General features: G+C 71.6%; 61 protein-coding genes and 1 pseudogene (2 of these 62 cut by a window edge). 30 read left to right on the top strand and 32 right to left on the bottom strand.

Features of this window, described 5'->3' with window-relative positions; all coding sequences use genetic code 11:
* Window positions 1–126: the start of a DNA alkylation repair protein gene (locus tag BKA14_RS21495; RefSeq protein WP_239092795.1), read on the bottom strand. The gene continues 552 nt to the left of window position 1, outside the view; 126 of the gene's 678 nt are visible here — the first part of the coding sequence; its start codon is at window positions 124–126; its stop codon lies beyond the left edge, outside the window.
* Between the two features lie 23 nt (window positions 127–149).
* On the opposite strand from BKA14_RS21495, the gene BKA14_RS21490 reads away from it, so the two are divergent.
* Entirely contained in the window at window positions 150–824 is a 675-nt protein-coding gene (locus BKA14_RS21490) for an acVLRF1 family peptidyl-tRNA hydrolase (protein WP_184952695.1), read from the top strand.
* On the opposite strand, the gene ypfJ is transcribed toward BKA14_RS21490, so the two are convergent.
* Entirely contained in the window at window positions 782–1,678 is an 897-nt protein-coding gene (gene ypfJ / locus BKA14_RS21485; RefSeq protein ID WP_184952694.1) for a KPN_02809 family neutral zinc metallopeptidase, read from the bottom strand. The two genes, BKA14_RS21490 and ypfJ, sit on opposite strands and share 43 nt — an antisense overlap.
* Window positions 1,679–1,893: 215 nt before the next feature.
* Here ypfJ and BKA14_RS21480 point away from each other — a divergent pair, with 215 nt between their 5' ends.
* The 4 genes from BKA14_RS21480 (at window position 1,894) to BKA14_RS21465 (ending at window position 6,965) form a co-directional block, all read left to right on the top strand.
* On the top strand, window positions 1,894–3,498 hold the full coding sequence (locus tag BKA14_RS21480) for an ABC-F family ATP-binding cassette domain-containing protein (RefSeq protein ID WP_184952693.1): 1,605 nt from the start codon (window positions 1,894–1,896) through the stop codon (window positions 3,496–3,498).
* 448 nt (window positions 3,499–3,946) lie between these two features.
* On the top strand, window positions 3,947–4,174 hold the full coding sequence (locus tag BKA14_RS21475; protein ID WP_133872162.1) for a helix-turn-helix domain-containing protein: 228 nt from the start codon (window positions 3,947–3,949) through the stop codon (window positions 4,172–4,174).
* Window positions 4,171–4,956, top strand: a complete 786-nt coding sequence (locus BKA14_RS21470; protein ID WP_184952692.1) for an enoyl-CoA hydratase/isomerase family protein — start codon at window positions 4,171–4,173, stop codon at window positions 4,954–4,956. Before BKA14_RS21475 ends, BKA14_RS21470 begins: the two co-directional genes overlap by 4 nt.
* Before the next feature lie 80 nt (window positions 4,957–5,036).
* A complete protein-coding gene (locus BKA14_RS21465; RefSeq protein WP_184952691.1) occupies window positions 5,037–6,965 on the top strand; it encodes an ABC transporter ATP-binding protein in 1,929 nt (642 codons plus the stop codon).
* Here BKA14_RS21465 and BKA14_RS21460 read toward each other — a convergent pair.
* The 8 genes from BKA14_RS21460 to BKA14_RS21425 all read right to left on the bottom strand — a co-directional run bounded on the left by BKA14_RS21460 (window position 6,950) and on the right by BKA14_RS21425 (window position 12,702).
* A complete protein-coding gene (locus tag BKA14_RS21460; protein ID WP_184952690.1) occupies window positions 6,950–7,519 on the bottom strand; it encodes a TIGR03086 family metal-binding protein in 570 nt (189 codons plus the stop codon). The two genes, BKA14_RS21465 and BKA14_RS21460, sit on opposite strands and share 16 nt — an antisense overlap.
* Entirely contained in the window at window positions 7,516–8,013 is a 498-nt protein-coding gene (mug, locus tag BKA14_RS21455) for a G/U mismatch-specific DNA glycosylase (protein ID WP_239092798.1), read from the bottom strand. Before mug ends, BKA14_RS21460 begins: the two co-directional genes overlap by 4 nt.
* An 8-nt stretch (window positions 8,014–8,021) precedes the next feature.
* The gene (locus tag BKA14_RS21450; RefSeq protein ID WP_184952689.1) at window positions 8,022–8,771 is read right to left on the bottom strand and encodes an SDR family oxidoreductase; all 750 of its coding nucleotides are present in this window, start codon (window positions 8,769–8,771) and stop codon (window positions 8,022–8,024) included.
* Between the two features lie 2 nt (window positions 8,772–8,773).
* Window positions 8,774–9,523 carry a helix-turn-helix domain-containing protein gene (locus BKA14_RS21445; RefSeq protein ID WP_184952688.1) on the bottom strand — a complete coding sequence of 250 codons (750 nt, stop codon included), beginning with the start codon at window positions 9,521–9,523 and terminating at the stop codon, window positions 8,774–8,776.
* Between the two features lie 309 nt (window positions 9,524–9,832).
* Window positions 9,833–10,267, bottom strand: coding sequence for an SCO6045 C-terminal-like domain-containing protein (locus BKA14_RS21440; RefSeq protein WP_184952687.1), 435 nt, complete (start codon window positions 10,265–10,267; stop codon window positions 9,833–9,835).
* A complete protein-coding gene (locus BKA14_RS21435) occupies window positions 10,264–11,079 on the bottom strand; it encodes an MbnB/TglH/ChrH family RiPP precursor modification enzyme (protein ID WP_184952686.1) in 816 nt (271 codons plus the stop codon). The genes BKA14_RS21440 and BKA14_RS21435 overlap by 4 nt, the downstream gene beginning before the upstream one ends.
* Complete coding sequence (locus BKA14_RS21430) at window positions 11,072–11,974, bottom strand: TIGR04222 domain-containing membrane protein (RefSeq protein ID WP_184952685.1); 903 nt, start codon at window positions 11,972–11,974, stop codon at window positions 11,072–11,074. Before BKA14_RS21430 ends, BKA14_RS21435 begins: the two co-directional genes overlap by 8 nt.
* 149 nt (window positions 11,975–12,123) lie before the next feature.
* A complete protein-coding gene (locus BKA14_RS21425) occupies window positions 12,124–12,702 on the bottom strand; it encodes a TetR/AcrR family transcriptional regulator (RefSeq protein WP_184952684.1) in 579 nt (192 codons plus the stop codon).
* A gap of 197 nt (window positions 12,703–12,899) precedes the next feature.
* Between BKA14_RS21425 and BKA14_RS21420 the strand changes: the two genes are divergently transcribed.
* Both BKA14_RS21420 and BKA14_RS21415 read left to right on the top strand, forming a co-directional pair.
* The gene (locus BKA14_RS21420; protein WP_184952683.1) at window positions 12,900–13,553 is read left to right on the top strand and encodes an HAD family hydrolase; all 654 of its coding nucleotides are present in this window, start codon (window positions 12,900–12,902) and stop codon (window positions 13,551–13,553) included.
* A gap of 148 nt (window positions 13,554–13,701) precedes the next feature.
* Entirely contained in the window at window positions 13,702–14,619 is a 918-nt protein-coding gene (locus BKA14_RS21415) for a serine protein kinase RIO (RefSeq protein ID WP_438861895.1), read from the top strand.
* A gap of 60 nt (window positions 14,620–14,679) precedes the next feature.
* Here the strand turns inward: BKA14_RS21415 and BKA14_RS21410 are convergent, their stop codons facing one another.
* Both BKA14_RS21410 and BKA14_RS21405 read right to left on the bottom strand, forming a co-directional pair.
* Window positions 14,680–14,925: a DUF2630 family protein gene (locus tag BKA14_RS21410; RefSeq protein ID WP_133872153.1), complete on the bottom strand. Its 246-nt coding sequence runs from the start codon at window positions 14,923–14,925 to the stop codon at window positions 14,680–14,682.
* Window positions 14,926–14,957: 32 nt separating this feature from the next.
* Complete coding sequence (locus BKA14_RS21405) at window positions 14,958–15,797, bottom strand: hypothetical protein (RefSeq protein WP_184952682.1); 840 nt, start codon at window positions 15,795–15,797, stop codon at window positions 14,958–14,960.
* A gap of 63 nt (window positions 15,798–15,860) precedes the next feature.
* Here BKA14_RS21405 and BKA14_RS21400 point away from each other — a divergent pair, with 63 nt between their 5' ends.
* Window positions 15,861–16,697 (top strand): TetR/AcrR family transcriptional regulator, encoded by an 837-nt coding sequence (locus BKA14_RS21400; RefSeq protein WP_184952681.1) that lies wholly within the window; start codon window positions 15,861–15,863, stop codon window positions 16,695–16,697.
* Here the strand turns inward: BKA14_RS21400 and BKA14_RS21395 are convergent.
* Genes BKA14_RS21395 through BKA14_RS21380 form a run of 4 tightly spaced genes read right to left on the bottom strand, consistent with a single transcriptional unit; the run spans window position 16,671 to window position 20,110 of the window.
* Window positions 16,671–17,513 carry an ABC transporter permease subunit gene (locus tag BKA14_RS21395; RefSeq protein ID WP_184952680.1) on the bottom strand — a complete coding sequence of 281 codons (843 nt, stop codon included), beginning with the start codon at window positions 17,511–17,513 and terminating at the stop codon, window positions 16,671–16,673. The genes BKA14_RS21400 and BKA14_RS21395 overlap by 27 nt on opposite strands.
* Window positions 17,510–18,508 (bottom strand): ABC transporter ATP-binding protein, encoded by a 999-nt coding sequence (locus BKA14_RS21390; protein ID WP_184952679.1) that lies wholly within the window; start codon window positions 18,506–18,508, stop codon window positions 17,510–17,512. The genes BKA14_RS21395 and BKA14_RS21390 overlap by 4 nt, the downstream gene beginning before the upstream one ends.
* Entirely contained in the window at window positions 18,505–19,587 is a 1,083-nt protein-coding gene (locus BKA14_RS21385) for a hypothetical protein (RefSeq protein WP_184952678.1), read from the bottom strand. Before BKA14_RS21385 ends, BKA14_RS21390 begins: the two co-directional genes overlap by 4 nt.
* Complete coding sequence (locus tag BKA14_RS21380) at window positions 19,571–20,110, bottom strand: sigma-70 family RNA polymerase sigma factor (protein ID WP_184952677.1); 540 nt, start codon at window positions 20,108–20,110, stop codon at window positions 19,571–19,573. The genes BKA14_RS21385 and BKA14_RS21380 overlap by 17 nt, the downstream gene beginning before the upstream one ends.
* Window positions 20,111–20,186: 76 nt before the next feature.
* Here BKA14_RS21380 and BKA14_RS21375 point away from each other — a divergent pair, with 76 nt between their 5' ends.
* Both BKA14_RS21375 and BKA14_RS21370 read left to right on the top strand, forming a co-directional pair.
* Window positions 20,187–20,702, top strand: a complete 516-nt coding sequence (locus tag BKA14_RS21375; protein WP_184952676.1) for a SigE family RNA polymerase sigma factor — start codon at window positions 20,187–20,189, stop codon at window positions 20,700–20,702.
* Window positions 20,686–21,405, top strand: coding sequence for a hypothetical protein (locus BKA14_RS21370; protein WP_184952675.1), 720 nt, complete (start codon window positions 20,686–20,688; stop codon window positions 21,403–21,405). The genes BKA14_RS21375 and BKA14_RS21370 overlap by 17 nt, the downstream gene beginning before the upstream one ends.
* Here the strand turns inward: BKA14_RS21370 and coaD are convergent.
* Window positions 21,392–21,805 carry a pantetheine-phosphate adenylyltransferase gene (gene coaD, locus BKA14_RS21365; RefSeq protein WP_184952674.1) on the bottom strand — a complete coding sequence of 138 codons (414 nt, stop codon included), beginning with the start codon at window positions 21,803–21,805 and terminating at the stop codon, window positions 21,392–21,394. The genes BKA14_RS21370 and coaD overlap by 14 nt on opposite strands.
* A 65-nt stretch (window positions 21,806–21,870) precedes the next feature.
* Entirely contained in the window at window positions 21,871–24,642 is a 2,772-nt protein-coding gene (acnA, locus tag BKA14_RS21360; protein WP_184952673.1) for an aconitate hydratase AcnA, read from the bottom strand.
* A gap of 189 nt (window positions 24,643–24,831) precedes the next feature.
* On the opposite strand from acnA, the gene BKA14_RS21355 reads away from it, so the two are divergent.
* The 3 genes and pseudogenes from BKA14_RS21355 to BKA14_RS21345 all read left to right on the top strand — a co-directional run bounded on the left by BKA14_RS21355 (window position 24,832) and on the right by BKA14_RS21345 (window position 28,944).
* On the top strand, window positions 24,832–25,221 hold the full coding sequence (locus BKA14_RS21355; RefSeq protein WP_184956870.1) for a DUF6841 family protein: 390 nt from the start codon (window positions 24,832–24,834) through the stop codon (window positions 25,219–25,221).
* Window positions 25,222–25,258: 37 nt separating this feature from the next.
* Window positions 25,259–28,090 (top strand): annotated as a pseudogene (gene pulA, locus BKA14_RS21350) (pullulanase-type alpha-1,6-glucosidase); the annotation flags it as partial.
* 89 nt (window positions 28,091–28,179) lie between these two features.
* The gene (locus BKA14_RS21345; protein WP_184952671.1) at window positions 28,180–28,944 is read left to right on the top strand and encodes a class I SAM-dependent methyltransferase; all 765 of its coding nucleotides are present in this window, start codon (window positions 28,180–28,182) and stop codon (window positions 28,942–28,944) included.
* On the opposite strand, the gene BKA14_RS21340 is transcribed toward BKA14_RS21345, so the two are convergent.
* Together BKA14_RS21340 and BKA14_RS21335 are read right to left on the bottom strand one after the other, a co-directional pair.
* Window positions 28,918–30,144: an RNA polymerase sigma factor gene (locus BKA14_RS21340; protein WP_239092799.1), complete on the bottom strand. Its 1,227-nt coding sequence runs from the start codon at window positions 30,142–30,144 to the stop codon at window positions 28,918–28,920. The two genes, BKA14_RS21345 and BKA14_RS21340, sit on opposite strands and share 27 nt — an antisense overlap.
* Window positions 30,141–30,560, bottom strand: a complete 420-nt coding sequence (locus tag BKA14_RS21335) for a YciI family protein (protein ID WP_184952669.1) — start codon at window positions 30,558–30,560, stop codon at window positions 30,141–30,143. Before BKA14_RS21335 ends, BKA14_RS21340 begins: the two co-directional genes overlap by 4 nt.
* A 101-nt stretch (window positions 30,561–30,661) precedes the next feature.
* Here BKA14_RS21335 and BKA14_RS21330 point away from each other — a divergent pair, with 101 nt between their 5' ends.
* The 4 genes from BKA14_RS21330 to BKA14_RS21315 are packed head-to-tail and all read left to right on the top strand — an operon-like array spanning window position 30,662 to window position 34,911.
* Complete coding sequence (locus BKA14_RS21330) at window positions 30,662–31,138, top strand: DUF6174 domain-containing protein (protein WP_184952668.1); 477 nt, start codon at window positions 30,662–30,664, stop codon at window positions 31,136–31,138.
* A gap of 50 nt (window positions 31,139–31,188) precedes the next feature.
* Window positions 31,189–31,758, top strand: coding sequence for a hypothetical protein (locus BKA14_RS21325; protein WP_184952667.1), 570 nt, complete (start codon window positions 31,189–31,191; stop codon window positions 31,756–31,758).
* On the top strand, window positions 31,758–33,986 hold the full coding sequence (locus BKA14_RS21320; RefSeq protein ID WP_184952666.1) for an RCC1 domain-containing protein: 2,229 nt from the start codon (window positions 31,758–31,760) through the stop codon (window positions 33,984–33,986). The genes BKA14_RS21325 and BKA14_RS21320 overlap by 1 nt, the downstream gene beginning before the upstream one ends.
* 43 nt (window positions 33,987–34,029) lie before the next feature.
* The gene (locus BKA14_RS21315; RefSeq protein WP_184952665.1) at window positions 34,030–34,911 is read left to right on the top strand and encodes an SDR family NAD(P)-dependent oxidoreductase; all 882 of its coding nucleotides are present in this window, start codon (window positions 34,030–34,032) and stop codon (window positions 34,909–34,911) included.
* Here the strand turns inward: BKA14_RS21315 and BKA14_RS21310 are convergent.
* From BKA14_RS21310 to BKA14_RS21290, 5 genes are read right to left on the bottom strand one after another with little or no spacing between them, the layout of a single operon-like run.
* Window positions 34,862–35,260, bottom strand: a complete 399-nt coding sequence (locus tag BKA14_RS21310) for an MmcQ/YjbR family DNA-binding protein (RefSeq protein ID WP_239092801.1) — start codon at window positions 35,258–35,260, stop codon at window positions 34,862–34,864. The genes BKA14_RS21315 and BKA14_RS21310 overlap by 50 nt on opposite strands.
* 8 nt (window positions 35,261–35,268) lie before the next feature.
* Entirely contained in the window at window positions 35,269–36,048 is a 780-nt protein-coding gene (locus BKA14_RS21305; RefSeq protein WP_184952664.1) for an HAD-IIA family hydrolase, read from the bottom strand.
* Window positions 36,048–37,073, bottom strand: coding sequence for a ferrochelatase (locus BKA14_RS21300; RefSeq protein WP_184952663.1), 1,026 nt, complete (start codon window positions 37,071–37,073; stop codon window positions 36,048–36,050). Before BKA14_RS21300 ends, BKA14_RS21305 begins: the two co-directional genes overlap by 1 nt.
* Before the next feature lie 20 nt (window positions 37,074–37,093).
* Window positions 37,094–37,861, bottom strand: coding sequence for an enoyl-ACP reductase FabI (gene fabI, locus BKA14_RS21295; RefSeq protein WP_184952662.1), 768 nt, complete (start codon window positions 37,859–37,861; stop codon window positions 37,094–37,096).
* 29 nt (window positions 37,862–37,890) lie between these two features.
* Complete coding sequence (locus tag BKA14_RS21290; RefSeq protein WP_184952661.1) at window positions 37,891–38,595, bottom strand: beta-ketoacyl-ACP reductase; 705 nt, start codon at window positions 38,593–38,595, stop codon at window positions 37,891–37,893.
* An 87-nt stretch (window positions 38,596–38,682) separates the two neighbouring features.
* Here BKA14_RS21290 and BKA14_RS21285 point away from each other — a divergent pair, with 87 nt between their 5' ends.
* From BKA14_RS21285 to BKA14_RS44255, 6 genes are all read left to right on the top strand, one after another.
* A complete protein-coding gene (locus BKA14_RS21285; protein WP_239092803.1) occupies window positions 38,683–39,891 on the top strand; it encodes a sensor histidine kinase in 1,209 nt (402 codons plus the stop codon).
* Window positions 39,888–40,538, top strand: coding sequence for a response regulator (locus tag BKA14_RS21280; RefSeq protein WP_184952660.1), 651 nt, complete (start codon window positions 39,888–39,890; stop codon window positions 40,536–40,538). The genes BKA14_RS21285 and BKA14_RS21280 overlap by 4 nt, the downstream gene beginning before the upstream one ends.
* A gap of 21 nt (window positions 40,539–40,559) precedes the next feature.
* On the top strand, window positions 40,560–41,048 hold the full coding sequence (locus BKA14_RS21275) for a hypothetical protein (protein WP_184952659.1): 489 nt from the start codon (window positions 40,560–40,562) through the stop codon (window positions 41,046–41,048).
* Between the two features lie 10 nt (window positions 41,049–41,058).
* Complete coding sequence (locus BKA14_RS21270; RefSeq protein WP_184952658.1) at window positions 41,059–41,460, top strand: hypothetical protein; 402 nt, start codon at window positions 41,059–41,061, stop codon at window positions 41,458–41,460.
* A 329-nt stretch (window positions 41,461–41,789) separates the two neighbouring features.
* Complete coding sequence (locus BKA14_RS21265; RefSeq protein WP_239092804.1) at window positions 41,790–42,611, top strand: alpha/beta hydrolase; 822 nt, start codon at window positions 41,790–41,792, stop codon at window positions 42,609–42,611.
* Window positions 42,612–42,843: 232 nt separating this feature from the next.
* Window positions 42,844–42,972, top strand: coding sequence for a hypothetical protein (locus BKA14_RS44255; protein WP_260416567.1), 129 nt, complete (start codon window positions 42,844–42,846; stop codon window positions 42,970–42,972).
* Here BKA14_RS44255 and BKA14_RS21260 read toward each other — a convergent pair.
* From BKA14_RS21260 to BKA14_RS21250, 3 genes are read right to left on the bottom strand one after another with little or no spacing between them, the layout of a single operon-like run.
* Window positions 42,969–43,919: a 26S proteasome regulatory subunit RPN10 gene (locus BKA14_RS21260; protein WP_184952656.1), complete on the bottom strand. Its 951-nt coding sequence runs from the start codon at window positions 43,917–43,919 to the stop codon at window positions 42,969–42,971. The genes BKA14_RS44255 and BKA14_RS21260 overlap by 4 nt on opposite strands.
* Window positions 43,916–44,908 (bottom strand): DUF58 domain-containing protein, encoded by a 993-nt coding sequence (locus BKA14_RS21255; protein WP_184952655.1) that lies wholly within the window; start codon window positions 44,906–44,908, stop codon window positions 43,916–43,918. The genes BKA14_RS21260 and BKA14_RS21255 overlap by 4 nt, the downstream gene beginning before the upstream one ends.
* The gene (locus BKA14_RS21250) at window positions 44,890–46,008 is read right to left on the bottom strand and encodes an AAA family ATPase (protein ID WP_239092805.1); all 1,119 of its coding nucleotides are present in this window, start codon (window positions 46,006–46,008) and stop codon (window positions 44,890–44,892) included. Before BKA14_RS21250 ends, BKA14_RS21255 begins: the two co-directional genes overlap by 19 nt.
* A 256-nt stretch (window positions 46,009–46,264) precedes the next feature.
* Here BKA14_RS21250 and BKA14_RS21245 point away from each other — a divergent pair, with 256 nt between their 5' ends.
* Genes BKA14_RS21245 through BKA14_RS21230 form a run of 4 tightly spaced genes read left to right on the top strand, consistent with a single transcriptional unit; the run spans window position 46,265 to window position 48,754 of the window.
* The gene (locus BKA14_RS21245; RefSeq protein ID WP_184952654.1) at window positions 46,265–46,489 is read left to right on the top strand and encodes a hypothetical protein; all 225 of its coding nucleotides are present in this window, start codon (window positions 46,265–46,267) and stop codon (window positions 46,487–46,489) included.
* Between the two features lie 9 nt (window positions 46,490–46,498).
* Window positions 46,499–46,993: a PH domain-containing protein gene (locus tag BKA14_RS21240; protein WP_184952653.1), complete on the top strand. Its 495-nt coding sequence runs from the start codon at window positions 46,499–46,501 to the stop codon at window positions 46,991–46,993.
* Window positions 46,990–48,345, top strand: a complete 1,356-nt coding sequence (locus BKA14_RS21235) for a PH domain-containing protein (RefSeq protein WP_184952652.1) — start codon at window positions 46,990–46,992, stop codon at window positions 48,343–48,345. The genes BKA14_RS21240 and BKA14_RS21235 overlap by 4 nt, the downstream gene beginning before the upstream one ends.
* 16 nt (window positions 48,346–48,361) lie before the next feature.
* Entirely contained in the window at window positions 48,362–48,754 is a 393-nt protein-coding gene (locus BKA14_RS21230; RefSeq protein ID WP_184952651.1) for a thioesterase family protein, read from the top strand.
* Here BKA14_RS21230 and BKA14_RS21225 read toward each other — a convergent pair.
* Window positions 48,729–49,664 (bottom strand): carbohydrate kinase family protein, encoded by a 936-nt coding sequence (locus BKA14_RS21225; protein ID WP_184952650.1) that lies wholly within the window; start codon window positions 49,662–49,664, stop codon window positions 48,729–48,731. The genes BKA14_RS21230 and BKA14_RS21225 overlap by 26 nt on opposite strands.
* 162 nt (window positions 49,665–49,826) lie before the next feature.
* Between BKA14_RS21225 and BKA14_RS21220 the strand changes: the two genes are divergently transcribed.
* Both BKA14_RS21220 and BKA14_RS21215 read left to right on the top strand, forming a co-directional pair.
* Window positions 49,827–50,474: a superoxide dismutase family protein gene (locus tag BKA14_RS21220; RefSeq protein WP_239092807.1), complete on the top strand. Its 648-nt coding sequence runs from the start codon at window positions 49,827–49,829 to the stop codon at window positions 50,472–50,474.
* A gap of 85 nt (window positions 50,475–50,559) precedes the next feature.
* Entirely contained in the window at window positions 50,560–52,029 is a 1,470-nt protein-coding gene (locus tag BKA14_RS21215) for an aminopeptidase P family protein (protein ID WP_184952649.1), read from the top strand.
* Here BKA14_RS21215 and BKA14_RS21210 read toward each other — a convergent pair.
* Window positions 52,026–52,556 carry an alpha/beta fold hydrolase gene (locus tag BKA14_RS21210; RefSeq protein WP_184952648.1) on the bottom strand — a complete coding sequence of 177 codons (531 nt, stop codon included), beginning with the start codon at window positions 52,554–52,556 and terminating at the stop codon, window positions 52,026–52,028. The genes BKA14_RS21215 and BKA14_RS21210 overlap by 4 nt on opposite strands.
* A 252-nt stretch (window positions 52,557–52,808) precedes the next feature.
* Between BKA14_RS21210 and BKA14_RS21205 the strand changes: the two genes are divergently transcribed.
* Entirely contained in the window at window positions 52,809–53,651 is an 843-nt protein-coding gene (locus BKA14_RS21205) for a L,D-transpeptidase (protein WP_203722270.1), read from the top strand.
* Here the strand turns inward: BKA14_RS21205 and BKA14_RS21200 are convergent.
* Window positions 53,644–53,937 carry a hypothetical protein gene (locus BKA14_RS21200; protein ID WP_184952647.1) on the bottom strand — a complete coding sequence of 98 codons (294 nt, stop codon included), beginning with the start codon at window positions 53,935–53,937 and terminating at the stop codon, window positions 53,644–53,646. The two genes, BKA14_RS21205 and BKA14_RS21200, sit on opposite strands and share 8 nt — an antisense overlap.
* Window positions 53,938–53,965: 28 nt before the next feature.
* Window positions 53,966–54,700, bottom strand: the 3' portion of a protein-coding gene (locus tag BKA14_RS21195; protein ID WP_184952646.1) for a helix-turn-helix transcriptional regulator. Its footprint extends 87 nt past the window's final position; the window shows 735 of its 822 coding nt (coding positions 88–822); its start codon lies beyond the right edge, outside the window; its stop codon occupies window positions 53,966–53,968.

The raw sequence follows: 54,700 nt of genomic DNA, 5'->3' as shown, positions 1-54,700 counted from the left end.
GGCGGGCAGGCCGAGGAACTCGAACTGATTCTTCATGTACGCCGCCATGCCGGCGGCGCGTGCCGGGTCGGCCGCCGGGAGCAGGCGTTCGTCGAGCCGTTCGAGCAGGTCGTTCATGGCCCGCATCTTGCCACCGTAGTGTGACAGGAATGGGTGAACGGGCGGCCGCGGGCGGCGGGAAATGGGTGGATGTCGCGCCGGAGCGGCTGCCGCGCTGGCTCGAGAACTTCGCGCGCCGGCACGGCCCGTACCGGGAAACGGGTCTGACCTTGATCGCCGAGGACGGCGCGACCGCGGAATGGCGGACGCCGCCGGGCGCGGGTCAGGCCGCCACCATGACCGAGCTGATCACCGAGGCGCGGCGGCCGCGGAGAATCGGGCTGCTGCTGGCGCGTAAGGGTGCGATCGCGGCGGGTATCGCCGACGGCGCCGAGCTGATCAGCTCCAAGGTGGACCGGAATTATGTGCAGGGCCGCACGGCCGCGGGGGGCTGGTCGCAGCAGCGCTTCGCGCGCCGCCGGGACAATCAGGCCAAAGCGGCGACTGCCGATGGCGCCGGCATTGTGGGGCGTGTGCTTCTTCCCTCCGTACGGGATCTGGCCGCCCTCGTGACCGGTGGTGATCGCGCCGCGGTGGACGCGATCCTGGCCGCCCCGCAATTGGCTCCGCTGGCCGCCGTCCGGGTGGAGCGGTTCCTGGATGTGCCGGAGCCCCGGCACGCGGTTCTGGTGTCCGCGATCGCCGGGGCTCGAGCCGTTTCGGTGCTGGTGAAGGAACCCGCTCAGAACGACGTGGCGCAGCTCTTCGGCGACCCCGAGTCGTAGCCGGTGCTGAACGCCTGCTGACGCTGCGCCGACGTGCCGTGGGTGAACTCCTCCGGGTTGACCGGGTTGCCGCTGCGCTTCTGCAGCTCGTCGTCGCCGATCTGACCCGCCGTCTGGATGCCCTCCTGGATGTCCTGCTGGGTGAGGCTCTTGAAGATCTTGTCGCCGTCCTTGTCGGTGGTCGCGGTGGCCGACTTGGCCCACGCGCCGGCGTAGCAGTCGGCCTGCAGCTCGAGCTTGACCGAGAGCGCGTTCTGCTCCGCCTCGGAGGCGCCCTGCTGGGCCCGGCGCATCTTGGCCTCGGTGCCGGTGATGTCCTGGATGTGGTGGCCGTACTCGTGGGCCAGGACGTACGGCTGGGCGAACTCGCCCGGCGCGCCGAGTTGCTTGGACAGCACCTGATAGAAGGTCAGGTCGATGTACACGTTGTTGTCGCCGGGGCAGTAGAACGGGCCGACGCCCGAGTCGGCCGCGCCGCAGGCCGTGTTCACCCGTTGCGAGAAGATCACGGTCTTGGCCGGCTGATAGTCGATGTTGAAGTTCTCCGGCGCGGCCGTCCGCCAGTACGCCTGGATCGAGTTGATGTAGAGCACGTTGCGGCACTCGAGCTTGTCGAGGGCGCCTTCCTGCTTGCACTCCTGGTTGATGTTCGTGTTGTCGCCGGTGTCACTGCCACCGCCGATCTGGTTGATGCCGAAGTATCCGCCGACCACGGCGACCACGATCGTGATGATGATGCCGACGAGGCCACCGCCGCCGATGGGCAGGCCGCCCAGGCCGCCGCCACCACCACCGGACCCACGCCGGTCCTCGACCTGACTGGTATCGATGTCGGCGTTCTCGTTGAGTTCCATCTCATCCTCACTGGGCCGGTGCGGCGAAGGGTGTGCGCGGAGTACCCGATGATCTTGATCGTTAATCGAGTGGGAGGTAGCGCGGCACGCCCGGTAGTATGGCCGCGTGCTGCTCTGCGAAGACTGACCTGTCCCGCGCCGACGTCAAAGTTGATCGTCGGCGTTTTCGTGTGCCCGGAGTCAGCCTTTTCTTTCTCGAGAGCGAGCTTTCAGCCATGATCACCGCCACCGGACTCGAACTGCGCGCGGGCGCCCGTATCCTGCTGTCCCCGGTCACCCTGCGGGTGCAGCCGGGCGACCGGATCGGCCTGGTCGGCCGTAACGGCGCGGGCAAGACCACAACCCTCAAGGTGCTGGCCGGCGAGGGCCAGCCCTACACGGGCGTCGTCGAGCGCACCAGCGAGGTCGGCTATCTGCCGCAGGACCCACGCACCGGCGACCTCAACGTGACCGGCCGCGACCGGGTGCTCAGCGCCCGTGGCCTCGACTCGATCATCTCGGAGATGCAGAAGCTCGAGATCGAGCTCGAGGAGAGCGCCGACGACAAGCTGATCCGGCGGTACGGCAACCTGGAGGACAGGTTCGCCGCCCTGGGCGGATACGCCGCCGAGGCCGAGGCCGCCCGCATCTGTTCCAACCTGGGGCTGCCCGACCGCGCGCTGGCCCAGACCATCGGCACCCTCTCCGGCGGTCAGCGCCGCCGCATCGAGCTGGCCCGCATCCTGTTCGCCGACTCCGGGCAGAACGGCAAGGGCATCCTGCTGCTCGACGAGCCCACCAACCACCTCGACCAGGACTCGATCGCCTGGCTGCGCGGCTACATGGCCCAGCACAAGGGCGGCCTCGTGGTGATCAGCCACGACGTCGAGCTGCTGGAGGCCGCGGTCAACAAGGTGTGGTATCTCGACGCCAACCGCTCGGTCGTCGACATCTACAACGTGGGCTGGAAGAAATACCTGGAGTCGCGCGAGACCGACGAGCGCCGCCGCCGTCGTGAGCGGGCCAACGCCGAGAAGAAGGCCGGCGCCCTGATGGCCCAGGCCGACAAGATGCGGGCCAAGGCGACCAAGACCGTGGCCGCGCAGAACATGGCCCGCCGGGCCGAGAAGCTGCTGGGCGGCCTGGAAGAGGTGCGCACCTCCGACAAGGTGGCCAAGGTGCGCTTCCCCAACCCGGTGCCCTGCGGCAAGACCCCGCTCACCGCGAGCGGCCTCTCCAAGTCGTACGGGTCGCTCGAGATCTTCACCGACGTCAGCGTGGCCGTCGACCGGGGCTCCCGCGTGGCCATCCTCGGCCTCAACGGCGCCGGCAAGACCACGCTGCTGCGCATGCTGGGCGGCCTGCTCAAGCCCGACACCGGCGAGGTGCGCCCGGGTCACGGCCTGCGGCTGGGCTATTACGCCCAGGAGCACGAGACGCTCGACGTCGACCGGACGATCCTGGAGCACATGCGCAGCGCGGGCTCCGAGCAGACCGACACCGAACTGCGGAAGATCCTGGGCGCGTTCCTCTTCTCGGGTGACGACGTCGACAAGCCGGCCGGAGTGCTCTCCGGTGGCGAGAAGACGCGGCTCGCGCTGGCCACCCTGGTCTGTTCGGGCGCCAACGTGCTGCTGCTCGACGAGCCGACCAACAACCTCGATCCGGTCAGCCGCGAGCAGGTGCTGGACGCCATCGCCAACTACCCGGGCGCGATCGTGCTGGTCACGCACGATGCGGGCGCGGTACAGGCACTCAAGCCGGATCGCGCGATCCTGCTGCCGGACGGCGACGAGGACGCGTGGAGCGACGACCTGCTGGAGCTCGTCGAGCTCGCGTAAGAGCCCCGCGGACGTGCGTGATCCGCGAATCATCACCATCGTTTGTTGTCAACCAGTGCCCACACAGACAGTGCGACGTTCGGGCGTTTGCGGGCAGGCCGGACATCGCGGCGGGCGCGCCGAAGATGGCACGAGAGGCGCCGCAGCACACGGTAGGCAAGGCATCGACGCTGCGTCATGTCCGGTCGCCGACGGTCCTCGATCGAGTGTTTGCGCAGGTGATCGACGGTCTTGAGGAAACGAACCAGTGAGTCCGCAGTTCGTGTTGAAACGTTGTCGCCCTAACGTCAGTTAACTGTCTGACATTGATGGCCGTGGTCACCGTCAAGTTCCTGACAGTGATAAATGGGCACGTTGGCTAGGCCTGGATACCTAGCGCATGATCGTTGGAGGCGGTCTAATAGGTGAGACCGTATGAACCGCACAGTCTGGGACGTGAGGATTCAAGATGCCAGCCACGGGCACAGCCACCAGCACTGAGAAGGGTCGCCGAATCGTCGGCAGCGAGCGCCAGTCGTTAGCGAAGGATCTGGTCAAGCGTTACACCGGCGGAGAGAGCATTCGCGCACTCGCCGCGTCGACCGGTCGTTCCTACGGATTTGTGCACCGCGTACTCACCGAGTCCGGCGTGCAACTCCGCCAGCGTGGTGGCGCGCGTCGCCGCAAGAAGGCGTGACGACCGGCGACGCCGCACCCGGCCTCCCCGCCGACGAGTCGGGCGTTCGCTACGACCTGGACGGGCCGGTGGCAACGGTGACGTTGTCCCGGCCCGAGGTGCTCAATGCGCAGACCCCAGCGATGTGGGCCGAGCTGGAGAACATTTCCCGGAAATTACCGGGAGACGTGCGAGTCGTCATTGTCCGAGGTGCCGGCCGTTCTTTTTCCGCCGGCCTGGATCTGTCGGTCGCGCGCGGTGAAGGCGATTCTTCACTTGCGAAGCTTTCGCAGTTGTCACCGGCGGAGTGCGCGGATCGGATTGCCGGCTTCCAGTCGGCGTTCACCTGGCTGCGTAACCCCTCCATCGTGACGATCGCGGCCGTGCAGGGGCATGCGATCGGCGCCGGTTTTCAACTGGCGCTCAACTGCGACATGCGTGTCCTGACCGACGACGCGCGGTTCTCGATGGCCGAAGTAACCCTTGGTCTCGTGCCCGATCTGGGCGGCACCAAACGGCTCACCGAGCTCGTCGGCCCGTCCCGGGCCCTGGAGATCTGCCTGACCGGGCGGCGCATCCCCGCCGACGAGGCCATGCGGATCGGTCTGGCCACCGCCGTGGTCCCCGACCTCGACGGCGCCGTCGCCGACCTCACCGCCGCCGTTCTCGCCGCCGATCGCGGGGCGGTCGCCGAGATCAAGGCGCTGCTGTCCGGTGCGGCGCTGCGTTCCTACGACGAGCAGGACCGCGCCGAGCGGGAGGCGCAGACCCGCCGCCTGCGCGATCTGACGGAAACGGAATAGCCCCCTCACTTCCCGAAGTTGTCATACCCGGCGGGCAGACTCTGCTTGCCCGCCGCACATGACGCCCGGGAGGTGACGAGATGAGCATGTCCAGCTGGACCATGCTGCGCTCGATCCAGAATTCGGACCGGGTGGCCGAACACCGCCTCCGCCGGGGCACGACCCGGCGGATCCTGCGGTACGCCCGGCCCTATCGCCGCGACATCACGGTCTTCCTGCTCACCGTGGTGCTCGCGGCCGGCATCGGCGTCGCGACGCCCCTGCTGGCCGGTCACGTGGTCAACGCCATCACGGGCGGCGGCCCCGACGCCGCGGGCACGATCCTCCGGCTCGCTGTCATGATCGCCGTCCTGGCGGTCGCCGACGCTTTCCTCTCCCTCGCCCAGCGGTGGTATTCGGCTCGCATCGGCGAGGGCATCATCCTCGACCTGCGCACCCGGGTCTACGACCACGTGCAGCGCATGCCCCTGCAGTTCTTCACCCGCACCCAGACCGGGGCCCTGGTCAGCCGGCTCAACAACGACGTCACCGGCGCCCAGCGGGCCTTCACGTCGACGCTCTCGGGCGTGGTCAGCAACGTCATCCAGCTGGTGCTCACCGCGGCCGTGATGTTCAGCCTGTCCTGGCAGATCACGTCGTTGTCGCTGCTGATGCTCCCGCTGTTCGTCCTCCCGGCCCGCCGGGTGGGCAAACGCCTGGCCGAGATCACCCGCGAGTCGTACAACCTGGACGCCAAGATGAACGCGACGATGACCGAGCGGTTCAACGTCGCCGGCGCGATGCTGGTCAAGCTGTTCGGCAGCCCCGGCTCCGAGGCCTCCCGCTTCGGCGAACGGGCCACCCGGGTCCGCGACATCGGCGTGCAGCAGGCCATGTTCTCGCGCACGTTCTTCGTGGCCATGCTGCTCGTCGCCTCACTGGCCCAGGCCCTGACGTACGGGCTGGGCGGCTGGCTCGCGGTCACCGGCAGCGTCACCGCGGGCACCGTCGTCACGCTGGCGCTGCTGCTGACCCGCCTCTACGGCCCGCTCACGGCGCTCAGCAACGTGCGGGTCGACGTGATGAGCGCGCTGGTCTCGTTCGACCGCGTCTTCGAGGTGCTCGACCTCAAGCCGGGCATCGAGGAGCGGCCCGGGGCCGTGGCGCTGCCGGCCGGGGCGGGGCGCGTGGAGTTCGATGACGTGCACTTCCGTTATCCGAGCGCCGGTGAGGTGTCGCTGGCCACCCTGGAGGACGTGGCGACCCTCGACCGTACGGAGAACGCCCCCGTGCTGCGCGGCGTCGACTTCACCGTCGAACCGGGCCGGCTGGTCGCGCTGGTCGGGCCGTCCGGTGCGGGCAAGTCGACGACCTCGATGCTGGTCTCGCGCCTTTACGACGTCACTTCGGGCGCCGTACGGATCGACGGGATCGACGTGCGCGACGCGACGCTCGACTCGCTGCGGGACACGATCGGCGTCGTCACCCAGGACGCGCACCTGTTCCACGAGACCATCGCCGAAAACCTGCGGTACGCCCGGCCCGAGGCGACCGACGAAGAGATGTGGGCGGCGCTACGCGGGGCCCAGGTGGCCGACCTGGTGGCCGCCCTGCCCGACGGGCTCGAGACGGTCGTGGGAGAGCGGGGCTACCGCTTCTCCGGCGGCGAGAAGCAGCGGCTGGCCATCGCGCGGCTGCTGCTCAAGAAGCCGTCGATCGTGGTGCTCGACGAGGCCACGGCCCACCTCGACAGCGAGTCCGAGGCCGCCGTGCAGCGGGCCCTGGCCACCGCGCTCGAGGGGCGCACGGCCCTGGTGATCGCGCACCGGCTCTCCACGGTCCGCGACGCCGACCAGATCCTCGTGCTCGACCACGGGCGCATCGTCGAGCGCGGGCGGCACGAGGAGCTGGTGGCGGCGGGCGGGCTCTACGCCGAGCTCTACCGCACGCAGTTCGCGGCGGGGTCGCCGCCGGTCCTCCACGACGAGGTCGAGATCGTCACCGTGCCGGCGGGTCAGATCGAGCCCTGAGCGGTGCGGCCGCTGAAGGCCAGGAGGCGCTCGAAGTCGGCGGCGCCGGCCGGGGCCTCGACGACCTCGTCGCGGAAGGCGCCCATCTTGCGGCCGGTCGGGGCCATCTGCTCCATGAAGGGCAGCAGGGCCTCGACCGCGCCGTCGTCGGGCGCGTAGGGCCGGCCGGTCGCCGTGGCCAGATCCCAGCCGTGAATGGTGAGGTCGGCCAGGGCCAGGTGGCCGACCAGGGACTGCGGCAGGCCCATGCCCGGCGAGACCCCCTCCAGAGCCACCGGGTCGGACCAGGCCGCGACGAGGTTGCCGGTCTCGGCGGCGAACCGGTCACGCCACCCCTCGGTCAGGAAGTCGGGCGTCGTGGAGAAGTCCAGCTGCTCCCGGCGGGCGGCCGCCTGCATGCTCACCACCACCTGGAACAGGTGGTTGAGCAGATCCCGCACCCGGAACTCGGTGCACGGCGTGGGCTCGCCGAGCTGCTCGTCGCGGATGCCCCGCACGATCGGGACAGTCCGCTCAGCCGCCGCCGCCAACAACGCGCCGATCTCGGTAGTCATGGTGTCGACCGTAGCGAAGCCTCCCGCAGCTCGGCATAGGCGGTGGCCAGCGTGTCCACCGTGTAGTGAGCGTTGAGCCCGCTCGGGTTGGGCAGCACCCACACCGGCACGCCGCCGACCGTCTCCGCCTGCAGGCCCATCGCGGCTTTCGGACGGGCGAACGCGCTCCGGTACGCCGTGACACCGAGAACGGCCAGGTAACGGGGCTTCAGCTCGGCGGTCAAGGCGGCCAGGATCGCCCCGCCCTCGATCAGCTCGGCCCGGGACAGCTCGTCGGCCCGCGCGGTCGCTCTCGCCACCACGTTGGTGATGCCCAGGCCGAGCGCCGGCAGCTCGAACTGCTCGGACGGGTGAAGCTGCCGATCGGTGAACCCGGCACGATGAAGGGCGGGCCAGAAACGGTTGCCCGGGCGGGCGAAATGGTGGCCGGTCGCCTCCGAGTAGAGGCTCGGGTTGATGCCGGAGAAGAGGACCCGCAGATCGGGCCCGATCACATCGGAGATCACAGCGTACGGAGGACGCCGCCGTCGACGGCCACGGTCACGCCGGTGACATAGCTGGCCGCCGGGGAGAGCAGGAACGCGGCCACCCGCCCGAACTCGGCGGGCTCGCCCAGCCGGCGCAACGGGACGGCATCGGCGACAGTGGCGGCGTCACCCGAGGATCTGATCAGCTCGCGGTTGCGGTCGGTGAGGATCCGCCCCGGGAGCAGGCTCACGATGCGCACACCCCGAGGACCGAACTCGTCCGCCATGTCCTTGGCCGCCATCGCCAGGCCGGGCCGCAAACCGTTGGACAGGCCCAGCCCGGGTGACGGCGACTTGACCGTCGTGGAGAGCACCAGCCCGATCGCGCCGCTTTCCGGCAGCGCCGACGCGAACACGCGCGCAGCCCGGACCGAGCCGAGGAACACCGTCTCGAACGCCGCCCGCCACTGCTCGTCGGTCATCGCGGCCGCCGTGCCCAGCGCGGGGCCGCCGACCGAGATCAGCGCGCCGTCGAACCGGCCGAACCGCTCGACCGCCGTGTCGGCCAGGACCCGGGCGGCCCCCGGATCGGCCAGGTCGGCCACCACCCCGGCCGCGACCCCCGGCCCGCCGAGCTGCTCGACCGCCGCCGCGACCTTCCCCTCGTCACGCGACGAGACCACCACCTGGGCCCCGTCGGCGACCAGCGCCTCGGCCGTGGCGAACCCGAGCCCGCGGGAGGCTCCGGTGAGGACGTAGACGCGACCGGCCAATCCGAGATCCATGCCTACGATCGTAGGGCGGCCGCGGTGGCCGCGTCGGCGGGCAGGAACGTCTCGATGGCCAGCTCCGACAGCGTCACGTCGAGGGGTGTGCCCAGAACCGACGTGACGCTGAAGAACGCCAGGTCGTCGAGGCGCAGCGGCACCACCAGCCCGTCCGGCCGGACCGCGGGGTCGTCGCGCCCGCCCGGATAGCCCGCCAGCTCGGCGCGCAGCTCCCGCAGCACCGGGTCGGCGGTCGCGGCGGCCTGCCGGTCGAGGCGGTGCAACACGTGCGCCCGCCACTCGTCCAGGTTGCGGATCCGCGGCGCCATGCCCTCCGGGTGCAGCGACAGCCGCAGCACGTTCACCGGCGGCTCGAGCAGCCACCCCGCGCACCCCGCGGTGAACCGGCCGATCGCGGTGTTCGCGTCCACCATCGTCCAGTGCCGGTCGACCAGGAGCGCCGGGTTGGGCGCATGCCCCGCCAGCACGTCGCGCAGCGCGGCCAGCACGGTCGCCAGCGGCGGGCCGTCAAGAGCCGTTTCCCCGTACGCCGGGGCGAAGCCCGCGGCCAGCAACAGCTCGTTGCGGGAACGCAGCGGCACCGACAGTTCCTCGGCCAGCCGCAGGATCATCTCGCGGGTGGGCCGCGAACGGCCGGTCTCGAGGAACGACAGGTGCCGCGCCGACACCCCGGCCCGCGCCGACAGCTCCAGCTGGCTGAGCCGCCGCCCGGTCCGCCACTCCCGCAGGAGCCCACCCACTGCGCTCACGACCCCACCCTAGGGGCGCCGCTGGGCAGGCCAGGGTGAAACGGGGCCGCGTAGAAACGCAGCTTCGCGTCAGGGATGGAGTCGTCCACCGCGGCGAGGGTGATGTCCACCGGCCGGTGATGAAACGGGCGCTGTCGGAGCCAGGAACGCGACGACGCCGGCGACCTCGGCCGGGGGCCCGTGCGGCCCAGCGGCGCCTCGGTCCGGTAGGCCTCCCCGTACCGCGGATCGATCGTCGCGTTCGAGGCAGCACCGCTCCGGACGCTGCGCGTTCGTGGTGGGCCGGCGGTGGCGTGCGTCCAGGTGGGGTCAGGGGCGGCGCAACGTCCAGACGCGGCCCGCGAGCTGGACGGCGACGGCACCGCCGGCCGCGCGGAGGGCCGGGCCGCGGCGGGAGCGGGGTGCGTTGCGGCCGTCGTAGTGCCGGGCGGCCTCGCGTTCGGCGAGTTCGACCGCCGCCGCTGTGGGCAGGGATCCCCGGGCGGCCAGGTCGCGGGCCATGTCCCAGCCGTCGCGTAGCGAGCCCCGGGTCGGGCGGGTCGCGGCCCACGAGGCGAACTCGGGTTTCCACTGTGGGCCGAAGGCGGCGGCCAGCAGGGGCCACTGGCGGGCTACCTCGCCGGCCCGTTTACGCAGCAGGGCGACGCGGGCGGCCTCGAAGCGGGCGGCGTCGATCCCGGGCGGGACGGGGGCGCCGGCGGTCAGGGCCTCGACGAGGGCGGCCTGCTGGTCGGCCAGGCTCATGTGATCGCCGGGTAGCCGGAGGCGCGGGCGATCGCGTCCAGTTCGGCGGTCAGAGCGGAGCCGGGCGGGTAGTCACCGTCGCGTTCGAGCATCAGGGCCGGTGGGCGGTGCCGGGCGCACAGTTCGGCCACCAGGTCGAGCACCGGCTGGGGCACGGCGTCGGTGTGGGTGTCGTGGTAGAGGCCCTGATGTTCGGCGCCGCCGGCCACGTGCACGTAGGCGACCCGGTCGAGCGGCAGGTGGTCGAGCAGGTCGAGCGGGTCGGTGCCGCGGTTGCGGGCGTTCGCGTAGACGTTGGCCACGTCGAGCAGCAGCAGCGCCGAAGAACGGTCGAGGATCTCGGCGATGAACTGCGCCTCGGTCAGCTCCGCGTCGGGCCAGTCGAACAGCGCGGCGATCGGTTCGAGGGCGATCGGCACGGTGAGTTGCTCCTGGACCCGCCGCACGTTCGCCACCACGGCGTCAACCGCTTCCCTCGTACGGGGGAGGGGCAGCAGGTGGCCGGCCTCGACACCCCCGGCCCGTACGAACGCGATGTGCTCGCTGACCAGGGGTGCGCCCAGCCGCTCGGCCACGGCCACGAAGTGCGTCACCCGCTCGGGGTCGACGGGTTCGGCGCCGCCCAGCGACAGCCGGACGCCGTGCGGGATGACCGTGACCTCGCGGTCGAGCAGGCTCTGCAGCCCGGGCGGGAGTTCGCCGTGCGCGTGCACCGACTCGGCGACCACCTCGGCGAACCGCAGCCCGGGCAGACCCTCGACGTAGCCGGCGATCTCGGGGCGCCACCCGATGCCGACGCCGTACTCAGCCACCGCAGCCGCCGCCACCACCGCAGGAGCTGCCGCCGCCGCACGACGAGGAGCTGCTGCAGGAGCTGCTGCTTCCGCTGTCGCCGCCGCTGCTGCCGGAGCCCGCGCCGCCCGTCGCGGCGATGCGCTGCACTTCGGCCTCGGCCGCGAACGCCGGATCCATCGAGTAGAGGGCCGCGCCGCCGTAGAGGGCGACACCCATCGCCGCACCCGTGGCGCCGTAGGTGGCGTACGAGGGGCTGTTGCTCGGGGCCAGGTAGTTGTGCTTGTAACGGAAGTCGCGCATGGACCGCTGGGCCGCGTCGGTGGCCCAGCGCCGCGAGCGCAGCAGCGTCAGCGTGAGCACGAACGCGCCGATCGTTGCGAAGATCATGAACAGGACCGGCTTGTCGTTGCCGATGCCGGCGATCACGCGGGCGACGCCGACCGCGACCAGGGCCAGGCCGCCGATGACCCAGAGCCGGGCCTCACGCATCCGGCCCGCGCTGACGGCCAGCCCGGAGCGCTCCAGGCCGTCGCGCAGCTGCTCCAGGGCCGAGGCCACCCACTGGTCGTTCTGGAGGTCACGGGTGCGGGCCCCGCGGGCCGCGGCGTGGTAGACGGCGCTGTCGAGCGGGGTGACCCCGGCCGGCAGGGGGCCGGTCTGCACGAGGGTGCGCCCGGGACCGGTGCCGATCGCGCCGGACGCCCGCAGGCCGCCCAGTGCGGAGTAGACGGCGAGCCGGTCGCCCCCGTTGAGGTAGGCCACCTGCTGCGGGCTCAGGTTGTCGACCTTGGCCCCGCGGGTGCCGCGGAACAGCGTCTTGCGGTGGAACGCGGAGATGATCGCGATCGCCAGGCCGGCGGCGATGAAGTAGGTGAGAAAGGTCGGGCCGGAGATTCCCCAGGTGTCGTTCATCGGGCTGGACCTCCCTGCTGAGCGCCGCTGATACGCCCCCCTGTGAGGATTGTTCGCGACGGTGGGGATCGGGTGCGTCAGTTGCGGTGCCGGATGCTTGCGGTAGGTCGCGAACAACCTCATTGTGCAGGCGCGCGCAACGCCTGTGATCAGGCCCTTCGGACGGCTTCCTCGACCAGATCGAGGACCCGGCTCAGCTCGCCCGGCGGCCGGCCCGTGGCCAGGTGCAGCACCAGGCCGTCGTACGCCAGCTCGAGGAACTGGGTGAGCACCTCGACCGGCACGTCGTCGCGCAGCACGCCCGCCTCCCGCTGGCGTTGGAGCCGCTCGCGGGTGGCGCCGGCGATGGCCGCGGCCCGCTCGGTCCACCTCTTGGCGAACGCGGGGTCGGTGCGCAGCCGCCGCGACACCTCGAGCTGTGTGCCCAGCCAGCCGGCCGTGTCGCCGTCGCTGCCGCCGGCCCGCTCCAGCAGGTCGCGCATGACCTGGACGAGACCGTTGCGGGCGACCGTCTCCACCATCGCGGCCGCGTCGTCCTCGGCGACCGCCAGAAAAAGTGACTCCTTGTCGCGGAAATGGTGGAAAATCGCGCCGCGGGACAGCCCGGTTGCGTCCTCCAGGCGCCGCACTGTCGCACCCTCGTAGCCGAACCGCGCGAAACAGTCGCGCGCCGCCGCGAGGATTTCGTGGCGGCGGGCGTCCAGCTGGTCCTGGCTTACTCGGGGCACGCACTGGATCGTGTCACGTGCCCCTTTCGCATGCAATCCGTACGTACGTCTTGGCAACGGGGCGGCGGCACGGGAGGGCTCACGGCGCCAGTGAGCAGCCACGACCGGACGGATGGCGCGAATTCCCCCAACCCGGCCCGAGGTTGTTTACAACACTGGACTACTCGTTGCCCCTTCCGCTCACGTAAAGTGCCCGCGTGCCTCTCGTCCTGATAGCCCTAGACGACACCCTGCTCGACCGCAGCGGTGCGTTCAGGCTGTGGGCGAAGGGTTTCCTGGAGGAGATCGGCGCGCCACCGGAAGACCTCGACTGGTTACTCTCGGTCGACGCCGACGGTCTGACCTCGCGCTGGGACCTGGCCGACCTGATCCGCGAGCGCTATCAGCTCACGGTTCCGTCGATCGACCTCGTCGACGAACTGCACGCGGGGCCACCCGCGTTCGAGAAGCTCGACCCGATGGTGGGCTGCGCGTTGCAGATCGCCGGCGACGCGGGGCTGGTGCCCGTGGTGGTGACGAACGGGAAGGCCGAGATCCAGGACAGCCGCATCCGGCGTACGGGGCTGGATCGGTATGTCGCCGACTGGGTGATCTCGGAGCGGGCCGGGGTGAGCAAACCCAACCCGCGGATCTTCGCGCTGGCCGCCCAGCGGGTGCGCATGCGGCTCGGCGGCGCGTGGGTGGTGGGCGACAGCCCCGAGGCCGACATCGGCGGCGCCGCGGCGATGGGTCTGCCCAGCGTGTGGCTGCACCGCGGTCGTGAGTGGGTCGACGACCGGTTCGCGCCGACCCAGGTCGTCGGCAACGTGATCCAGGGGATCTCCGCCATCATGGCCGCCGCGGCCCGATAAATAGGTTGCGCCGTCCCGGGGCTCTCCGGGAAAGTGACCGCATCGCCCGCACAGGGCCCGAGAGAGAGGGGGGTGGACCCATGGCTGTCTTTGCGATGCCTGCCGTCCAGATTCGCCTTTCCTCTTCTCTCTCCAAGGAGACCCTCCAGTGCGCGAGCACGACTCTTACGGCCCGTCCACCATGCGCCGCGGCCGCCGCAAGTTCGACGACGACGAATCTGACTTCCTGAAGCGGGGGCGGCCCGAGCCGCAGCTGAAGGAAGACCCCGACCTGCCCGAAGTCGGCGACCGCTGGTCGACCTGGGACGGGTCACTCAAGGGCCCCGAGCCCCGCCCCGACTGGGTCCGCACCGAATACGGCGCGGTCGACACCGAGCTGGGCATGCTCAAGACCGGCAAGGAAGCCGACGTCTTCCTGGTGCGCCGGGCCGTCCCGGACACCGACAAGGTCAGCATGCTGGCCGCCAAGCGTTACCGCGACGGCGACCACCGGCTGTTCCACCGCGACGCCGGCTACCTCGAGGGCCGCCGGGTGCGCCGGTCCCGCGAGATGCGGGCCATGACCAACCGCACCTCGTTCGGCAAGGAAATGATCGCCGGGCAGTGGGCGGTCGCGGAGTTCGGGGCGCTCAGCCACCTCTGGCAGGTGGGCCAGGAGAGCGGCCTGGTCCGCGTGCCCTACCCGGTGCAGCTGATCGGCACCGAGCTGATGCTCGAATTCATCGGCGACTGGGAGACCGGCGAGGCGGCGCCCCGGCTCGCGCAGGTGCGGGCCGACCCCGGCGAACTGGCCGCCCTGTGGGGGCAGATGACCGACGCGTTGTCGGTCCTGGCCCGCGCGCAGGTGGCCCACGGCGACCTCTCGCCGTACAACATCCTCGTGCACGAGGGGCGGCTGGTGCTGATCGACCTGCCGCAGATCGTGGACGTGGTGGCCAACCCGCAGGGCGCCGACTTCATCGCCCGCGACGTGCGCAACGTCGGGGCCTGGTTCACCCAGCGCGGCCTGCGGGTCGACGCCGACGAGCTGCTGGAGAGGCTGCTCTACGAAGCCGGCCTGAGATGACCCGCCGTACGGGGACCGGACCGCGGCCGCCGAAGACCCGGCGGCCGCGGCCGGGCCCGTCTACTGCAGGTAACCCTCGACCTCGCTGACGCTGTGCGCCTGCTCGGCGTTGGGGTCGTTGCCCACCTCGCGGGCGGCGCGACGCCGGCGAAGCAGGTCCCAGCACTGGTCCAGGGCCTCTTCGAGTTCCTTGAGCCGGGCGTGCTCCTCGTCCGAGGAGATCTCGCCCTTGCCCAGCTGCGTGCGCAGCTTGTGCTCCTCATCGACCAGGCCGTGGATCCGGCTCAGCACAGTCTTGTCATCCATGCGCGAAGCCTATGCGCAAGTACGGCGCACTGTTACGTCAGCATGGTCACCACCGCGGCCGCGGCCAGCAGCGTCGCCCCCGCGCGGCGCGGGCCGAGCGGCTCGCGCAGCACCAGGAAGGCGATCAGACCGGCCCAGAGCAGGCTCGAACTGCGTAGGGCGGCCACGAGCGAGAGCGGGGCGTGCAGCGTGGCGAACAACCCGAGCAGGTACGACAGGGGGATCAGCACCGCGAGCAGGCCGATTGCCGCGGGACGCCGGCGGAACTGGGCCACGCCCTCGGGGAGGCGCCGGCGCATCAGAACCGTGAGCAGCACCAACTGCAGCAGCGCCCCGAAAGCGTAGAAGAACAGGGGATCGGCGCCCAGCTCGACCACGGCGAACCCGTCGAACGTCGTGTAAGCGGCAATGGTCCCGGCGATCGCGACCGACCACAGCACCGCCCTGCCCGGCCCCGCCACGGCCTCGCCGGGTTTCGCGTGCTCACCCATCAGCAGCGCGACGGCCGCGGCGAGCAGCAGAACCGCTGCCCACTCCGGGGCCCGCAACCACTGACCGAGCGCTACCGCTCCCGCGAACGCGACCAGCACCGGCGCGAGTCCCCGGGACAGCGGGTAGATCTGTCCCACGTCGAAGCGCTTGTAGGCGCGCTGGAGGCAGACCGCGTACGCCGTGTGCAGCAGCGTGCTGATCGGGGTGAGCAGCATGAGCCGCCCCGCAGCCGCTCCCGCGTGCCCGATCGCGAGCGGCGCCACCAGCACGAAGGCCGCCAGACTGGACGCCCACAGCGCGGGCAGACCCTCGGTCGCGGTCCGTTTGGCCGTCGTGTTCCACCCGGCGTGCGCGATCGCCGATCCCAGCGCAAGAGCCACACCCAGAACCATGCTTCCCCCGTACGCGTAGACACTGTCTATCTGGTAGACACTGTCTACGTGATGGCGGGCGAAGATGTAAAGGCCGCTCTCGTCCGGCACGGCGCGCTGCTGCTCGATGAGCAAGGCCTGGCCGGTTTCACGGGGCGCGAGGTCGCGCGGCGGGCCGGGGTGTCGCACGGGGCGCCGCGGCGCTACTTCCCGACGCTGGCCGCGTTGCTTTCGGCGATCGCCGCGACCGGTTTCGCCGACCTGCGCTCCCGGATGGCGGCCGCAAGCGGCGACCCGGCGGTCGGCGCTGCGGCGGGTGGTGGCGTAGCGGCGCCCGATGGCGCGCCGGCTGGGAGCGCGGCGGGTGATGGCATGGTGGGCGGCGCTGTGGCAGGCGATGGCGTGATGGACGGCGCTGCGGTGCGCGGCGTGGCGGGTGGCGGCGCGTCGGCGCGCAGCGCGGCGAGCGATGGCGTGGCGGGTGGCGGCGCGTCGGCTGGCAGCGCGGCGTGTGATGGCGTGGTGGGCGGCGCTGCGGCGGGGGGCGGTGTGGCGGGTGGAGGGGGCGCGGCGCGGGCTGCCCTGGTGGTGCTGGCTCGGGTCTACGTGGAGTTCGCGCGGGAGCGGCCGGCCATGTTCGAGCTGATGTTTCGCCACGATCTGCTCGAAGGGTCGGGGGAGCGGCTGCGGGAGCACAGCACCCCGATTTTTGTGAGCGTTTTGCGGTTGGTGGAGCTTACCGGCGTACGGGAACCGGGGTTGACCGCAGTTGACCTGTGGGCGGGGGTGCATGGGCTGGCCGTGCTGGCGAGCCGCCGGGCGCTCGAGTTGATCACTGACGAGTCGCCCGACGGTCTTCTGGAACGGCAGCTTGCCGCACATCTAGAGGTCTCGCCGCTGGAAGGCTAGACCGGCCAGTGCCAGCACCAGAAGGATCCACGCCACCGCCCACACCAGGTAGGCGCCGGTCAGTGGGGCCTTGCTGAGGAACGGGTGGCCCTCGAACGCCTCGCCGAACTGGGACAGCAGCGCCGGGTCCTGGAACGACCGCATCGCCCCGCGCCACAGGCCGTCGGTGGGGAGCAGGATCTGGGAGACCGTGCCGACTTTGCGCACGCTGTCGTTGCCGAGCGCGTCACCCACGCCGCCGACCACGCCCGCGATCCAGGTCGCGCCGAACAGGCCGACCGCGACGATGCCGGACGCCATCGGCGAGATCACCGTGGACAGCAGCAGACCCAAGGTGAGCAGGGCGATCGCCTGGCCGCAGAGCAGCGCCAGGCCGGACGCCGGGCTGGGTGGCCAGTAGCCGGTGGCCAGCTTGACGATCACCAGCTGGGCCGTGCCGGCGACGAGGACGAAACCGGTGCCGAAGCCGGCCAGGCCCACCCATTTGCCCAGCAGCACCTGCGCGCGCCGTACGGGGCGGGCCAGCACGGCCAGCGCGAGGCCCGACTCGGCCTCGCCGGCCAGGGTCGGACCGGCCAGGAACGCCGTGCCCAGGGCGGCGATCAGGCTCAGCCCGAACATCACCAGGTTGAGCACGGTGGCCGCCGCCAGCCTGGCCTCGCCGCTGGTCAGCCCGCCGAACTCGGCGTTGATGCGGGAGAAGCCCCACGCGCTGAGCGACAGCAGCAGCACGGTCAGGACGGCCAGGGAACGCAGCACCTTGCGGCGGGCAGCCTCGCGCAAGGTCAGGCCGGCCACGGTGAGGACGATGGTCATGAGCCGCTCCGGATGATGTCCAGCAGTCGTTCTTCGAGGCTGATGCGGGCGGGTTCGACGGAGTGGATCCGTACGCCGAGGCGCACCAGGTCGGCCACGAGGCCGGGCGTGTCGACGTCACCGCGCACCACGAAGACGTCGCCGTCGCGGGTGAAAGGTCCGAGCCGCTCGAGCGCGGAATCGGACAAATCGCTGAGGCCGAGCCGGAGCTCGTGCTGCCCCAGCATTTCGGCCAGCGACCCCGAAGCGGCCACCCGCCCGTGATCGAGGATGACGACCCGGTCGCACACCCGCTCCACCTCGCCGATCAGATGCGAGTTGAGCAGCACGGCCACTCCCTGCGCGCGCAAGGTCAGCAGCAGGTCCCGTACGTCGGCCCGCCCCAGCGGGTCCAGCGCGCTCGTCGGCTCGTCGAGCACCACCAGCTCGGGCCGGGCGATCAGCGCGACCGCCAGCCCCAGCCGCTGCTGCATGCCTTTGGAGAACCCACCGACCCGGTCGTCGGCGCGATCGGCCAGCCCGGTCAGCCCGAGCGGTTCGAGATCGGTGGCGACCCCGGCCAGCCGCGCGTGCAGCCGCAGCACCTCGGCCGCGGTGAGCCACGGCTGATAGCGGAACAGCTCGGGCAGGTAGCCGACCCGGGCCCGCGATCGCGGATCCGGGCCCGGCCGGCCCAGCAGCATCACCTCGCCGGCGTCCGGGCGGACCAGGCCCAGCAGCATCTTGATGACCGTGGTCTTGCCCGCGCCGTTCGGCCCGAGCAGCCCGACCACCTCGCCGCGGCCCACCGTGAACGTCACCCCGTCCACCGCCTGCCGCTTCCGATAACGTTTGCGCAGCCCGGACGCCCACACCGCAGCCCCGGCAGCCTCGCCCCCGGCGGCCGCGGCCCCGGCGCCCGCAGCGCCGGCCCCGGCCCCGGCGGCCGCAGTTGCTGAGCCGGGAGCGTCGGCCGCGGGGCCGGGAGTACCGGCTGCGCGCCGGGACGTCGTCATCGCAGCCCCCGGGCGACCGTGAGCACCTCGTCCGGGCTCAACGACCCGCCGACCAGCGTCACCACCCCGTCGTCGACCCACAGCACCGCCGACAGCACCTGGTCGGTCGACGTGAGCACGGTGGCGGGGATGCCGTGCACGTCGGCCGGCGTGCTGGTCAGCTCCTCGGGCATGACGTGCAGGGGCAGCGTCCTGCCGTCGGCCGAGAAGCTGCGCAGCTGCCGGGCCACGTCGGCGGGCAGCCCGGAGAGCGACAGCAGGTAGTCGCGGGCGGTCGCGAACGGCACGCCCGTCGAGTACGCCGCCGGGGCGACGGCGCGGGCCACGAGCAGCGACGGCGCGCCCTGGTGGCTCGACCACAGGGCGGCCGCGCCCGGGCCGGCGGTCAGGCGGAACGTGCTGCCGTCGAGGCCCGCGGGCATCGGGGGAGCGGTGCCGGTGAACGCCCGCACCTTGGCCGCGCGGAACGTGAACGTGGCGCCGATCCGTCCGCCGGCCTGGTACTGCGGGTCGCCGGTGACGCCGCGGGGCAGCCCGGCCACGTCGGGCAGGTCCAGGCCGGTTTCCTTCTCGGCGGCGGCCCGGCTGTTCACGGCGTGGATCCGGGGCCGTTCGGTGATCTCGACGTCGCCCCACGAGGAGAGGTCGGGCAGCGCCATCAGGTCGGCCTGCCGCACGGTGACCGGGGCGATCCTCTCGGTGCGGAAGATCGGCAGCCAGTCGGTGGCGGCGGCCGTGCCCGCCCCGGCCAGGATGGCCAGGGCGGCCAGCCCGGCGACCAGAGGCGTGCGTCGAGGCATCCACCAGCGGACCCGGCCGCCGGTCACTGGCTCTGTGCGGCCAGCCGCAGAGGATATGACGAATTTATCGGGACTCATGGCGACGCGAAGCCACGCCTCGTCCACGTCCGGGTCGACGGTGAGGTGCAGGGTAGCCGCGGCGAAGGCGGCATCCCGCTCCACCTCGGCCATCCCGGTGCGGCAGACCGGGCAGCCGGCGACGTGGGAGCGGTCGGTGTCGGCGACGCCGGCGGGCTCGTCGACGAGCCGGCGCAGCACGCCCTCATTCGGATGGCGCATGACGGTTCAACTCCTCGCGCAGGGCGGACTCGGCGCGCCGCACGGTGGTGCCGACGCTGCCGGGGGAAAGGTCGAGGGCGGCCGCCACTTCGGCGTAGCTCAGCCCGCTGTGCCGCAGCACCAGCGCGACCGCCTGTTTACGGGGTAATCGAGCCAGCGCGGCCCGCACCCGGCGCCGCTCCTCGAGGGCGACCACCGCGTCGGCCACGTCGGGCACGGTGCCGTCCCGGGGGTGGGCGGCTTGCTCCCGTCCGGCGCGGCGTTTCCCCGTACGGATGTGGTTGAGCGCGGTGTGTGCGGCCGCGACGCAGAGCCAGGGCAGCGCCTCACCGGCCGGCACCGCCGAACGCCCGAACGTCAGGAAGACCTCCTGCGCCACGTCCTCGGCTTCGTCCCGTGCCCCCAGCACCCGTGCGGCGACGGCCACGACCTGCCGATACGAGGCACGAAAGACCTGTTCCAGATCGGGCCGCACCACTGGGGCCACGGTGTCCTTCCTGTCCCACGACAGTGCAACGTCCATGCCTTGTCAGCACCGTCGCACTCCTTCATGTGACAGCGGACGCCACAAAATCGGGTGCAGGTTGTGTAGTGGAAGTGTGAAGGTCCTGCACTTCCCGCCCGGCGGCGACGGTTTCGAGGCGTTCCTGCGTGAGAGCGGGCCCGCCCTGCTGCGGCTGGGCCATCTGCTGACGCTCGACCGCGCGGCCGCCGAGGACCTGGCCCAGGAGACGTACATCAAGATCGGCCTGGCCTGGTCGCGGGTGCGTAAGGACGGCAACCCGGTCGGCTACGCCCGCCGCACGATGGTCAATCTGTTCCTCAACTCGCGCCGCCGGGCCCGCCCGATGCCCGTGCCGCAGGTGCCGGAGACCCCACGGGAGGACCCGGCACTGGCTGCCGTCGACTCCGCCGCGGTGATCCGGCAGATCTTGGCCGGCCTGCCGCCGCAGCAGCGGGCCGCGCTGGCGTTGCGCTACCTCGACGATCTGCCCGACGACGAGATCGGCGCCCTGCTCGGCTGCACCCCCGCCACCGTCCGGTCCCACCTGTCCCGCGGCCTGGCCACCCTGCGTGCGCGCCGGGAAGGAGAGCATCATGCCCCACGACCTTGACGTCCTGTCCACGGTCGACGCCGAGTTCACGGTGACCGACACGTTCGTTTCCCGCGTACGCCGGGGGGTGCGCCGCCGCCGGGCCGCGCGCGCGGCCGCGGTGGCCGGGCTGGCCGCCACGGTGATCGCGGTGGTCGTCGTGGCGCTGCCGCAGGTCCGTTCGCCGGCCCCGCCGCCCGCCGCCCCCACGCCGGTCCCGGCCGCGCCCCTGCTCGACGGTTTCCGGGTCGGCTACGTCCCGCCGGGCCTGCGCGCCGCCGGCCCCGGCGACGACCGGGGCGGTCCGTGGCTGGTGACCGAGAACGAGGTGCACATCGGCACCATGGCTCCCGCCCCCGGTGTGCGCATGGCTCCCTCGTACGACGACCCCGCGGCGACCGTGTCGATGCGCCGCTACGTGCGGGACAACGGCGGCAACTGGCTGTGGATCACCGTGCTGCGGCCGCGGCAGAACACCGAGCCGGCGGGTCCGTCGACGGTCACGCGCTGGCTGGCCGGTTCGCAGACCGCGGGCGCCGAGATCAGCGACTCGTTCCCGGTCCCCACCGGTACGGCCGTGCTCACCACGACGAGGGGAACCGAGGTGACGACCCACGACATCGTCATCACCACCCCTGACGGCGTGGTGGTGGCCGTGGGTGGCAACGCGGGACTGAGCGAACGCGAGCTCAGGGCCGTCGCGAACGGTCTCACGGCGGGCTGAGCCGGGCGCGGGCCGCGGTGGAGGAGACCGCGGCCAGGCCGGGCCGGGTGGGCAGGAGCAGGGTGGTCACGCCGAGGGATTCGTTCATGGCGGCCAGTTCCTGCTCGTGCCGCACGTCGGTGGGGTTGCGGACGCCGCGGACGATCACCGCGATGTCGTGGCGGTGGCAGTAGTCAGCGGTCAGGCCGCGCCACGCGTCGACGGTGACGTTGCGCCAGTCCGGGGGCAGGGCCGCCCGTACGGCGATGGCCCGGAGCACGCCGTCGGCGGTGGGCTGCTTGTCGCCGTTGACGGCGACCAGGACGACCAGCTCGTCGAAGAGGTGACGGGCCCGCTCGGCGACGTCGAGGTGGCCGGGTGTGATCGGGTCGAACGTGCCGGGGAAGACCGCGCGCGTCATGGCCGGAGCGTAGCGAAACGCCCCGCCTCCCAGCGAGGGAAGCGGGGCGTGACGTTCTGCTCGGACTAGCTGTTCAGCATCCTGCGCAGGACGTACTGCAGGATGCCGCCGTGGCGGTAGTAGTCGGCCTCGCCGGGGGTGTCGATGCGCACGTCGGCGTCGAACTCGACCCCGGTGTCCGTGCGGACCTTGACCGTCGAGGGGGTCTCGCCGTCGTTGAGGGCCGTCACGCCGGTGATCGTGAAGGTCTCGCTGCCGGTGAGGCCGAGCGACTCGGCGCTGGTCTTGGGCGGGAACTGCAGCGGCAGCACGCCCATGCCGATCAGGTTGGAGCGGTGGATGCGCTCGTAGCTCTCGGCGATGACCGCGCGCACACCCAGCAGCATCGTGCCCTTGGCCGCCCAGTCACGCGACGAGCCGGAGCCGTACTCCTTGCCGGCCAGGATGACCAGCGGGACACCGGCCTCCTGGTAGGCCACGGAGGCGTCGTAGATCGTGGTCTGGTCGCCGGTGAGGTGGTTGACCGTGAAGCCGCCCTCGACGCCCGGCACGAGCTGGTTGCGCAGCCGGATGTTGGCGAACGTGCCGCGGATCATGACCTCGTGGTTGCCGCGGCGGGAGCCGTACGAGTTGAACTCGTGACGCGGCACGCCGTGCTCGGCGAGGTACTTGCCGGCGGGCGAGTCGGCCTTGATCGACGACGCGGGCGAGATGTGGTCGGTCGTGACCGAGTCGCCCAGCTTGGCCAGCACGCGGGCGCCGGCGATGTCGGTGACCGGCTGCGGCGACGGCTGCATGCCCTCGAAGTAAGGGGGCTTGCGCACGTACGTCGACTCGTCGGCCCACTCGAAGGTCTTGCCCTCGGGGGTGGGCAGCGACTGCCACTGCTCGTCACCGGCGAACACGTCGGCGTAGGCCGTGCTGAAGCCCTCGGCCCCGATCGCGGAGGCAATGACGTCGTCGATCTCCTTGGCGCTGGGCCAGATGTCGCTGAGGAAGACCGGCCGGCCGTCGGACCCGGTGCCGAGCGGCTCGGTGGTGATGTCGATGTCCATCGAGCCGGCCAGCGCGTACGCCACGACCAGGGGCGGGGACGCCAGGTAGTTCATCTTGATGTCGGGGTTGATCCGGCCCTCGAAGTTGCGGTTGCCGGAGAGCACGCTGACCGCGGTCAGGTCGGCCTCGTTGACGGCGGCCGAGATCTCCTCGGGCAGGGGGCCCGAGTTGCCGATGCAGGTCGTGCAGCCGTACCCGACCAGGTTGAAGCCGATCTTGTCGAGGTAGGGCGTGAGGCCGGCCCGGTCGTAGTAGTCGGAGACGACCTTGGAGCCGGGGGCCAGCGTGGTCTTGACCCACGGCTTGCGGGTCAGGCCGCGCTCGACGGCCTTCTTGGCCAGCAGCGCCGCGCCGATCATGACCTGCGGGTTGGACGTGTTGGTGCAGGACGTGATGGCGGCGATGCCGACGAAACCGTGGTCGAGCTCGTACTCCACGCCGTCCTCGCCGACCACGCGGGTGGGCTTGGAGGGGCGGCCCTCGGAACCGGACGCCGCGCTGAACACGTGCGGCTTGTCGGCCTCGGAGTCCGCGTGGTTGGCCGGGGGGTCGCTGGCCGGGAACGACTCCTCGGACGCCTCGTCGGCCGGGCCCTGGTCGGACACGTAGTTGGTCAGCGCGTCGCGGAACATCGCCTTCGCGTCGTTCAGCGGCACCCTGTCCTGCGGGCGCTTGGGCCCGGCCAGCGACGGCACGATCGTCGACAGGTCGAGCTCGAGCTTCTCGGAGTAGTCGGGCTCGGCGTCCGGGTCGAGCCACAGGCCCTGCCGCTTCGCGTACGCCTCGACCAGCGCCACCTGCTGCTCGGTGCGGCCGGTCAGCTTGAGGTACTTGATCGTCTCGTCGTCGATCGGGAAGATCGCCGCGGTCGAGCCGTACTCGGGCGACATGTTGCCGATCGTGGCCCGGTTGGCCAGCGGCACCGCGGTGACGCCGGGGCCGTAGAACTCGACGAACTTGCTGACCACGCCGTGCTCGCGGAGCATCTCGGTGATCGTCAGCACGAGGTCGGTGGCGGTGGTGCCAGCGGGCATCTCGCCGCTCAGCTTGAAGCCGACGACCCGCGGGATCAGCATGCTGACCGGCTGGCCCAGCATGGCCGCCTCGGCCTCGATGCCGCCGACGCCCCAGCCCAGCACGCCCAGGCCGTTGACCATGGTGGTGTGCGAGTCGGTGCCGACGACCGTGTCGGGGTAGGCCTGGCCGTTGCGCTCCATGATCGTACGGGCCAGGTATTCGATGTTGACCTGGTGCACGATGCCGGTGCCGGGCGGCACGACCTTGAACTCGTTGAACGCGGTCTGGCCCCAGCGCAGGAACTGGTAGCGCTCGCGGTTGCGCTGATACTCCAGCTCGACGTTACGGGCGAAGGCGTCCTCGCGGCCGAACAGGTCGGCGATGACCGAGTGGTCGATGACCAGCTCGGCCGGGGCGAGGGGGTTGACCTTGGTCGGGTCGCCGCCCAGGTCCTTCACGGCCTCGCGCATGGTGGCCAGGTCGACCACGCACGGCACGCCGGTGAAGTCCTGCATCAGCACCCGCGCGGGCGTGAACTGGATCTCCACGCTCGGGTCGGCGGTCTGGTCCCAGCCGCCGAGCGCGCGGATGTGGTCGGCGGTGATGTTGGCGCCGTCCTCCGTGCGGAGCAGGTTCTCCAGCAGGATCTTCAAGGAGTAGGGCAGACGCTCGTGCCCCTCCACCTTGTCGATCGTGAAAATCTCGTAGCTCGCGTCTCCGACGCGCAGTTCGCTCTTCGCACCAAAGGTGTCGAGGCTGGCCACGTCATCTCCTTCACACCCAGCGACTGTCGTTCAAGTCTTTCGCACCGAAAGGGCGGCCTTCGGGTTAGGCATACCTAACTCTCGGTTCACGTTTCTCGTAAACCGTACGTCCGTCTTGTAAGGCGGCGCAAGGCGGGGGCCGGTTCCTCCCACGTTTACTCCGGTTGCGCCTTGGGCACACGTCGAACCGTGAAGGCGCCCACCGATCTGGCCGAGCTCACCGATTTCTTCGATCGCTACGGCACGGCCCTGACCAGCGGGGACGTTGCGGCGATCAGTCGCTGTTACGCGCTGCCGGGAATGGTGGTGGCCGATTCGTACAGCTTCACCTTCACGTCGCCGGCCGCGGTGGCCCTGTCGTTCCTGGGCGCCGCCCCCGCGTACGCGGAGCAGCAGATCGTCGCCGCGCACGCTCAGTTGCTGGACGTGCAACGCCTGTCGCCGGCGCTGAGCCTCGTATCGGTCGAATGGGAGTATCTGGACTCCCTCGGCAACGCGGTGCCCGGTGAGCGGTATTCATACCTTTTGCGCGTCGACGCGGATGGGCCAAAGATCACGACCGTGGTTGCCGCGCACTGAATCTGTCTCACCTACCTGCAACTATGGCCGGGTGAGCAGCGTCGTGATCCACTACCAGCGTCCGGGCGGAGACTACGACGGCTGGGGTGTGCACTCCTGGGAGGGCGCGCTCGGCAAGCCGGATTGGCGCAAGCCGCTCGCTCCGGTCTCGTTCGACGACTTCGGCGCGGTCTTCGAGATTCCCGTCCGTGAGGGCGCGATCGGCCTGCGCTACGTGCTGCACCGCGGCGACGAGAAGGACCTGCCCGACGACCAGCGCCTCGACCTGGCCCGGGCCCGCGAGATCTGGCTGCGCGCGGGCACGACGGAGCCGGTCCGGCCCGAGCTGGGCAGCCTCGGGCCCGAGCTCGACCCGGCCCGTTCCCTCGCGGTCTTCGTCGACCGCACGACGATCGCGCTGCCCGCCGCGCTCGCCGGCCGGGCCGAGACGTTCTTCCTCGGCGAGCACCCCCTCACGCCGCGTCCGGGCGGCCTGTTCCAGGCCCAGAGCCGGCGCTTCCCGCATCTGCGGGCCTACAAGGCCTTCTCCGTACGGGAAATGGGTGACGCGGCCCTGAGCGAGCTGCTGCGCGATCAGCTCCTCGTGACCGGGCGCGACGCCGGCGACTCCGCCGTCGTGATCACCGGAGTGCAGCTCCCCGGGGTCATCGACGACCTGTACGCCGATGCCGCCGACGCCTACCTCGGCCTGGTGCTCGACGACGACCGCCCGCGCCTGTCGGTGTGGGCCCCCACCGCCCGCACGGTCGAGCTCGAGCTCTTCAAGACGCCCGCCGGCGAGCCGAAGCTCCTGCCCCTGGAGCGCGACGACCTGACCGGCGTGTGGTCGATCGGCCTCAAGCCCAAGTGGATGGGCCGCTACTACCGCTACCGCGTCGAGGTGTGGCACCCGGCGGCCCAGCGCGTGATCACCACCAGCGTCACCGACCCCTACTCGCTGGCCCTGGCCACCGACTCCACGCACAGCCTGCTGGTCGACCTGGACGACCCCGGGCTGGCCCCGCCCGGCTGGGACACGCTGGTCAAGCCGGCCCCGGTCGCGCCGGCCCGGATGCAGATCAGCGAGGTGTCGATCCGCGACTTCTCGATCTTCGACCACTCGCTGCCGCCGGCCGAGCGCGGCACGTACTCGGCGTTCACCCACCCCGAGTCGGCCTCGATGACCCATCTGCGCTCGCTGGCCGGGGCCGGCCTGACCCACCTGCACCTGCTGCCCGCCTTCGACTTCGCGAGCGTGCCCGACCGCCGCGCCGACCAGCTCACCCCCGCCTGCGACCTGGCCGCCTTCCCGCCCGACTCGCCCGAGCCGCAGCGCGAGGTGGCCGCGATCGCCGCGCGCGACGGCTACAACTGGGGCTACGACCCGTGGCACTACACGACACCCGAGGGCAGCTACGCCGTCGACCCGGCCGGCCCGGCCCGCATCCTCGAGTTCCGCCGCATGGTGGCCGCGCTCAACGAGGCCGGGCTGCGCGTCGTCCTCGACGTCGTCTACAACCACACCATGGCCGACGGCACCGGCCGCTTCAGCGTGCTCGACCGCCTCGTGCCCGGCTACTACCACCGGCAGCTGGCCGACGGCTCGACCGCCGAGTCCACCTGCTGCCCCAACACCGCCCCCGAGCACATGATGATGAGCAAGCTCGTCGTCGACTCGGTGGTCACCTGGGCCCGCAAATACAAGATCGACGGTTTCCGGTTCGACCTCATGGGCCACCACCCGCGGGCCAACATTCTCGAGGTGCGGGTCAACCTCGACCACCTGACGGCCGACGTCGAGGGCGTCGACGGCAAGCAGATCTACCTGTACGGCGAGGGCTGGAACTTCGGCGAGGTGGCCGACGACGCCCGCTTCGCCCAGGCCACGCAGGTCAACATGGCCGGCACGGGTATCGGCACGTTCAACGACCGGCTGCGCGACGCCGTCCGGGGCGGCCACACGTTCGGCGACCCCACGACGCCCGGCTTCGCCACCGGGCTGGGCTCGCTGACCCCGCTGATCGTCCACGACCAGATCAAGGTGGGCCTGTCGGGCGGCCTCGCGGCCTACCGGTTCGTCAACCACCTCGGGTCCGAGCAGAGTGGCGCCCAGGTCGACTACAACGGCGCGCCCAGCGGCTACGCGACCGCCCCGGGCGAGGTCGTCAACTACGTCGACGCCCACGACAACGAGATCCTGTACGACGCCATGGCGTACAAGCTGCCGATCACCACGCCCGCGATCGAGCGGGCCCGGCTCCAGGTCCTCGCGCTGGCGCTGGTCGTGCTGGGTCAGGGGGCCGGGTTCGTGGCGCTGGGCAGCGAGCGCCTGCGGTCCAAGTCGCTCGACCGCAACTCGTTCGACTCGGGCGACTGGTTCAACCAGATCCGCTGGGATCCGCGCCTCGGCAACGGGTTCGGCCTGGGCCTGCCGCCCGCCGCGGACAACGAGGACCGCTGGCCGCTGGCCGGCCCGCTGCTGGCCGACCCGGCACTGGTGCCGTCGCCCGAGGTGATCGAGCTGACCGCCGAGCGCTACCGCGAGCTGCTGCGCATCCGCCGCTCGTCGCCGGTGTTCGGGCTGCCCACGGCCGACGAGGTGCAGCGCCGCCTCACGTTCCCGCTCGGCGGCCCCGGCGAGACGCCCGGCGTGATCGTCATGAGTCTCGACGGCACCGGTCTCGACCCCCGGTGGAGCCGGATCGTGGTCGTCTTCAACGCCACCGAGGCCGAGACCGTGCAGACGTTGCCGGGGGCAGTGGCGGGTCTGCGCCCGCATCCCGAGCTCATCGAATCGGCCGACCCGCTGCTGCGTACGGCCACCGCGTCCGGGGCCGACCTGACCGTTCCGTCCCGTTCGGTGGCTGTATTCGTGCTCGACGCGACCTGAGCCTGTGCTGTGAGTCCGGTCGCGACCCGGCACCCGGGGTGTCGTGGACGGCTTCGACAGCGAAGAATGGGCGCAGGGAGGCGGGGACTGTGCGCGAGGTGAACTACGACGAAAGACAGCACCGGGTCTATGCGCGTGCCCGCGCGCTGCCGCCCGAGACGCTGACCGAGTGGGTGCACGTCTTCGCGCGGCACGCCCCGCCGCGCCGGCCGCTGCCCGTGCTCGACCTGGGTTCGGGCACGGGCCGCTTCACCCCCGCGCTGGCCGCCGAGTTCGGCGGGCCGGTCTGGGGCGTCGAGCCGTTCGACCGCATGCGCGCCGCGGCCGAGCAGCACGCCGCGCACGACCAGGTGACGTATCTGTCCGGCTCGGCCACCGCGATCCCGCTGCCCGACCGCAGCTGCGACCTCGCGCTGCTCTTCCTCGTGCTGCATCACGTGCGTGACCACGCCGTGGCCGCGGCCGAGATCGCGCGGGTGCTGCGCCCCGGCGGCCGCGTGCTGATCCGCAGCCTGTTCCCCGACCGCATGCCGGCCCTGCCGTGGTACGACTACTTCCCCGGCATCCGGCTCATCGACGAGCAGGTCTTCCCCCGGCTCGACCCGCTGCTCGACACGTTCGCCGCGGCCGGGCTGCGGCTCGTCACCGTCGAGCGGGTGCAGGAACGCATCGCCACCAGCCTCGGCGAATACGAGGAGAAGCTGAAGCTGCGAGGCTCGTCGGCGTTCGAGCGGCTCACCGAGGAGGAGATCGCCGTCGGCTTCGAGGCCCTCGAGGCGGCCGTGCGGGCCGAGCGCAGCCCGCGGCCCGTCGAGGAGGAGAGCGACCTACTGGTTCTCGAGCTTGCCGAGTAGCACCTTGCGCTCCTGCTCGTTGCCGCACAACCGCGCGGCCAGCTCGAACTCGGCCCGGGCCTCACGGGCGCGGCCGAGCCGGCTCAGCAGCTCACCCCGTACGGTCGGCAGCAGGTGGGAACCGGGCAGCCGGTCCCGCGCCACCAGTTCGTCGACCAGCAGCAGGGCCTCGGCCGGGCCGCTCGCCATCGCCACCGCCACCGCCCGGTTGAGCTCGACGATCGGGGACGGCGCGACCCGGCCCAGCGCCTCGTAGAGCAGCACGATCCGCTCCCAGTCGGTCTCGGCGACCGAGGCCGCGCTCGCGTGGCAGGCGGCGATGGCGGCCTGCAACCCGTACGGGCCCAGACCACGACCGGCCGCCGTGGCCTGCCCCAGCGCCGCCAGCCCGCGCCGGATCGCCGAGAAGTCCCAGCGGCGCCGGTCCTGCTGCTCGAGCAGGATCGCCTCGCCGCCGGGACCCGTACGGGCTCCGAAGCGCGACGCCGTGAGCTCGCACAACGCGATCAGCCCGAACACCTCGGGCTCACCGGGCAGCAGCGCGGCCAGCGTGCGGGCCAGCCGTAACGCCTCGTACGCGAGGTCTTGGCGCAGCAGGCTGTCGCCCGCGGTGGCCGTGGACCCCTCGGTGAAGATCACGTAGAGGACGCTGAGGACACCGCCCAGTCGCCGCTTCCGCTCGTCGGCCGGCGGCACCGCGAACGGCACCCGCGCGGCCGCGATCGTCTTCTTGGCCCGGGTGATGCGGGCCTGGATCGTCGGCACCGGCACCAGGAACGCGCGGGCGATCTCCTCGCTGGACAACCCGCCCACCGTGCGCAGGGTCAGCGCCACCCGGGCCTCGGGGGAGAGCACCGGGTGACACGCCACGAACATCAGCGACAGCACGTCGTCGTCGATCCGGTCGGGATCCCACAGGTGCCCGTCGCCGCCGTCGGTGTCCGCCTCGGCCAGCAGCGCGTATTTCTGGTCGCGGGCCGCCCGGCGGCGGAAGGCGTCGATCGCCCGCCGCCGGGCGGTGGCCAGCAGCCAGCCGACCGGGTTGTCCGGCTCGCCGTCGCGTGGCCACTTCTCGAGGGCCTCGGCCACCGCTTCCTGCGCGACGTCCTCGGCCAGCTCGAGGTCGCCCCCGGTGTACCGGGTCAGCGCGCCCACGATGCGCGCCGACTCGATCCGCCAGACGGCCTCGACTGTGCTCACAGCTGGCCGGTCTGCTCGCGCCAGGCCCGCTCCTTCTTGATCCACTCGTTGTCCTGCGGGAACTCCTCGATGCCGGGCACCCGGCGGATCTCGGTCTTCGCCCCGGGGAAGGCGGGCATCCGCTTGGCCCACTCGACCGCCTCCTCCTGGGTCTTCACGTCGAGGATGTAGAAGCCGCCGAACAGCTCCTTCGTCTCGCCGTAGGGACCGTCGGTGGCGACCGGGGTCTCGCCCGAGTAGTCGACCACCACGCCCTGCGCGGCGTCGTCGAGGCCCTCGGCGGCCACCAGCACGCCCGCCTTGATCAGCTCCTCGTTGAAGCGGCCGACCGTCTCCAGCATCTCGTCGAACGACGTGTTGACCATCTGGGCCAAGCCCTCGTCGGTGTTCCGCATGATCAGCATGTACTTCGCCATGGTGGCTTTCTCCCTGTTCCGCTCCGGTCGCCTGCCGACCTTCTCATCCCCAGGTCGAACGGCCGGATCGGGGATCGACACGGTGCGCTAAATTTTTCCGCGTGCTGCTCCGAAAGCTTCCCTGGGCCGTGGCGCTGGTGGCGTTGGCCGCCGGCTGCACGTCGTCCGACCCGTCGCCCGCCCCGACCGGCACCACCGCGGCGTCACCTCCGGCGTGGAGCGAGCCCGCCTCCTACTCGTACGTGTTGACCAGGGGTTGCGACGCCGCCCAGCCGCTCGGCCGTTACCAGGTGAAGGTGGCCTCGGGCGTGGTCTCGTCGGCCGACCGGCTCGACGCCACCGCCGTGAGCCCCTCGGCCGGCGCCGACGAGGATCTGGGCCCGGCCACCGGCGACAGCGGCGAGGAGATCGAGGCCTTCACGCTGAGCGAGCTGGTCGAGATGGCCAAGACCGCCACCGACGACGGCGCCGAGGTGGCCACGACGTACGACACGGCCGACGGCCACCCGGTCAAGGTCAGCATCGACGTCGGCGAGGGCCCCGAGTGCTGGAACGTCAGCGACTACGCCGTGTCGTGATTACGGCGGTTTGGCCTACATCGGCCGCGTAAGGTGCCGATCGGTGAGAGGTGAGGAGTCGCGGCCTCCGGGCCATCCTGATCGTGGGCCTCGTGCTCGCCGGGCTGAGCCTCGCGAACACCGCCTGGTCGGCCTTCCGGGGCGGCACCGCGAACTCGGGCAACCAGTACGCCGCGGGATCGGTGATCCTGACCGACAACTCCGGCGGCCAGACCATGTTCACCGTGACCGCCCTGCGCCCCGGTGTCGCGCCGAGCCGGTGCATCCGGGTCACGTACGAGGGCACGCTGCCCTCCACGATCAAGATGGTCGGCGCCACGACCGGGGGCACCGGCCTCGAGAACTACCTCATGCTGTCGGTGACCCGCGGCTCCGGCGTGACCGGCTCGTTCCCCGGCTGCACCGGCTTCACCCCGGACGCCACCGATTACAACTCGCTCGGCCCGGGAGTGCTTTACAGCGGCACCGTGGCAACCTACCCGGCGGCCGGCCTCACCGACCCCAAGCTCAACTGGGCCACCAACGAGGCCCACTGGTATCAGCTCAGCGTCGACGTGCTGGACTCCGCGGCCGCCCTCGGGCAGACGGTGACGCACACGTTCAGCTGGGACGCCCGCTGATGGTGTCCCGCCCCCGGCGCGTCCTCGCGGCCGTGGTGGCCGTCGTGGTCGTCCTGGCCGGGGCCGGCGCCGTGCCCGCGTGGGCCGTCTTCACCTCGACCATCACCAACACCGGCAACACGGTCAGCGCCGACACCGACTTCTCGATCAACGGCGCCCTTTACGTCTGGGGCGACAACGGCGGTTGGCAGCTGACCCCGACCCAGATCGGCACCGGGACCACCTGGACGTCGGCCACGACCGGCGACCGTCTGACGTGCGGGATCGCCGGGGGCAAACTTTTCTGCCTGGGCAGCAACAACGGCAGCGGGCAGCAGGGCGTCAACGACACGGCCGCGCACTACACGCCGTTGCAGGTCGGCTCGGCTGACTGGACCGCCGTGGCCGCCGGATCCACCCACACCTGCGGCATCCAGTCCGACAGCACCCTGTGGTGCTGGGGCGCCAACGGCTCCGGGCAGCTCGCGCAGAGCACGGCCACCACCTCGGCCAAGGTGCCGACGCAGGTGACGTCGCCCGCCGCCACCGGGTGGGCGACGGTGTCGGCCGGAACCCAGTTCACCTGCGCCACCCGTACCGACGGCAGCCTCTACTGCTGGGGCACGAACGCGCAGGGCCAGCTGGGGATCGGCTCGACCACACCCGCCTCGTCCAGCACCCCGCTGCAGGTCGCGGGCAGCGGATGGACCGCCGTCGCGCTGGGCGCCCAGCACGCCTGCGGTCTGCAGGGCAGCACCCTGTCCTGCTGGGGCAACGGCAGTTTCAACCGGCTCGGCCAGCTCAACAGCACGTCCTACTCGTCGCCGATGACCGTCCTGGGCACCTGGGCCGCCGTCACGGCCGGGGCGGACCACACCTGCGCTCTCACCCTGATCAGCCAGCTCTACTGCTGGGGGTTCGGCGGGTCGGGGCGGCTGGGCGGAGGCACGGCCAGCAGCACGACGACCGGTCCGGCGCCGGTCGGCACGGCCACCACCTGGCGGTCGATCTCGGCCGGGGCCGCGCACACCTGCGGCACGCGAACCGACAACTCGCTCTACTGCTGGGGCGCGAACAACTGGGGCCAGGTCGGCGACGGCGGGGTCACCGACCAGCTCTCCCCGGTCAAGATCGGCGCCTCGGTGTGGTCGGCCGTGGCGCCCGGCGAGATCGCCAACCACACCTGCGCCATCCGCACCGACGGGACGCTGTGGTGCTGGGGGGTGACCGGGCTCCCGCTCTTCCTGCCCACCCGGATCGGCACCGGCACGACGTGGCACCAGGCCGCGACCGGCGACCAGTTCCTGTGCGCCATCCGGGACGCCGGGGCGCTCTACTGCTTCGGTCAGCAGAACGCCGGCCGGCTCGGCGCGGGCGACAACGTCAACCACTTCCTGCCCACCCCGGTCACGACCACCGCCGGCACCACGTTCAGCGAGGTCACCGCGGGCAGCTATCACGCCTGCGCGGTGGGCACCGACACCACCATGTGGTGCTGGGGATCGGCCAGCTACGGGCAGACCGGGCAGGGCAACAACATCCAGCAGAACAGCCCCGTGCAGATCATGAACCCGGCCACCGGCTGGACCAGCGTGTCGGCGGGTGCCCTGTACACCTGCGCCGTCCGGTCCGACAGCACCATGTACTGCTGGGGCCAGAACGCCTTCGGTGAGATGGGACAGGGCGTCCAGGGCACACCCCAGACCACGCCGGTGGCGGTCACCAGCCCCGCCGCGACCGGCTGGGTGCAGGTCAGCGCCGGCCACCAGCACGTCTGCGCGCTGCGCACCGACACGAAGATCTACTGCTGGGCCAGCGACGGCAGCGGTCGGCTCGGCCTGGGCTCCGGCGCGCCGCCCGCGCTCACCCCGACGGCGGTCTCCGGCACCGGCGGCTACATGTGGGTCGGCCTCGGTGCCGACCACAGCTGCGCCCTCAAGACCAACGGGACCCTGTGGTGCTGGGGCACCGGCTGGAACGGCCGGCTCGGCAACAACAGCACCGCCGACAAGTACGTGCCCACTCAGACGACCGGGTCGAGCGCGTGGCGCAAAGTCAACGGCATCAACCCGTCGACCTGCGGGGTCCGCGCCGACAACTCCGTCTGGTGCTGGGGCTCGAACGGCCGGGGTCAGCTCGGCCTGGGCTCCACCTTCGGCGACCAGCTGACACCGGTGCGGCTCGGTCTGACCGGCCGCCCCCTGGCCGCCGGGGCCGCTTCCCACCTGATGGGGCTGATCGCCTACTGACGACTTGACTTCGAGCGCGCTCGAACCCCTACCGTGCGGTGTCATGACCGCACCTACCGCCAGTGACGTGCTCTCCGGAACCGACCTGACCGGCAAGACCGCCGTGGTGACCGGCGGCGCCTCCGGCATCGGCCGGGCCGCCGCCCGGGCCCTGGCCGCCGCGGGCGCCCACGTGATCGTGCCGGCCCGCCGCCCGTTCACCGCGGACGACCTCGACGTCCGCCCGATGGACCTCACCGACCTCGACTCGGTGCGCGCCTTCGCCGCCACCGTCGAGCGGGCCGACATCGTGATCGGCAGCGCGGGCGTGATGGCCTGCCCCGAGACCCGCGTCGGCCCCGGCTGGGAAGCCCAGTTCGCCACGAACCACCTCGGCCACTACGCCCTGATCATGCACCTGTGGCCGGCCCTGCTGGCCGCGGGCGACGCCCGGGTGGTGATGGTCGCCTCGGGCCGTTCCCCCGACGACCGCATCCGCTGGGGTGACGTGCAGTTCGAGCTCGGCTACGACAAGTGGGCCGCCTACACCCAGTCCAAGCTGGCCACGATCCTGTTCGCGTACCAGCTCGACCGGCTGGGCGCGCCGCACGGCGTACGGGCGTTCTCGGCCAGCCCCGGCTGGGTGCTGACCCCGCTGCAGCGTCATCTGACCCGGGCCGAGATGGTCGACGCGGGCTGGGTCGACGCGGACGGCACCGCCATCCCCGGCCTGTTCCTGACCCCCGAGCAGGGCGCCGCCACCCCGGTCTGGGCCGCCACCACCCCCGTGACCCGCGGCGGCGCCTACTGCCGCGACCTCGAACCGACCCCCGAATACCCGACCGACGCCCCCGAGGCGGCCAAGCTGTGGGACTTGTCAGCCCAGCTGACCGGTCTCAACCTGCCCGGGCGTCCAGCCGGGCGACCCGCCGCGGGCCTGCGGTAAGGCGGTAGCTGGCGTCGATCAACTCGGCGATCTCGGCCCAGTCGGTGCCGGCGTCGAGGTGGATGCCGAGCCAGCCCGACGGCGCGAGGTAGGCCGGCCGGTAGCAGCGCGGCTCGCCGGCCAGCGCGTCGCGTTCGTCGGGGTCGAGCAGCACCAGCAGCGAGGAGTCGTGGCGCACCCATTCGCCGCCGACCTTGAGGCTGCCGCCGTAGTAGGCGAAGACCTTGGTCGTGTAGAACGCCGGATGCCCGTGCGAGATCTTCTCCGCCGCGTCGGGAAAGCCGAGGGCGATTTCCCGTACGCGGTGCAGCATCGGATCCGACTCGTCGAACATGACGGGGTGCGCCACGGCGGAGCCTAGATCTCGTCGATCAGGTCGGCCACCGAGTTGACGATGCGGGACGGGCGGAACGGGTAGCGGTCGGCCTCCTCGCGGGTGCTGATGCCGGTCAGCACGAGGATGGTCTCCAGGCCGGCCTCCAGCCCGCACAGCACGTCGGTGTCCATCCGGTCGCCGATCATGGCGGTGGACTCGCTGTGGGCCTCGATCGTGTTGAGCGCCGAGCGCATCATCATCGGGTTGGGCTTGCCCACGAAGTACGGCTCGACGCCGGTCGCCTTCGAGATCATCGCCGCCACCGAGCCCGCCGCGGGCAGCGCGCCCTCGTTGGACGGGCCGGTCGCGTCGGGGTTCGTGCAGATGAACTTGGCGCCGCCGCCGATCAGCCGGATCGCCTTGGTGATCTGCTCGAAGCTGTAGTTGCGGGTCTCGCCCAGCACCACATAATCCGGGTCGAACTCGGTCAGCACGTAACCCGACGCGTGCATGGCCGTGGTCAGCCCGGCCTCGCCGATCACGTACGCCGTGCCGCCGGGCCGCTGGTCGGACAGGAACTGCGCCGTGGCCAGGGCCGCCGTCCAGATCGACTGCTCCGGGACGTCGAAGCCCATGCGGTTGAGCCGGGCCTGCAGGTCGCGGGGCGTGTAGATCGAGTTGTTGGTCAGGATCAGGAAGGGCTTGCCCGACGTCTTCATCCGGTTCACGAAGTCGGGGGCGCCCGGAACCGGCACGCCCTCGTGAACGAGCACACCGTCCATGTCGGTGAGCCAGCTCTCGATGGCCTTGCGCTCAGGCATCATGCTCCTCGTCGCTGTGGGGGTGGGCAGCAGGGGACCGGGCAGTCGTCCCAGACCGGCAGCGTACCGAGCCTGCGCAGGGGCGCGCGGTCGGTGCGCTCCTGCACGAGTTCCCGGACCATGGAGACGAAACGCGGATCGATGCCCGGGGTGGCGGCGCGGGCGTACCCCAGGCCGAGCCGCTTGGCCGTGTCGGCCGCCTCGTTGTCGAGATCCCAGAGCACCTCGAGGTGGTCGGAGACGAAACCGATGGGGCTGACCACCACGTCGGTGACGTCCCGCGCGGCCAGCGCCTCGAGGTGGTCGTTGATGTCGGGCTCCAGCCACGGCACCTGCGGCGGGCCGGAACGGCTCTGCCACACCAGATCCCACTCCAGCTCGGGCGCGGCCGCGGCGTGCACCAGGCGGGCCGTCTCGAGGAGCTGGGCCTCGTAGCGTCCGCCGTCGGGGCCGGCCGTCCGGGCCATCGAGCTCGGAATGGAGTGGGCGGTGAACACCAGCCGGGTCGTGGCTCGCCGGCCCTCGTCCAGGGTGGCCAGCGACGACCGTACGGCGTCGGCATGGGGCTCGACGAAACCGGGGTGATCCCAGAACTGGCGCAGCTTGGAGATCACCGGCGCGCCCGGACCGACCTTGGCCCGGGCGTTCGCGATGTCCTCCCAGTACTGCTTGCACGACGAGTAGCCGCCGTACGCGCTGGTGGCGAACCCGAGCGCGTGGGTGACCCCGTCGTCGCGCATCTGCGCCACGGTGTCGGCCAGCATGGGTTGCCAGTTCCGGTTGCCCCAGTACGCCGGCAGGTCGATCCCGGCCCCGGTGAACTCGGTGCGCACGGCGGCGAGGAGGTCCCGGCACTGCTGGTTGATCGGCGAGACGCCGCCGAAGTGGTAGTAGTGCTCCGCCACCTCGGCCAGGCGCTCGTCCGGAACTCCCCGCCCGCGCACCACGTTGCGCAGGAACGGCATCACGTCATCGGGCTTCTCGGGCCCGCCGAAGGACAGCAGGACGAAGGCGTCATAAACCACCTGTCCATACTGTCACCGGCTCATGCCCCCAGCGCGTGGTAGCCCCCGTCGACGTGCACAACCTCACCCGTCGTGGCCGGGAACCAGTCGGAGAGCAGGGCGCAGATCGCCTTGCCGGCCGCTGACGTGTCGTGCAGGTCCCAGCCCAGCGGCGCCCGGTCGGCCCAGGCGTTCTCGAACTGCTCGAAGCCCGGGATCGACTTGGCCGCCATCGTGCGCAGCGGGCCCGCGCTGACCAGGTTGCTGCGGATGCCTTGGCCGCCCAGGTGCAGCGCCAGGTAGCGGTTGGCCGACTCCAGGCCCGCCTTGGCCACGCCCATCCAGTCGTAGACCGGCCACGCCTTGGTCGCGTCGAACGTGAGCCCGACCACGCTGCCGCCGGACTGCATCAGCGGCAGGCAGGCCACCGCGAGCGACTTGTACGAGTACGTGGAGACGTGCAGCGCCTTCGCCACGTCCTCCCACTGCGCGTTGAGGAACTCGCCGCCCAGCACGCTCTGCGGGCCGAACGCGATCGAGTGCAGCACCCCGTCGAGCCCGTCGACGTGCTCGCGCACCTTGTCGGGCAGCGCGGCCAGGTGCTCGGGGTCGGTCACGTCGAGCTCGATCACCGGAGCCGGCTCGGGCAGCCGCTTGGCGATCCGCTCGACCAGCGACAACCGGCCGAAACCGGTCAGCACGACGGTCGCCCCGTTCTCCTGAGCGATCTTGGCCGCCGAGAACGCGATCGAGGCGTCGGTGATGATGCCGGAGATGAGCAGCCGTTTGCCGGCCAGCAATCCAGACACAGTGCTTGATGCTCCTCTTATCTAGGTGTTCAGTGGCCCATGCCGAGGCCGCCGTCGACGGGGATGACCGCGCCGTTGATGTACGCGGCGGCGTCGCTCGCCACGAACGTCACCACGGCCGCCACCTCGTCGGCACTGGCGAGCCGGCCCGCCGGAACCGCCTTGATGATCTCTGCCTGCCGGGCCTCCGACAAGACCGCTGTCATCTCCGTCTCGATGAACCCGGGCGCCACCACGTTCGCCGTGATGTTGCGGCTGCCCAGCTCACGAGTGATGCTGCGGGCCATGCCGACCAGGCCGGCCTTGCTCGCCGCGTAGTTCACCTGACCGGGGCCGCCGTACAGGCCGACCACCGACGAGATGTAGATGATGCGTCCCCACTTGGCCCGCAGCATCTTGGAACTGGCCCGCTTGGAGACCCGGAACGAGCCCTTCAGGTTCGTGTCGACGACCCGCTCGAACTGCTCCTCGCTCATCCGCAGCAGCAGCGTGTCGTCGGTGATGCCCGCGTTGGCCACCAGCACCTCGACCGGGCCCAGCTCCTTCTCGACCTCGGTGAACGCCGCGTCGACCTGCGTCGGGTCGGTGATGTCGCACTGCACCCCGAACAGGCCCTCCGGGGCGCCGCTGCCGCGATGCGTGACCGCGACCCGGTCGCCCTGCTCGGCGAACGCCCGCGCGATCGCGAGGCCGATGCCCCGGTTGCCGCCTGTCACCAGTACCGTGCGCGCCACGACCTTCGCTCCTCATACCCAGGTAGGGGGTGCCGGCTGGCACCACGGGGGCACGACGGCGGCGTGATACCGCCGTAACCTGCCGGGGTGGAGACTATCGGCCCGGTGACCCGGCGCAATGCCACGGGGCCGCTCAGACGCCTGTTGTGGTCACGCGAAAGGGCCGCTCCCGCCCTCCAGGGACAATTCTGGACGTACGCGATCCCGCTGGGCCTGCTCGCCCTGACCGGTCTGGCCTTCGCGGCCGGCGCGGCGCTGGACGGCCGCGGGCTCGACCGGCTCTGGGTCGTGATCATCGCGGTGGGCTCGGTGCTGCCCGTGGTGATCACCTTCCGCCTGCCCGTGATCGCGTGGCGGGCCGGCTTCCTCATGCTCTTCCTCGGCTCCGTGCAGGCCGACCCCAAGGACTCCTGGCCGTGGAACACCGTCCAGCTCCTCGGCTTCCTCCTCGTGCTGGGCCGGCTGGCGGTCAGCGAGGAGTCGGCGCTGACGATCTGGGCCGTCGCGCTCAGCCTGATCCCGGTGTTCGTCTACTCCCCGTACGCGAACGCCTGGGGCGCGGCCGTCCTGCTCGTGGCCATCGCGGCGCTCGGCGACATCGTCTCGAGACGACGCCGTACGCGGGACCTGCTCGCCGAGAAGGAGGAGCTCACCGAGCTCGAGCGGGCCAAACGGGCCGTACTGGAGGAAAGAACGCGGATCGCCCGCGAGATGCACGACGTGGTCGCCCACCACATGTCGATGATCGCCGTACGGGCCGAGACCGCGCCCTACCGCGTGGGCGACCTGTCGGACTCGGCGAAAGAGGAACTGGCCACGATCGCGGGCACGGCCCGGGAGGCCCTGACCGACATGCGGCGGCTGCTCGGGGTGCTGCGGGCCGAGGAGGGCGAGGTGCCGCTCACGCCGCAGCCCGGCTGGGCCGAGGTGGCCACCCTCGTCGAGACCGCGCGGGGGGCCGGGCTGGAAGTCGGACTCACCGTCGCCGGGGTCGCCGACCTGCCCGAGACGGTGGGCCTGGCGGCGTACCGGATCGTGCAGGAAGCCCTGGCCAACGCGGCCCGGCACGCGCCCGGGGGGCCGGTGACCGTCGACGCCCGCGGCCACGACGACCGCGTCGAACTCACCATCAGCAACAAACTGACCGGCGGCCCCGTCCCGGCCACCCACGGGCACGGCCACGGGCTGGCCGGCATGCGCGAGCGGGCGGCGCTGCTCGGCGGCACCCTCTCCGCGGCGGCCGAGGGTGATCATTTTGTCGTACGGGCGGTCCTGCCCCGGGGGGAGCAGCAGTGATCAAGGTGCTGATCGCGGACGACCAGGCGATGGTGCGCGAGGGCTTCGGCGCCTTGCTCGCCGCCCAGCCCGACATGCTGGTCGTCGGGGACGCCGCCGACGGCGCGGCGGCCGTGACCCGGACCCGCGAGCTGCGCCCCGACGTGGTTCTCATGGACGTCCGCATGCCGGTGATGGACGGCTTGGAGGCCACGCGGCGGCTGTCGTCCCCCGACGGCCCCCGCATCGTCATCCTGACCACGTTCGACCTGGACGACTACGTCTACGCCGCGCTGCGGGCCGGAGCCAGCGGCTTCCTCCTCAAGGACGCCCCGGCCGCCGACCTGATCAACGCCGTACGGGTCGTGGCCGCCGGTGAGGCCCTGCTCGCGCCCAAGGTCACCCGCCGCCTGATCGCCGAGTTCGCCGCCCGCCCGGTGACCGACCGGCCCAAGCCGGCGGCCCTGAACGCCCTCACGTCCCGCGAGACCGACGTGCTGCTGCTGATCGCGCGGGGCCGTTCCAACCAGGAGATCGCCGAAGAGCTGATCGTGGCCGAGCAGACGGTGAAAACCCACATCGGACGCATCCTGGCCAAGCTCAACCTGCGCGACCGGGCCCAGGCCGTCGTCTTCGCCTACGAGACCGGGCTGGTCAGCCCCTCCTGAACCCGGTACCGCCGCCGCTGTGTGCGGATCATGTACGGGCCATATGCGCGGTTGCGCTTTGCTGGCTTCCGGCGCGAATTCCGGCGCGAGGAAAAACCGCCTCGTGACTCCCCTTCCGGTTTCGCGCCGCCCCTGACGCTTCCAACGGGAAGGTGCATCCGCGTGCGAAAAAGAATCGGCGCCCCGGGGCTCGCCGCTGCCGCTTTCATCGCGGTCCTCGGGATTGCCGCCCCGGCCTCCGCCGGCCAGGTTCCGTGCGGCGACCCGAACAACGTCAAAGTGTTCCTGAGAGGCGGGGCCACCATTTGCTTCGCCAAGATCGGAAAGAGTGATTTCAACAAAGTGGGGGTCTACCGCCTGCAAGCCGGCGTCTACGGCGGCGTGGTGAAGGTCCCCGGCCGAGCCGACACCCCCTTCGCGCCCGGCCAGGACATCCGGTTCAACCCGGCCGTGAACCCCACCTTCGTCAATCTGACCCGCATCGTCCGCCCCGCCCGGCAGGGCCGGTAAGGAGCTTTCCGTGAAGACAATTCTGTCCCGATTCGCCGTGGCCCTGGCCGCGATCTGCTCGATGATCCTGATGGCCCCGGCGGCGGCCCACGCCGAGCCCACCGGGCAGTACTCCTACATCTGCATTCTGCAGAACGGGTCCAGCTACACCTTGAAGCCGGGAGTCAAGCTGAGCACCTGCAAAGGGTCCTACCTGAAGAAATACATCAACGGGAACCAGGTCGACAGCATTCGCCTCACCGGCGCCGGCACGGTGGCGAAACCCAAGAACGCGGGCTGGGTGGAATGCGTGATCGCCGTCGTCGGGACCGGGCAGTCCACTCTGACGGTGGTGAAGAAGAAGGGGAGCAACTGGAAGTCGTGGGTCGGCCTCGGCGTCTCCCTCGCCGGACTCAAGTCGTGCATCGCCTGACACGTCCCGTAGGTGATCGTCCGGCCGGGGCCGAGGTGGCCCCGGCCGGACGGCCGTCCGGCGTCGCCGCACTCATACCGGGGTAGCACCCGCCGCTGCGGACTGTGGTGTGACGATTTGCGGGGCACCTCGGCCGGACGCTCCACGGCATGCGAATCCTGCCGCTCGCCTCCGCACTGACCAGCGTCTTCGTTCTCGCCGCAGCCGTCCCCGCCGCCGCGGCCGCCGCCGGCCCCCCACCCAGGGTGGGGACCCTATCGCCTTTCGCCGCGGCGGGCGCCGCGTTGTCCACAGGCCTGATTTCGGGCTCGAAGTTGTCCACAGGCCCCGTGTCACCGTCCACAGTTTTCGCGGCGGCCTACCGGGAGACGGCGGTGCGCATGCTGGCCGCCGGCTGCCCGTACGCGGACTGGGCCGCCCAGGGCCGCCACTTCCTGCAGTTCGACCCGGCCGGCGACGGCCGCGCCGTCGAGGTGCTCGGCGATCTGGCCACGGCCGAGCGGGTGGCGATCCTGGTGCCCGGGGTGGACACCACGCTGGCCGACTTCGACCGCGGGCTGGGCGGGGTGCCGCGCCGCGCGCCGGGCGTGCAGGCTCGGAACCTGTACGCGGCCCTGAGCAAGCGCGACCCGCGCACCGCGGTCGTCGCGTGGCTCGGCTACGACCCACCGGAGGGTGTCGGGGTGGCCGCCGCCACCGAGGGCCGGGCCCGGGACGGCGCCGCCGCTCTGACTGCCTTCGTGCGGGACGTCGTGCGGCAGCGGCCGGGCGCGGCGGTGACGTTGATCGGGCACAGTTACGGCTCGATCGTGGCCGGCCTGGCCGCGCAACGGCTGCCCGAGGTGGGCGACGTCGTGACGCTGGGCGCACCGGGCATCGGGGTGGATCACGCGGACGCCCTGGGTGGCGCGCGGGTGTGGTCGGCGCTGGCCCCGACGGACTGGATCCGGCGCATCCCGCAGGTGCGGGTGCTGGGCCTGGGCCTGGGGCGGCGGCCCAGTTCGGCCGGTTTCGGCGGCCGGAATCTGCCGACCGACGGGGTCGCCGGGCACGATTTCTATCTCGTACCGGGCAGCTCGACCTTGAGGGCCGTGGGCGACATCGTCCTCTCGGGTGGTCCTCGCCACGAGGGACCGGGCCACGTTTCTTAAGCGGCGCTTAAGGGGTACAGTTCCGGTCGGTCCTGATGCCGACGACTTCGCTGGAGGTGATCGCTGTGCGAGATAGCGATCCTCCTAGTCGTGGCCGGGCCGTCCGTCAGCGTGCCTGACCGCTGACACAGGATCCCTCTGCCCCGCGTCCACCGGTGTGCCCGCCAACGGCATGCCGGGCCAGTCGTGTGCGCCGCGACGCCGGATGCGTGGGTGCCGGCCGCGACGTGACGTGCGCTGTTACGCCACCTCACGAGCGAGCGGAGAAGTCCCCATGAAGAAGCTCATCGCGCCCCTGACCTTCACCGTGGCCGCCATGTACGTGGTCGTGCTGTTCGTGCTCGCGCACAGCACGCCCTAAGGCAGCCTCGACGTCCACAGCAATGACAGGGCGGCCGCCACCAGCCCCAGCAGCAACGCCAGCCCCGCGTACCACTGGGTGACCTCGCGGGGCTCCACCCGGTGACCGATCGAGCTGCCCATGTCCTCGTAGACCTGCTTGAGCTCGCTGACCGAGGCCGCCTCGTAGAAGTAGCCCTTGGTGTTCTCGGCGAGCTGCTGCAGCGACAGCCGGTCGACCGGCACCCGCTGCAACGCGCCCCGGATGTCGACCACGCCGGTGTCGGTGCCGAAGGCGATCGTCGAGACCGGCACGTTGGCCTGCGACGCCGCGGTCGCCGCGTCCTCGATCGAGCGGCCCGACGTGCGGTAGCCGTCGGAGAGCAGCACGATGCGGGCCGGGGGAGCGCCGTCGGCCCCGTCGGCCGGCACGGCCCGGATCGCGTCGAGCGACGTGAACACCGCCTCACCGGTGGCGGTGGCCTCGGCCAGGGTCAGGCCGTCGATCGCCGAGTTGACCTGTGAGCGGTCCTTGGTCGGCGGCACCAGCACGTTGGCCGCCTTGGCGAAGGAGACCAGACCCAGGTTGTACGTCGGGGGCAGCTCGTTGACGAACGCCTTGGCCGCCTCCTGGGCCGCCTCGATGCGGTTGGGGGCGACGTCGTCGGCCTCCATCGACAGCGACACGTCGATGGCCAGCATGACGGTGGCCCGTTCGAGCGGCTCCTCCTTGTCGACGGACGGGCGGGCCAGGGCCGTGCCCAGGGTCAGCAGGGACAGGATGAACGCGGCCGCGGAGACGTGCCGGCGCCAGCCCAGGCCCTTGGGGGCGAGGGTGCGCAGCAGGTCGACGTTGGTGAAGCGCATCGCGTACTGGCGTTTGCGGAACTGCCGCCACGTGTAGAGGCCGGCGAAGGCCAGCACCGGGAGCACTGCGAGGAGCCACCACGGCTCCAGGAAACGGATCATCGGGTCGTCCCCCGGGTGCGTGCGTGTCGCTGGGCGGCCACGAAACGGACCACGTCCAGCAGCCAGTCGGTGTCGGTGCGCAGGCGTAGGTGGGCGGCGCCGGCCGCGCGCAGGGCCCCGGCGATCGCGCCGCGCTGCTCGGCGGCCGCTTCAGCGTAGCGCCGGCGCAGCGCGGGGTCGGCGGTCTGCACCTCGTGCAGCGCGCCCGTCTCGGGGTCGGCCAGGGTGAGCACGCCGACGTCGGGCAGTTCCAGCTCGCGCGGGTCGACGACCTCGATCGCGAGCACGTCGTGGCGCACACCGAGCTTGCGGACGGGCCGGGACCAGCCGTCCACGGGGGCCATGAAGTCGGAGATGACCACGGCCACGCCGCGGCGGCGCGGGGGCCGGTTGAGCATGTCGATCAAGGCGCCCAGGTCGGTGCGGCCGGGGCGGATGTGGGTGCCGGCGATCGCGCGCAGCAGGCCCTGAGCCTCTTTGCGGCCGGGGCGGGCGGGCATCCGGACGACCGAGGACGTGGCCGGCTCCGGCTCGGGCCGGGCGCGCCACCGGCGACGGGAGGATGCCGCGACCGACCCGGTGCCCGTGCCCACGACGGCGCCGATGCGGTTGCCACCCCGTACGGTCAGATGGGCCATCGCCGTGGCCGCCGCGAGCACCAGGTCGCGTTTGAGCATCGCCGCCGTGCCGAAGTCGAGGCTGGCGCTCAGGTCGATCGCCATCCAGGTCTCGAGTTCCCGGTCGGCCACCGTGCGGCGGACGTGGGGCAGGGTCGTGCGCGCGGTGACCGGCCAGTCCATCCGGCGCACGTCGTCGCCCGGCCGGTATTCGCGGGACTCGCCGGCCTCACTGCCCGGCCCCGGCAGCAGACCCGCGTAGTCGCCCTGCAGCAGGCCGTCGAGCTTGCGCGTGACCAGCAGCTGCAAGCGGGAGAGGACGGCCTCGGCGCGGCCCGTGCCCGATTCGGCGCCTAGTGCTGGGCCGGCCACGGGGCACCGTTCTGGGGTTGCGGGCCGCCGCTGACCGGGGCGGCCGGGTGGCTGCCGTTGGGCGACGTGCCCTGCCGGGCGGCCACCGAGGGCAGCGGGACGCTCTGCATGATGCGGGCCACGATGTGGTCGGCCGGCACGTCGTCGGCCAGCGCGTCGTAGCTGAGCACCAGCCGGTGGCGCAGGATGTCGGGCGCGATGTCCTGCACGTCCTGCGGCAGCGCGTAGTCGCGGCCGCGCAGCAGGGCCAGCGCCCGGGTGGCGCGGACGATGCCGAGCGAGGCGCGCGGGCTGGCGCCGTACTGGATCAGCTGGGCCACGTCGGGCATGCCGTGCTGGGCCGGGGCGCGGGTGGCCAGGACCAGCCGTACGGTGTAGTCGACCAGCGCGTTGTGCACGAACACCTGGTCGGCGCGGCGCTGCAGGCCGAGCAGGTCCTCGGTGGTGAAGACCGTCTTGGGCTCGGGCGCGCTCACGCCCATCCGATAGACGATCTCGCGTTCCTCGGCGTCGGTCGGATAGCCCACCAGGATCTTCATCAGGAAGCGGTCGCGCTGCGCCTCGGGCAGCGGGTAGACGCCCTCCTGCTCGATCGGGTTCTGCGTGGCCATCACGAGGAACGGGGTGGGCACCTCGTGGCTGGTGCCGCCGATCGACACCTGGTGCTCGGCCATGACCTCGAGCAGCGCCGACTGCACCTTGGCGGGCGCACGGTTGATCTCGTCGGCCAGCAGGAAGTTGACGAACACCGGGCCCAGCTCGACGTCGAACTTCTCGCTCGACTGCCGGTAGATGCGGGTGCCCACGATGTCGGCCGGCACCAGGTCGGGCGTGAACTGCACGCGCGAGAACGAGCCGCCCACCACCCGGGCCAGCGTCTCCACGGCGAGCGTCTTGGCCACGCCGGGCACACCCTCGAGCAGGCAGTGCCCGCGCGCCAGCAGCGCCACGAACATCCGCTCGACCATCCTGTCCTGGCCGACGATCACCCGCTTGACCTCGAACATCGCGCGCTCGAGCTGGGACGCGTCCTGCGCGGGCGGAACGGGCGCGCCGCCACCGGAATTCGTCTCGGTCTCGGGCGTGAGCGGCTGAGCCACCGGTCCTCCACAGCGGTCGAAAAGTCGTCTGCCGACGCTCAAGACTTACACGACCGACCTGAGAGCGCGCCCGTGGTGTCGCATTACGCGCCGGGCGGGCGCCTCGCCATGGACCGGAGGTGTCGATCTTTCTGCGCGATGCGCCGGAACGGGCACCCACGCCGGGAGGATGCGCCGAGGCCGGAAGCGTGTAACATTCTCCACGTCGCCGGGCGGCTTCCCCCGTGGTCGCCCGGCGCTCAATACTCTAGAGGGCATGGACGACGGCCCATCCTATGCGCAGTGCTCCGCCAAAGGATGCCGCGCGCACGCCACGTGGCAGCTTCTGTGGAACAACCCCAAGCTGCACACCCCGGATTACCGCAAGACGTGGCTGGCCTGCGACGATCATCGGCCCACGCTCGGTCAGTTCCTCGACGTCCGCGGATTCCTGCGCGAAGTGACGCCCTTCGGTGCAGCGTCCGACGCATCGATCTCGTAGGGTCGAACAGTGACCGTCGACGCCCTCACGCCCTGGCCCGACACCGTGGATTGGCGCCCGGTCTCGCCGAAGCTGATCACTGTGGAGCTGATCGTCCGCTGGGCCTGGACCCTGATCGTCGTGGCCGGGCTCGGCGTCGGTCTCGTGCTGCAGGGCCATTGGCTGTGGCAACTGGGCATCGCGCTGATCGTGCTCAATGCGATCTGGCGTTCGTTCGTCACCGTCCGGGCCGTGCACGCCTGGGGTTATGCCGAGCGCGACAACGACCTCCTCGTGCGGCACGGCCTGCTGGTGCGGCGCCTCTCCATCGTCCCGTACGCGCGGATGCAGTTCGTCGACGTCACTGCGGGCCCCCTCGAACGGGCGTTCGGGCTGGCCACGGTGCAGCTGCACACGGCCGCGGCGGCCAGCGACGCGCGCATCCCCGGGCTCCCGCCGGCCGAGGCGGCCCGTCTGCGGGACAGGCTGACCGCGCTCGGCGAGGACCGGGCCGAAGGCCTGTGACCGCCACCGAGCCCCCGGGAACGGCGGTCGCGGAGCCCGAGCCGCGCCGCCGCCTCCACCCGCTCAGCCCGCTGCTGCACGGTGCCAAGAGCATCACCGTCATCGTGGCCGCGCTCTCCTGGCAGACGCTGTCCCAGGTCGGGCTGGAACGGTTCGCGATCGTGGTGGCGGTCATCGCGGTCGGCGTCGTGATCTTCTCGATCGTCGGCTGGCTGACCACCGGATATCAGGTGGTCGGGCGCGAGTTGCGCATCTCCGACGGCGTCGTGTGGCGGCGCAACCGGGCCATCCCGCTCGAACGGCTGCAGGCGGTGGAGCTCCGCCGCCCGCTGCTGGCCCAGCTCACCGGGCTGGCCGAGCTGCGCCTGGAGGTGATCGGCGGGGGCAAGACGGAAGCCCCGCTGGCCTTCCTCACGGTCAAGGAGGCGGCCACCCTCCGGGAGCGGCTGCTGCGTCTGGCCGGCCGTACGAGGGCAGGGGAAACGCCTGCCGACCAGCCGGACGCCGAGGCGCCCGCCGCGCCCGCCCTGGAACGCCCGCTGATGCGGGTCAACAACCGTGATCTGGTCGTCAGTCAGCTGCTCACCCCGCAAGCGTTCTTCCTGCCCGTCGGCGTGGCTTTCGTGGTGCTGCAGTTCGTGCTGGAGGGGTCGTGGACCTTCATCGGCATCGCCAGCACCGTGACCGCCATGGCCGGTGTGCTGCTGCAGCCGGTGCGGCGCGTGCTGCAGGACTGGGACTTCCGGCTGGCCCGGGACCCGGAGGACCGCCTCTCGGTGCGCTACGGGCTGCTCGAGACACGCAACCAGGTCGTGCCGCTCAACCGGGTGCAGGCCATCGGGGCCACCTGGCCGCTGCTGTGGCGGGGGCAGGGCTGGCTGCACCTGCGCCTCGACATCGCCGGGTATGCGGGCGAGCCGGGCAGCGGTGACTCGAAACGCTCCGACCGCCTGCTGCCGGTGGGGGAGTTCGCCACCGCGCGGGCACTGGTGTGGGAGGTGCTGCCCGGCGTCGACCTGGCCGGGCTGGCCACCTCGCCGCCGCCGTCCCGGGCGCGCTGGCTCAACCCGTTCTCGCTGCGCTCGATCGGGGTCGGGCTCACCCCCGAGGTCTTCGTGAGCCGGTGGGGGCTGCTCACCCGCGAGATGCACATCGTTCCGTACGCGCGCTTGCAGAGCGTACGGGTGGTGCAGGGCCCGCTGCAGCGGATGACCGGGCTGGCCACCGTCTACGCCGACACCGCCCGTGGGCGCGCGGGCCAGGCCAAGGACAGGGATCTCGCCGAGGCGTACGCGCTGGCCGCCGAACTGGCCGTGCGCGCCCGCCACGCCCGCGAGCAGCTGACGCCCTAAGCCTTAAGCTCGGGGGATGGAGTTTCCGGAGTTCTCGCCCGGTCTCAGCGCGCGGGTGGAATTGACCGTCACCGACGCCGACACCGCCCAGGCGGTGGGTTCGGGCGACGTGCCCGTGCTGGGCACGCCGCGCGTGCTGGCCCTGGCCGAGGCAGCCACCGTCGCCGCCACCGCCCGCCTGATCCCGGGCGGGGTCACCACGGTGGGTGTGCGCGCCGAGATCTCCCACCTGGCGCCCACACCGGTCGGGCGCCACGTGCACGCGCTGGCCACGCTGGCCGAAGTGGACGGCCGCAAGCTGCATTTCGAGGTCGTGGTGCGCGAGGGCGAGACGCTCGTGGCCGAGGTGCGGGTAGAGCGCGCTTTGCTGGACCGTCAGCGATTCATAGCGAAGGCCAACGGGAGCTGACCTCGCCGAGGGTCGGCATGGCCACCGCGCCACCGCGGCGCTCGCAGACCAGCGCGGCCACGTGCAGGGCGAACTGCACGTGGCGCTGCCAGCCCTGGAGATCCTTGGGCAGCCCGTCGGCCAGCAGGCGGCGGACCAGGGCGCCCATCACCGAGTCGCCGGCGCCGGTGGCGTCGACCGCCTCCACCTTGGGCGCGGCCAGCATCGTGGCCCCGTCGGCGGCGTTGATGTAGGCGCCCTCGGAACCCGCGGTGACGACGACGGCCTTGGCCCCCAGGGCGCGGATCCGCTCGGCGGCCCGCTCGGGCGTGGCCCCGTCGTAGAGCACCTCGGCGTCGGCCGCGCTCAGCTTGACCAGGTCGGCCGTGGCGAAGAACTCCTCGGACAGCTCGCGCAGGTGGGTCACCGCCGCGCCGTCGGGCAGCAGGGTGGGCCGCGCGTTGGGGTCGAAGACGCGCAGCGGCCCGGGCACGGCCCAGGCGGCGCGGGCGGCGGCCCGGAACGGCTCGCGCAGCAGGCAGATCGAGCCCGTGTAGACGACGTCGGCCCCGGCCACCGTGGCGGTGTCGAGGTCGGCCGGGCCGAGCAGCGCGTACGAGGGCGGCTCGCCGTAGAAGGTGAAGGTCGGCTCGGCCCCCACGAACGTCGTCACGGCCAGCGTGGTGGGCACGGCGACCCGCTTCACGCCCTTCGTGCCGACACCCTTCTCGTTCAGGAACACCGCGATCCGGTTGCCCAGCACGTCGTCGCTGAGCGAGCCGACGTACTCCACCTGGCCGCCGAGCCGGGTCGCGCCGACGGCCACGTTGAGCGGCGCGCCACCGATCGCCTGGCGATAGACCACCTCGCCGTCGTGCTCGGCCTCCTGGAGGTCGATCAGCGCCTCGCCGAGCACCACCGCATAGCCCATTGCCATTCCTCCTGTTACCCTCCCGGGCGTCAGCCGCCCGCTGTCACGCGCCCCGCTCTCACGAGCCCGCTGTCATGCGCCCGTAATGCTGAACAGCCTTCCGTCCGGGAACGCGCAGCGCCAGTGCTCGGTAATTTTGTCCGCTTTTGGGATGATCGTGACATGTTGACCCGCGTACTCGCCCTCGCCGTTCCCCTGACCATGATCGCTGGCTGCACGAACTCGGTGGACGTCGGACCCACCCAGCCCGTCGCGGTGACCGCCACCGGCTCGGCCTGGACCGTCTACGAGGGCGCGCCCAGCCCGTCCCCGGCCGGCACCTGGAACCCCGACACGGCCGCCTCCGGCACGTTCCTGCCGTACAAGCCGGGTTCCACGGCCATCACGTACGACCCCGCGGTCGTCCCGCCGGGCGCTACGGCCTCGGTCGCCATCGCCCAGAACACCCAGGCCATGGAGGTGCGGCTCACGGCGGCCGGGCTGATTCCCCGCCGGGCGTACGGGGCCCACCTGCACACGATGCCGTGCACCGCCGTGCCGGACGCGGCCGGACCGCACTACCAGCACCAGGCCGACCCGTCCAAGCCGTCGGTGGATCCCTCGTACGCGAACCCGCGGAACGAGGTCTGGCTCGACTTCACGGTCGACGGCTACGGGGAGGCGTCGTCGGCGGCGCTGCTGAAGTGGACCTTCCCGGCCGGTCAGTCGGCGCGGTCGCTGATCCTGCACGCGCAGACCACCAAGACCGGCGACGGGGTGGCGGGGACGGCGGGCCCGCGCGTGGCGTGCCTGACCCTGCCGGAGCGGTGAAGCGTTCGGCCGGGCAGACGGTAACGTCGGGGGCGGACCGGCGACCCAGCGTCGTCCACGGCTGAGATTTTCGGAGGCGGCACCCATGGCCGAGCAGAAGGCCGCGCAACCCGCGGCCAAGACGGAGACCCACGACCCCGGCTTTCCCGAGGCGTTCCTGCAGTTCATGCGGGGCGGGTGGCGCGAGGACCCGGTGGCCGTCAGCCCGCTGCCCGAGGTGCCCAACTACGAAAAGCGCCGCAACGCGCTCTCCGAGGCCTTCCCGGGCGAGACGCTGATCATTCCGTCCGGCAACGAGAAGGTCCGCGCCAACGACACGGACTACCCGTTCCGCCCCGGCAGCGACTTCGTCTACCTGACCGGCGACCGCGACCCCGACAGCGTGCTCGTGCTGCGGCCCAGCGGCTCCGGCCACGACGCGGTGCTCTACACGCGGCAGCGCAACTCCAAGGACACCGACGCGTTCTTCCGCAGCCGCAACGGCGAGCTGTGGATCGGGCGCACGCACACCCTGGCCGAGAAGACGACCGAGCTGGGCATCGAGACCGCCCCGCTCAGCGAGCTCGGCTCGGCCCTGGCCGGCTCGGCGCCGGGACGCACCCGGGTGCTGCGCGGGCTCGACGCCGCGGTCGACCGGGCGGTGCTGGCGTTCGAGCCGAACCGGGAGAAGCCCCGCGACCGCGAGCTGGCCTGGACGCTCAGCGAGCTCAAGCTGGTCAAGGACGAATGGGAGATCGCCCAGCTGCAGGCCGCGATCGACGCCACCGTCCGCGGCTTCGAGGACGTGGCGCGCGTGCTGCCGGCCGACCGCGGGGTCAAGGAGCGGCTGCTCGAAGGCGTGTTCGGGCTGCGCGCCCGGCACGACGGCAACGACGTCGGCTACGGCTCGATCGTGGGCGCCGGCGCGCACGCGACGATCCTGCACTGGGTGAGGAACACCGGCGTCACCAAGCCGGGCGAACTGTTGCTGATGGACATGGGCGTCGAGGGTGACAACTTCTACACGGCCGACGTGACCCGTACGGTGCCGGTGTCGGGGCAGTTCACGCCGCTGCAGCGCCAGGTCTACGACATCGTGCACGCGTCGCAGCAGGCCGGCATGGAGGCCGTCAAGCCGGGCGTGCTGTTCAAGGACGTGCACCAGGTCTGCATGCGGGTGCTGGCCGAAGGGCTCAACGACCTCGGGCTGCTGCCGGTGAGCGTCGACGAGGCGATGAGCGAGGACAGCACGATCTACCGCCGGTGGACGCTGCACGGGTTCGGGCACATGCTCGGCATCGACGTGCACGACTGCAACAACGCGCGCAACGAGGCGTACCGGGACGGGCCGCTGCAGGAGGGCTACGTGCTGACCGTCGAGCCCGGGCTCTACTTCCAGCCCGAGGACGACCTGGTGCCCGAGGAGTTGCGCGGCATCGGCGTGCGGATCGAGGACGACGTGCTGGTCACCGCCGACGGCTGCAAGAACCTGTCGGCCGGGCTGCCCCGCACGTCGGCCGACGTCGAGGCGTGGATGGCGTCCCAGCGTGAGGCCGGGCCGCGCCTGCCGGGCTAGGAGATGAGCTTGTCGACGAGCGGGAACTCGTCGTAGACCTGGTTGTAGTCGCCGAAGTGGCCGTCGTCGCGGACGATCTGGGTGCCGCCCAGCCGCTCGAACATCGCTCGCCCCTGGTGCTCGTCACAGCCGTACGGGTCCAGGCGCGAGTTGATGAAGCAGACGTCGCGGACGTTTCTCCGGATGGCGTCCCAGTCGTATGCGGGCTGGAGCACAGGCTCGTCCGAGTCGTTGGGCGGCGTGCAGTAGCCGGCCACGAGGATCGCCTGGTCGACCGTGACGTGCTCGAGCAGGGCCAGCAGCAGCGCGGCCCCGCCCGAGTGGCCGACCAGGACGGTCTGCTCGTCGAACGTGTGCGCCTGCAACACCTTGGGCAGGAAGCCGGCGATCGGCTCGACGTTGACGGCAGGATAGCTGGGCACCTCGACGGTGTAGCCGCGCGCGGTCAGGCGGGCGGCCAGCCACGGATACCACGCCACGCCGGGGTGGGCGCCGGTGCCGTGAAAGATGATCGCCCTACGTGCCATCGGGTCAGTGTTGCAGGCGGGAGCGGCGCGCGATGTCCCTGTGGACGACGGGCGGGGAGCCTGTGGACGGGCGGTGAGACGGCCGGCGGCGGCTGGGGACGACGGGCGCTTCGGGCTTGACAGGGGCGTACCGTCGGCCTAACGACCCGGGGTGGGTGGGGGAGGCGGTGGCCGTACCGCGCAAAGCCGACAAAACCGGATCAGCGCTTGATGCGGTGATTTTTCGTATTTGGGCGACCTACGCTGGACGGCATGTCCAGGCCCAGCGCTCGTCAGGCGGCAGCGGCCGGCCTCCTCGCGCTCGCTGTCGGGGCGACGCCGGCCGTGGCCCACCTCAAGCAGGACGACCCCGGGGTGTTCGCGGCCCGGCAGATCCCCACCGTGGCCGCGCCGGCCCCCGAGCCGGTCCCCACGGCGGCGCCGGCCCCGAAGCACCTCCCGACCATCGACTACTGGGACTCCCCGCAGGGTTTCGAGCCCGACGCGGCGACCCGCTCGGTCGAGGCCGTCCGTGAGGGTCTGCACCCGAAGCATCGGCTGCCCGTCTACGACGCTCCCGGCGGCGTGCCCCGGGCGTTCCTCAACCGTACGGTCAGCGGCCTGCCGGCGACCGTGCCGATCGTCGAGCGCCGCCGCGGCTGGACCGGCGTGCTGCTGCCCTCGGTCAACCGGCGCGTCGGTTGGCTGCCGCCCGGTGGCTGGGAGACGCGCAAGCTGCACGATCAGCTCGTCGTCGACCTCAGCGAGCACCGGCTGACCTGGCTGCGCGACGGCCGCGAGCGCGGGACCTGGACGGTGGCGGTCGGGTCCCGCCGCACGCCCACGCCGCTGGGCCGCACGTTCGTGATGGGCCGCACGATCACCCACGGCCACGTCTACGCGGGGCTGGACGCGCTGGTGCTCGGGGCGGTGCCGGACGACCGGGACGCGCTGTCGGCCTCGCTGCGCAACGGGCACACGGCGATCCACGCGTGGCACGAGGAGTCGGCGTTCGGCCGCAGCATCTCCAACGGGTGCGTCCGGATGCCACCCGACGTGCAACGGACCCTGCTCGCCCACATCAAGCCCGGCACTGTGGTGCAGATCGTCAGGTAGTGGTGCGCAGCCACTGGGCCTTGGCCGCGGCGCGTTCCTCGTCGGCGCCGGCGGCGCGCAGCAGTTCCAGCACGGGCCAGTACGAGACGGTCTCGGCCTGCCCGCCGGTGACCACCCGGTGCAGGTAGTCGCCCAGCACGTCGCCGAGGACCAGCCCGTCGCGGGTGACCGCACGGACCGCGGGCAGCGCGCCGGAGTGGTCGTCGGCCGGGCCCAGCTCCTCGATCATCGTGCGGATGCGGGCGGCCTCGGCGCGCTGCTGCTCGTCCAGCTCCGGCTTCTGCATGGCCCAACCGTAAGCCGCTCCGACAAGGTCAGGGCGCGAAGCTGCGACCCAGCACCGTCAGCAGCGCCAGCTTCTCGTGGCTCTCGCTGCCCGGCGTCGCCGTGAAGACGAGCAGCGACTGGGCCTGGTCGGGATCCTGCAAGCTTTGGCAGAACAGATCGAGCCGCCCCACCGACGGGTGCGCGAACCGTTTCGTGTCGCTCCAGCGCAGCCCGACCTCCTGCCGCGCCCACACGGCGGCAAATTCCGGGCTGTCCCGCAGCAGCACGCCGACGAGCGGCTGGGCCGCGACCCCGGCGGTGCGCAGCGCCGCGGCCAGGAACCGGCCCTGCTTGTCGTGGTCGTCCGCGAAGTAGACGGCCCGCGAGGAGGGGTCGGTGAACCAGCGGTAGACCGCGCTGCGGGCCGGACCCTCGTACGCGGTCTCGTCGCCGAACAACGCGACCGCGGGCGGGGTCTGCAGCAGCGTCTCGCCGAGCGGGCTGATCACCTGGGCCGGGGTGTCCTGCAGCCGGTCGAGGATGCGCATCAGGCCGGGGCTGACGTGACCGCCGGCGCCCCGATGGGCGGCGCTGTAACCGCACAGCCGCAGCAGGTGGTCGCGTTCGTCGGGCGTCAGGCGCAGGCCGCGCGCGACGGCGGCGAGCATCTGCGGGGACGGTTGCGGGCCGGCACCGCGTTCGAGCCGGGCGAAGTAGTCGGCCGACATGTCGCACAGCTCGGCCACCTCCTCACGCCGCAGCCCCTTGGCCCGGCGCCGGCG

Origin of the sequence: Paractinoplanes abujensis (assembly GCF_014204895.1) — a bacterium.
Lineage (GTDB): Bacteria > Actinomycetota > Actinomycetes > Mycobacteriales > Micromonosporaceae > Actinoplanes > Actinoplanes abujensis.
Note: the sequence above shows the minus strand (reverse complement) of the source record. Positions and strands in the feature narration are given on the sequence as shown.

What these genes read in the sequence shown, in the direction of transcription:
- BKA14_RS21490 (WP_184952695.1), top strand. Translation starts at nt 150, where the DNA reads ATGGGTGAACGGGCGGCCGCGGGCGGCGGGAAATGGGTGGATGTCGCG.
- ypfJ (WP_184952694.1), bottom strand. Translation starts at nt 1,678, where the DNA reads ATGGAACTCAACGAGAACGCCGACATCGATACCAGTCAGGTCGAGGAC.
- BKA14_RS21480 (WP_184952693.1), top strand. Translation starts at nt 1,894, where the DNA reads ATGATCACCGCCACCGGACTCGAACTGCGCGCGGGCGCCCGTATCCTG.
- BKA14_RS21475 (WP_133872162.1), top strand. Translation starts at nt 3,947, where the DNA reads ATGCCAGCCACGGGCACAGCCACCAGCACTGAGAAGGGTCGCCGAATC.
- BKA14_RS21465 (WP_184952691.1), top strand. Translation starts at nt 5,037, where the DNA reads ATGAGCATGTCCAGCTGGACCATGCTGCGCTCGATCCAGAATTCGGAC.
- BKA14_RS21460 (WP_184952690.1), bottom strand. Translation starts at nt 7,519, where the DNA reads ATGACTACCGAGATCGGCGCGTTGTTGGCGGCGGCGGCTGAGCGGACT.
- BKA14_RS21450 (WP_184952689.1), bottom strand. Translation starts at nt 8,771, where the DNA reads ATGGATCTCGGATTGGCCGGTCGCGTCTACGTCCTCACCGGAGCCTCC.
- BKA14_RS21440 (WP_184952687.1), bottom strand. Translation starts at nt 10,267, where the DNA reads ATGAGCCTGGCCGACCAGCAGGCCGCCCTCGTCGAGGCCCTGACCGCC.
- BKA14_RS21430 (WP_184952685.1), bottom strand. Translation starts at nt 11,974, where the DNA reads ATGAACGACACCTGGGGAATCTCCGGCCCGACCTTTCTCACCTACTTC.
- BKA14_RS21410 (WP_133872153.1), bottom strand. Translation starts at nt 14,925, where the DNA reads ATGGATGACAAGACTGTGCTGAGCCGGATCCACGGCCTGGTCGATGAG.
- BKA14_RS21400 (WP_184952681.1), top strand. Translation starts at nt 15,861, where the DNA reads ATGGCGGGCGAAGATGTAAAGGCCGCTCTCGTCCGGCACGGCGCGCTG.
- BKA14_RS21395 (WP_184952680.1), bottom strand. Translation starts at nt 17,513, where the DNA reads ATGACCATCGTCCTCACCGTGGCCGGCCTGACCTTGCGCGAGGCTGCC.
- BKA14_RS21390 (WP_184952679.1), bottom strand. Translation starts at nt 18,508, where the DNA reads ATGACGACGTCCCGGCGCGCAGCCGGTACTCCCGGCCCCGCGGCCGAC.
- BKA14_RS21385 (WP_184952678.1), bottom strand. Translation starts at nt 19,587, where the DNA reads ATGCGCCATCCGAATGAGGGCGTGCTGCGCCGGCTCGTCGACGAGCCC.
- BKA14_RS21380 (WP_184952677.1), bottom strand. Translation starts at nt 20,110, where the DNA reads ATGGACGTTGCACTGTCGTGGGACAGGAAGGACACCGTGGCCCCAGTG.
- BKA14_RS21370 (WP_184952675.1), top strand. Translation starts at nt 20,686, where the DNA reads ATGCCCCACGACCTTGACGTCCTGTCCACGGTCGACGCCGAGTTCACG.
- coaD (WP_184952674.1), bottom strand. Translation starts at nt 21,805, where the DNA reads ATGACGCGCGCGGTCTTCCCCGGCACGTTCGACCCGATCACACCCGGC.
- BKA14_RS21335 (WP_184952669.1), bottom strand. Translation starts at nt 30,560, where the DNA reads ATGGCGAAGTACATGCTGATCATGCGGAACACCGACGAGGGCTTGGCC.
- BKA14_RS21320 (WP_184952666.1), top strand. Translation starts at nt 31,758, where the DNA reads ATGGTGTCCCGCCCCCGGCGCGTCCTCGCGGCCGTGGTGGCCGTCGTG.
- BKA14_RS21315 (WP_184952665.1), top strand. Translation starts at nt 34,030, where the DNA reads ATGACCGCACCTACCGCCAGTGACGTGCTCTCCGGAACCGACCTGACC.
- BKA14_RS21305 (WP_184952664.1), bottom strand. Translation starts at nt 36,048, where the DNA reads ATGCCTGAGCGCAAGGCCATCGAGAGCTGGCTCACCGACATGGACGGT.
- BKA14_RS21260 (WP_184952656.1), bottom strand. Translation starts at nt 43,919, where the DNA reads ATGATCCGTTTCCTGGAGCCGTGGTGGCTCCTCGCAGTGCTCCCGGTG.
- BKA14_RS21245 (WP_184952654.1), top strand. Translation starts at nt 46,265, where the DNA reads ATGGACGACGGCCCATCCTATGCGCAGTGCTCCGCCAAAGGATGCCGC.
- BKA14_RS21230 (WP_184952651.1), top strand. Translation starts at nt 48,362, where the DNA reads ATGGAGTTTCCGGAGTTCTCGCCCGGTCTCAGCGCGCGGGTGGAATTG.
- BKA14_RS21225 (WP_184952650.1), bottom strand. Translation starts at nt 49,664, where the DNA reads ATGGGCTATGCGGTGGTGCTCGGCGAGGCGCTGATCGACCTCCAGGAG.
- BKA14_RS21220 (WP_239092807.1), top strand. Translation starts at nt 49,827, where the DNA reads ATGTTGACCCGCGTACTCGCCCTCGCCGTTCCCCTGACCATGATCGCT.
- BKA14_RS21215 (WP_184952649.1), top strand. Translation starts at nt 50,560, where the DNA reads ATGGCCGAGCAGAAGGCCGCGCAACCCGCGGCCAAGACGGAGACCCAC.
- BKA14_RS21210 (WP_184952648.1), bottom strand. Translation starts at nt 52,556, where the DNA reads ATGGCACGTAGGGCGATCATCTTTCACGGCACCGGCGCCCACCCCGGC.
- BKA14_RS21205 (WP_203722270.1), top strand. Translation starts at nt 52,809, where the DNA reads ATGTCCAGGCCCAGCGCTCGTCAGGCGGCAGCGGCCGGCCTCCTCGCG.
- BKA14_RS21200 (WP_184952647.1), bottom strand. Translation starts at nt 53,937, where the DNA reads ATGCAGAAGCCGGAGCTGGACGAGCAGCAGCGCGCCGAGGCCGCCCGC.